Raw genomic sequence first — 51,007 nt, forward strand, 5'->3', positions numbered from 1 at the left:
CCAATCAGCATTAAACCCGTAAAATAACCGATAGGTGTTTTACGGATAGTTCCTGAAGACAGGGATTGAAGTGTCTGTGGCTTAATTTCAGATTGGTAGCTCAACTTTTTGCAATGATTGCAAATCGTAATAATCTGCGCAGAATAGGGAAATATGGGTATCCAAAAAATATGAAAATACTTAATCTGTCTATAGGCAAAGAGAGACTGAGCCGTGCCACAATAATCACAGTCGCCTACTGCCGATTGCGATTTGTTAGTTAATACCTTGGTTCGTGTGCCAAAAATAATCATAGTATGAAGCATTTTAATTCTGTATAATCGGAATACAAGAATCCTGCCCAATTCCGAACAGAATATACAAGGATTTACAATTCGCAATCCGCCGTTTACGATTCGCAACTACCCATCAATATGCTAATAGGCGCCATATTGCAAAGTCCAGATGAAAGCTTTAAGCAAAAAAGCAGCTTCCGTTTTTTATCTATACTAGATCAGCTCGTCTATATTTAATCATTCTGACTCAAAAATTACAAAAAAGCTGAAAATAAAGTATAGTTATCAGGTGGATTTTATATATTTGCATTAACATTTTTTAACACATGAAACAGCATATACAGTATACCCTTGAAAAACGAATGTCCTAAGGGGATGTTTTACAAGTAAATTCAAATATCTCCGATAACCCATCTCAAACAATACACTCACTATTATAATTAGTATGACAAAAAACAACATAAATTTTGTCGTAATGGCCGCGCTTTGTCTAAGTTCTGGCGCACTATACGCACAAAACACTATAAAAGGAAAAGTAGTTGACAATAACAACAATCCTATTCAAGGGGCTACTGTCACCGAAACGACCAGTAAAAAACAAGTACAGACAGATACAAATGGTCTATTTGAGTTACCTTCTTCTGGCAGCTCGCTAAATATCAATATACAATATATAGGCTTTGAAAGTAAAACGGTTCAAACTAATCCGACAGGCTTTACCACAGTTCAACTTGTGCCTTCAACTGCCCTGTTAGACGAAGTGGTCGTAACGGCTTTAAATATATCCAAGGAAAAAAAGACGTTAGGATATTCTATTCAGGAACTAAAGGGAAAAGATCTTTCCGAAGCTAAAGAAAGTAATCTCGTAAACTCCTTAGCCGGAAAAGTTGCTGGGGTTCAGGTAACAAATAGTCAAGGAAATATGGGTTCTTCGAGAATTATTATCCGTGGAGAAACTTCCATTGCCGGAAACAATCAACCTTTATTTGTGATTGATGGAACACCTGTTGATAATTCCCAGCTGGGAACGAGTGGTAACCGTGACTATGCAAATGCAATTTCAGATATCAACAGCGAAGACATCGAATCCATAAGCGTACTAAAAGGGCCTAATGCAGCTGCGTTGTATGGTTCAAGAGCCGCCGCTGGGGTGATTTTGATTACGACAAAAACTGGAAAAAAACGCAAAGGATTGGGGATAAATATTAATTCAAATAATACCATTGAACGTCTTGCCGTTCTACCCGATTATCAAAATGTATTTGGACAAGGTGCCAATGGAAAGTTCAGCTATGTTGATGGAAAGGGTGGCGGTATCAATGATGGTGTTGATGAAAGCTGGGGGCCAAAAATGGATGGCAGACTCATCCCACAATTTTATTCAAAGGGTGAAGCAGTACCTTTCTTGCCACATCCAGATAACGTACGCAGCTTTTTTGGAACAGGACGAACATTAAACAATGGAATATCTATTGCCGATGCCACAGATAAAGTTGATTATCGTTTTTCTTATAACAATAGTAATCAAACAGGAATTATCCCAAATTCTTCGATTGAAAAAAATAACTTCAATATTAACACACGTTATAAAATCACGGAAGATCTGACACTTACAGCAAATGCAAATTATGTACGTACAAACTCAGGTAATTTACCAGGTGTAGGGGGCTTTCGCTCGAACGGCTATATGCTCCAATTTACCTGGTTTGGCAGACAGGTCGATGTTTCCCGTTTAAAAAATTATCGGGATGAAAACGGTAACCTTGTCAATTGGAACAATAGTTATTATAGCAATCCATACTTCATCGCAGAGGAAAATACGGTACAGCAACAACGCGACCGAATTTTTGGAAATGTTGGTTTAAATTACAAGATCAACGAGTTTTTGACAGCCAACTTCCGTACTGGTAACGATTATTATACTGATCGTAGAAAAATACGGATTGCTTATGGTACCAATGGTACACCCTACGGTTCCTATGAAGAAGATGCTTATACAGTAAATGAAAATAATACGGAGTTTACTTTAAACTACAATAGACCGCTTTCAACAGACTTTACGCTGGATATATTAGCTGGAGGTAATATACGTAGCCAATCGCGGCAACGCAATAACCAAAAAGCCCCGCGTTTAGCTGTACCTGATGTCTATACGCTAGCAAACTCCAGAGATGCCTTGATTTCAACAGGTGAATATAGCCCATTGAAGGCCTACAGTATTTTTTCATCGGCGCAATTAGGGTACAAAAATTATGCATTTTTGAATCTAACAGCTCGAAACGACTGGTCTTCTACTTTGCCTGTTGACAATCTTTCGTATTTCTATCCGTCTGCAAACGCTAGCATAGTCCTGACAGATGCATTCGCTATTCAAAGCGATATATTGTCTTTCTGGAAATTACGGGGGGGATGGTCCAAAGTAGGTAAAGATACAGACCCTTTTAGTTTAATTGATTCTTATCTATTTAGTGCACCATACGGAGACAACCCACAATTATCGGTCAATGACATTAAGAAAAACCCAGACCTAAAACCCGAAACAACCACCTCAACTGAGCTAGGTACCGAACTGGCTTTCCTAAAAAATAGAGTGCGATTAGACTTAAGTTTATACGACATCAATAGTATCAACCAGATTTTAGCCGTTGATGTGAGTCCATCGACAGGTTATAAGAAGAAACTCATGAACGCCGGAAAGATCAACAATAAGGGGCTTGAAATTCAATTAGGGGTTACACCGGTGAAAAAACAGGATTTCCAATGGGATATCAATGTCAACTTCGCAACAAATAAAAGTAAAGTTGTAGAATTAGACAATGACGGATTATTACAAAGTTATACGATCGGATCATCAGGAACCGTGCAAGTTTTGGCCGCAGTCGGAAGACCCTATGGAACTCTTTATGGAACTGGCTTCTTACGGAATGAATCGGGTCTACTTATCGTGAACGCCGACGGAACACCTGCCACTGATCCAGTGAATCACTATTTTGGCAAATTTACACCAGATTGGTTGGGCGGTATTACAAATCAATTCCGTTACAAAAACTTTGATTTAAGCTTTTTGATAGACATCAAGCATGGGGGCAAACTCTACTCAGGTACGAATGCGACCGGTAGAGGAACTGGGGTATTGGCCTCGACTCTCCCTGGAAGAGATGCTGAACATGGCGGACTGAGCTATACAGTTAACGGGACAACCTATGATGATGGTATTATCGTAGATGGCGTAAATGCAGACGGTTCAGAAAATACGAAAGTTGTATCGGCACAACAATATTATAAAACGCTATATAGAACCAATGAAGCAAATGTATTCGATGCTTCTTATGTTAAATTGCGCGAGGTAAAACTAGGTTACCAATTGCCAAATCATTGGATTTCCAAAATCGGCTTTCAGGGAGCTTCGTTCTCTTTAGTAGCTCGAAACCTGTGGATTATCCATAAGAACGCACCCAATATTGATCCAGAGACAGCCTTTAATACAGGCAATGCACAAGGTTTGGAAAGTTTACAGTTACCGACCACAAGAAGCTTTGGCTTCAATTTAAATCTTAAGTTTTAAGCAACTGAAATCATCGCTGCCTAAGGCAGTTCGATTTCTTACTAGCGAACAATTGAAGAACAAATAATTATTTTGAGCATGAAAATAAACAGCAAATATATAACAGGACTTATTCTCTTACTGGGCCTAACCACGTCCTGCAAAGATGAATTAGCAAAAGTCAATCAAAATCAGAATGAGGCAGAAAATCCTCAACCTGGCTACCTTCTCACAAGCGCGATTAAAACAACAGCCGACAGCTACTGGGGCGTAAGCAATAATCTTGCTTCTAGTCTGTTGTTTGTACAACATTGGGCTAGAATCCAATACACGGACCCCGACCGCTATATTTTCACAAACAATGATTTCACAGAAGGATGGTCAACCTGGTACTCAAAGAGCATCAGCCAATTAAAGATCACGCAAAAATTAGCAGCAAATAGCGGCAACGACAACTACAAGGGCGTAGCACTTATCTTGCAGTCATGGGTATTTTCATTACTGACAGATGCCTATGGAGATATTCCTTATACTGAAACAGGAGACATTGATGCTTATTTGACTCCTCGTTACGACGCACAGGAGAATGTATATAAAGGCCTATTGAACGATCTCAAAAACGCACAAAGTTTATTAAAAGTTGATGGTGAGGCTATCCAGGGTGATATTATTTATGAGAATAAAATCATTAAATGGAAACGTTTTGCGAATTCACTCAGATTGCGCTTTGCATTACGTATTGCTGACCGCCTACCGGATCTAGCCAAAACTACATTGCAGGAAATCGCAGCAGAAGGAAGTGGTTACATTAGCTCCAATGAGGATATCGCTCAGCTGATCTACCGCGATGCTCCTTATCGCAATCCCGTCAGTGCATCTTTTGAAGCAAGAGAGGATTATCGCGTGAGTAAAACAATGGTAGATAAGCTTGTCGAGTTAAACGATCCACGCTTACCTATTTATGCGGATGCAACGGACAAACCGACTAAGGAGCAATATGTTGGTCTCCCAAATGGCCTCACTTCAAGTGAGGCTAGCAGTATTGGTTTTGATCTTACATCCCGACCAGGAAAATATTTCCGTGAGCCAAAAGCTCCTGCAGTCTTCTTAAGTTATTCGGAGGTTCTTTTTGATCTTTCCGAGGCCGTAAGCAGAGGATTTATTACGGGTGATGCAGCAGATCTCTACCAAAAGGCCATTCGCGCATCTTTTGAACAATACAAAGTCAGTAATAATTTAATCGATGCCTACCTTCGTCAATCATCAGTAATTTTCGACCCCAATAACTATAAAAAGTCAATTGGCGAACAAAAATGGATTGCGTTATATGGGCAAGGTTTGGAAGCATTTGCCGAATGGCGTAGATTGGATTATCCTAAGTTAACACCTGCAAAACAAGGTGCTTTGGGCGGAAAAATCCCTTTGCGCTTTCTATATCCCGGAACAGAACAATCTCTCAATGGAGCTAATTACCGAGAAGCCATAGCACGCCAGGGTAGCAATACGTTGTTAACTAAACTGTGGTTTGATGTAGAATAAATAGATATCAACAGAACTAAAAGCGGAGAAAGCACAAATTTTTTCCGCTTTTTTTTTGAATAGATTTCTTACCTTAGTATAGGACTTTAACGATTTAAATGCCATGGATGATCAAACATTAGACAGAATAGACGAACTCAGTGAAGAAGGAAACATTCAATGTGACGAAGGCAACTATCAAGAAGCGATCCGCTTGTGGACCGAAGCACTTGATTTGGTCCCAAGTCCGCAAAATGTTCACGCAGAAAGCCTCTGGCTCGAAGCCTCTATAGGAGATGCTTTTTTCTTACTCGACGACTTTACCAATGCGCTCTCCCATTTTGAAAAAGCAAAACAAAATATCATCGAAAATGCTTACGAAAATCCGTTTATTATGTTGCGGTTAGGACAATGCTACCTACACGACAATAATAGTGAGCTGGCTCAGGAATATCTTCTCCGGGCTTATATGATGGAAGGAAAAGATATTTTCGAGGATGAATCCCCCAAGTACCTTACATTTTTAAGTAATAATATCGATTTAGATTGATAATTATCAATCTAAATCGATGGCTTCTTCACCTTTCATCGGCACACCAGATGCCATAACTGCGGCGTCGACAGCAAATACTGCTTAGTATTTTTGGCCTTTCTGCTTTGTTTCACTTTATCGTTAATAATCGCGTTCTCGAGAAGTCCTGCTTCAATGGCTCCCGATGCCAATTTCGTTGCCTTTAGAATAAGTAAAATTCTCACACATCGCCTGATCAAAGTAAATCTAGCGAACAGATTATTTTTCCAAAAAATAATGATCTAATTTGATAGCAGACAGCAGTGCATTGGCTACTAAATTAGCCTTAAAATCCAACAATAACCACTAAAAAAATCAAAAAAAGAGCACATTGATGTTGTCACAATTATAAAATAAACTATATTTGCACATTAATTTATATTTGATCTAAATAAATTACCATGAAGAATAGAACACGCTATTTGATGTTCAATTGTGGAATCTTTTTGCTTTTAAGTGCTAAGCTAAATGCACAAGAAATATCCCTTGTTGTAAAAGACCGAGAAAATAAACCATTAAGGCAAGCGAATATCAAAGTTGATGGAAAGAGCGTAGGATATTCCAATCAATTCGGGCAATTCAATTTTGCAAAAAAAAGTTTAAGCAATACTATTCAATTACGAGTATCCTATACAGGCTTCTCTCCGGTTGAAAAAATGGTGAATTTAGATACCGTTCAACAACCCTTAATCATTCAGCTTAATTCTACCCAAATTTTAGATGAGATCATTGTAACAGCAGGACGTAAAGCGGAAAGCATCTCCACTGTACCTTCTTCAGTTTCTATCTTAACGACAAAGGAGATTGAAGCCCAAAGCCAAATCAGCACTAATCTTTCCACTATTTTGGGTAACACCATTCCTGGGCTTGGAACTGCGACAAACAAAGCAACCAATTCCGGCCAGACCCTCCGTGGACGATCTGTATTGGTTTTGATTGATGGAATTCCACAATCCACCCCCTTGATGAATGGACAACGTGATCTCCGCACCATTGACGCAAGCGTCATTGAGCGAGTTGAAGTCATCAAAGGTGCTACTTCCATCTATGGAAATGGATCCGCAGGAGGCATTATCAATTACATTACGCGCACCCCGTCAAAAGATGCTGCACCGATTCAGGGAATGACTAGTCTGCGAACAACATTTAATCCCGTAAACAGCGCGGGTACCATGGGATATCGCATAGGCCAAACATTATATGGTCAAAAAAACAAATGGAATTATACTGTAAGCGGTTCGGCCGATTACGTTGGACTGCAACGCGACGGCGACGGTGTCCCCCTTGGTCAGACTGACGGTCTTTCGAACACCTATCAATACAACGCATTCTTAAAGGCTGGTTACCGCATCGATAGTAGTTCTAATATAACGGCAGTGTACAACTTCTACAGAAGCAATCAACACAACAGATACATCAGCCAGGCAGGTATATATGGACAGACTCCTACGATAGGAGTAAAAGGCGAAGATCCAGGTAAACCGGCTGGAACTCCCTACAACCACAATGCCATGCTGACCTACAACAAAAACAATCTCTTTGCCTCCACATCTTTAACGGCGTCAGCGTACTACAATACGTTTCGCTCAATGAATCGTTATGTCGAGAAAGCTTCTGCATGGTATGGTCCGGGACAAACACAAATCAATTCGGAGAAAAAAGGATTACGCGTTAATCTCAACACGCCATTTCAGCTATTGGGATCCAATGCGGACATTACCTATGGTATAGACTTATTAAATGATGTGACAGATCAGAATCTGACTGATGGAAGGGTTTATATCCCCTATATGAATATGTTAAACATTGCTCCATACGCCCAAATTAAGATTGATTTCCTAGAAAATTTAATCTTTAAAGGCGGTGTACGCTATGAAAATGCAACCGTAAAAATCAAGGACTTCAATACCATTGCTACAGGACCCAATAACGAGGGAAGTATTGCTGTAAAGGGTGGAAAGATCCCTTACAAAGGAGCAACCTTCAATGCAGGCTTACGTTATAACAAATATGCAATTTTTAACCCCTTCATTAGTTTCTCACAGGGTTTCGCGATTAACGAACTGGGTCGTATCGTCCGCAGAGCAACAGATAATGACCTAGACAGCCTAAAAACTGATCCAATCATTACCAACAATTATGAAATAGGATTTTCAAGTAATTATAGTATTTTCCAACTATCCGCTGCCTACTACTACAGTACATCCAAAATGGGAGTCGAACTCGTTGATATCGGTGGTTACCTGATGCCCCAACGTCTGCCAGAGGATGTATATGGATATGAAGTTGCATTAAGCGCTAACATTTCACAGCAATTGACCATTGGTGGAACTTATGCCTATGTAGAAGGGAAATCCAAAAAGGACGACGGAACAAAGTCCTACCTCAATGGCTCACGTATTTCTCCCAAAAAAGCAACGGGATATATTTACTACACGCCAATCCAACCCCTTACCTTTCAGCTTTTTTGGGTACATACAGGGTCACGGGACAGATTCCTTCCCAACGAAAAAGGAATATACAAAAACAGCGAGGGACCGGTCAAATCTGTTGATGTATTTAATTTAAATAGTAACTACCATATCAATAAACAATGGTCTATTGGTATGGGAATAGAGAACTTATTTAATAAAAATTATTATCCTGTCGTTAGTCAATACCGTGCCCTAAATGAAGAGTATGTAAAAGGACAAGGGATGTTGGCCTCGTTTAACATCAACTATAAATTTTGATATGTTTAAAACTGTCACCCTTTGGTTGCATAAATGGCTCGGAATCATTACCGGTGTTGTCGTCACCATCCTAAGCCTGACAGGCTGTATATACACCTTTCAGGATGAGCTCAAACTAGTGGCTTATCCCGAAAAATATTTTATCTCCGACACCACTGGCCATCCAACCATTCCACTTCCTTTAAGCACGCTTATTCACTATGCACAGAAAAGCCTTCCAAAGGATGAGAAAATTACGCGAATTGACCTTTATCCAACCAAGAACCGCACTTGGGTGTTTCGTGCTGTAAAAACTGACGAAAACGCATTTGGTCACTGGAATTATTACAAATACTATAAACGCGTATTCGTCAACCCATACAGCGGGCAAGTACAACACGTTGAAAATTCAAAAACAGAATTCTTTCAGCTGACACTTCAGCTTCACCTTAACCTACTTTTGGGCAAGCGATTTGGCCATCCTATCGTCTCTTGGTCAACCGCCATCTTTATTATTATCCTACTTAGTGGCATCGTTCTTTGGTGGCCAAAAAAATGGAAAAGCAAGAATCTCAAGCGAAGTTTTTGGCTTGATACCAAAGTTAAATGGAAACGACTCAACCACGATCTGCACAATGTCATCGGTTTTTATAGCCTATTCATAGGATTGATTTTTGCCATAACTGGACTCGCCTTTGCTTTCCCCGGCTTTAAAAAGTCATACATCGCAACATTCAATGTATTGCACTCGACAACAGCATCTTCTGGGCGCATTTCACCTGTGCCATTACCTAAGGCAGAAAATCAGTTTCAGGACAATGCGTTGCGGTATGCACTGACAAATTATCCCACCGCTGAAATGATGTCTATACGATTGAAAAAAGATACGCAAACAGGAATGGATATTCAGGTACGCCATGATGAAAAACGAAGCGGGGTGTTTGATTGGCTCTATTTTGACAGAAGAGGCAATAATCTATACGAAATCAAGTCTAGCGAACAACTACACTACGGTGATAAGTTGGGCGCCCTTAATTATGATATCCACACAGGTAGCATAGGTAACATCTCAACAAAAATCATTGCATGCCTAGCTAGTCTCTGCTGTGCGTCCTTGCCCATTACCGGATATATCATCTGGATGAACAAAAGCAAAAAGAAGAAAAAGAAACGTTATCAACACAATGTTAATAAGTACTGTTAATAAATGTATTTTTCTTATAAACAGGTTTTCAACAACGTTATTAACATTATGTGGAAAAGTTAACCCAACATAGTTATCGGAATCAACAGCTCGTTTCGAATGAATATATCGGGTAGTAAGCTAAATTGATCCAAATCTCTATTATTGGTCAAGCCATCTTTGAAAATTTGGAGAGCGTTCTTCACTGACAATGACAACAATACTTTCAGGGGTTGGTGGTATTAATGCTAACTTGATCCGATTCCTGCTAATTTTTAACATGGACTGAATCGCATCGATCCGAACGAGAAATTTTCGATTGATCTGGAAAAAAACCATTGGGTCCACCTGGGTGACCAAATGGGTGATGGTATCTTCAATAATATATGCGATTCCCGATCCCTTTTCCACGGCATATAGCTCTTTGTCCTCCGCCATAAAATAAGCAATATCAGCAATAGCCAAGGACTTTAAAAAATTTCCGTACTTCACTAGAAACCGCTGTTTGAGTTGAGGTTCGATTTTGGGTAGTAATGGCTCAATACGATTCATTACCTGTTTCAGCTCATCAACGTCAAAAGGTTTTAACAAATAGGCATAACCTTTATTTTGATAAGCCTCCAAGGCATATTGTTCGTAAGCGGTCGTAAAAATAAGAGGAACATCAACAGCCACCTGCTTGAAAATCTCAAAGCTCAGTCCATCCATAAGGTGAATATCCATAAAAATCAGATCAAAATGCTGCTTATTGATCGCTACCACAGCCTCCTGAATCTCTTTTGCATTGGAAAAGGTAAATATAGTTTCGCCGTATAGCGAGTTCAGCATTTCCTTTAAACCAACGCAAGCCCAATCTTCATCTTCGACAATCAGTATTTTCCATCCCATGGGTTGAATGTAATAAAAAATCCATTTCCTTAAAAAGAAAATGGATTAATATATATAGGATTTAAAAAAAATCAATTATTTCAACAGATCGGGATTATTGTTGATGGCTTCCTGTGGATAACGAATGACATAACGAGGATCATTCTGCTGTAAGGTTACCGTTCTGCCGAAGCTACTATGGGTGATCGTCGGTCTGGTCGTCCGTTTTAGATCATACCAGCGTAATCCTTCAAGTGCCAGTTCGCGCTTGCGCTCCAACATGACCGCATCTAGCAATTGCTCCTTTGATAAACTAGCGTCAGCTTTAGATTCTGTGGCATATGCATCTGTGCTGAATCTGTTTTTCTTTAATGCCGAAAGATACTTCAATGCTTCTGCGGTATTTCCCAGACGAACGTAACATTCGGCCATAGTCAAATAAAGATCAGCATTTCTAAAACTCACATTGAAACGATTTTCACCGCCTTTGAGAGATACATAATTACTGCCACTTTTTTGGAAATAACGGCCTTTTCTCAAATCACCATCTGAGTATGCCGATAACAAAGAAGGCGAGATAAACGAGCTTGAGCGAACTTCAGGAACGGACACCTTTTCCAGAGCCATAATCATCTCTGCTGATTCAAAATCGTTCGGAAGTTGACTTCCAGCAACATTCAGATCAACCAGTTTGTCATTTATAGCCGAAGCTTTTTTAGCAGCATCAATCGCTTCCTGCCACTCTCCGCGATACAAATGAACACGTGAGGCCATCGCATACGCAGCGCGTTTACTAAAGCGATAATTAGCGCCTTTTGCCTGATCATCGACAGTCAGTAAAGCTGTTCCTTTTTCCATATCCGTCAGGATCTGCGCATAAGACTCACCAATGGTCGCGGGAACAAAACGTTGTTCCAGGTCAATCTTTGTCGATAAAGGAACACCCCGAAGCCCTGCATTACCCGCTGAATAGACCTCACTGTAAAGATTTAACAACTCAAAATGAGCATATGCACGCATCAGGTAGGCCTCACCTTTAATCTGATCTACCGTGGCATTACTTCCTAATTTTTCATCGATGGTGCTGATAATTTGATTGGTATAAAAAATACTGTTGTAAAATGCCAAATAGGGATAAGCGATTGTTGTTGCGTCAGGATTTTGGTCGTTCCAAAGATAGATATCTTTGGTTCTAGCGGCATCGGTTGAACTTTCATCCAACAATAGTTCATCCGTACGCAAGGACAAATAAGACTTATGTGTTGGAAACCCCACATAGCTACTTGTCATTAATCCCCTAAAATCACTTTCCGAAGCAGGGATGACTGTTCCAACCGGTTGTATATCTAAATATTTATTGCAGGATGTCAATGCACTTGCTGTCATGATCATTCCAAAATAAATTATCTTTTTCATGTTAAAAATCAATTAAGAGAATTAAAAACTTGCAGAAAGACCAAAAGCAAAAGATTTACTTATTGGTTGTGCATAATAGTTGCCGTAGGTCTCTGGATCAAAATACCCATCGTAATTTGCGCCGAAAACAAAGAGATTACGCCCTTCTACATTCACACGCAAATTGCTCGCACCAATTTTTTTACTTACTGCAGCCGGTAAAGTATACCCTAATCGAATACTATTGATGCGGACATAGCTCATCTTTTTTGCCCAGATATCATACTGCTTGAAAGAGTTGATCGGATCGTTGCTTTCCATCCAAGCATAGGCCATCCAACGATCATTGAATTCGGAACTTATGCTTCCCAAAGCAGGCATATTACCACCTTCTTGCAATGCCTTAAAAAGATCTGTTGTATAATTCTGCCCACGGTCTACCAAAGCCGGATTATAAGTCGGGGTACGGCTTACCCAACGCTCCAAATTAAACACTGCAGAAATCGCAAGGTCAAAGTTACCATAACGGAAACGGTTAGTCATTCCACCGATAAACTTCGGATCTTTACTACCCTTGTATTTAAATTTAGAACGGTATTCTGCAGCAGTCATATCGGTTTGCGAAGTATAGCCCGGTAAGAATTCTGCCCATGGATCGTATAAACCATAAAACTCTTCAAAACTTGAAACGGACCCATCCTGATTTCTAAATTGCATTACGCCATCTTTATCCAAACCTGCAGTTTCCAATACATATAAACCATTTATGGGACGTCCCTCCTGTGCCTCCGGCGCATACGCTTTAGGATCATTCATGACCTTTAATAATTTATTGTCATTATGTGCGATATTGAAATCCGTTGACCAAGAAAACTTATCTGTCTGAATCTGACGGCTTGAAATCGTCAACTCAATACCTTGATTTCGTGCTGACGCCCAGTTAACCTGAACATTCTGAAAACCATTTTCCAAAGGTAATGCGCTGAAACCAATCAGGTCAGTACTTTTTCTGTTATAATAGTCAACAGTAATGTTTAATCGATTTTTCCATAAGCCCAAATCAATTCCGGCATTATAAGACTGTGTCCGTTCCCAACGAAGTTTGTCATTGGCAGGCATATCAACAACCACAGTTCCCTCGGTGTTACCCGGAAGAAGCGTGGTATTACCATAGTTACCGACGATAAAAGGATAGGTATTGCGGTCTACATTTCCCTGGATACCATATGAAGCCCGTACCCGCAAATCGGACAAGGCCGTTTTTCCTTTAATAAACTCTTCTTCTAGCACATTCCACGATCCCGAAAGCGACCAAATTGGTAAAAACCGATATTTTGGATCCACACCAAACATGTTTGAACCATCGTAACGAATGCTACCATTGACGTTGTACTTACGGTCAAAGGTATAAGTTGCATTCCCATAAAATGACGCATATGAGTTCTCAATAAATCCCTTTTTGTACTGAAGAAATCTTGAATCTGTTTGATAGTTACTATTTGGAAAAACAATGCTCTGGGTAGTCAAAGTCGCCGGATTGTAGCCAAATCCTTTGGTTGACACCACTTTATTTGTAGTACGTCGCAGCTCTGTTCCTCCCATCAATTCCAGCTCATGGCGATCGTTCCAGCTTTTGTTGTACTTTAAGTAAGTTTTCCAGTTATATTGAAAAATACTATTATAGTCATTTTCGATCTTACCTCCAGTAGGCAAGAAATACTTATAAGTTTTACTAGCAGCATCGTAATACCGTGTAGCAGCACGTAACTTGCGCGTATTATAACTCTCTTGATCGGCAAATTTTTCTGTGCTGTTTTCATCAAACTGCAAGCCAAATTCGGAGCGTAATGACAATTGTGGAATAATCGTATATTCCAAGTAACCAATCGCTTTCAGTGCCTTATTCGTTAAAGTATATTTGGTATTTTCCCTTTCTTCTATAGCATTGAAAGGAATATAGGTATCTTTTTCATAGCCCTCAATATCCGGATCATAGTTGAATCTACCAGATTGATCATAAACAGAAAGATATGGGTTAACCGAACGCACATAATAAACTGGGTTCGTAAAAGCATCTTGATCCTGAATCGGATTTTGTCTATTCGAAATCGATCCTAATACATTAATACCCGCCTTAAATCGATCGTTGATTGTAAAGTCGTTGTTTAAGGTAAGGGAATAACGACGAAGATCAGCTCCTTTAGTTGCTCCCTTTTCATCATAAAAACCACTGGACAAATAATAGCGATGTCCGTCATTACCACCCGAAATAGATGCAGAATACTGCTGATTCAGCGCCTGACGGTACAATTCTTTTCCCCAGTCCGTTTGTTGTGCACGCAATTGATTGATCGACTGCTGCACTTCTGGTAACAAAGCGGCCAGACCACCCGAACGATAAGCATCCAATGCATCTGCTTTTTTTAGTATCCGCATAACAGCGCCCTTATCCGTACGATAATTTAAATCGGTGCGGTCGGCCATCAATAACTCAAAATCTACCTTCTCGTTAGCATCCATCAGATTGAGCTTACCGAAATCCGGACGTTGCGTCACAAAGGTATTGGCCGACACTTGCAGTTTTGCGGGCCCAGATTTACCTCTTTTTGTGGTAATCACAATGACTCCATTTGCCGCCCTCGCGCCATAGATGGAAGTCGCCGCTGCATCCTTTAATACCGTAATATCGGCGATATCGTCAGGATTGATACCCGCAATCGGAAGATTACTCAAGCTATTCAAATTGTCTTTGTCAATTCGTTTGGGCAATTCAGCTCCTTCAATCGGCATGCCATCGATGACCCATAATGGGTCTTGTGTGCCATTGAGTGATACCGTACCCCGGATACGGATCTGTGGGGCACTGTTTGGTCCACCATTAAAATTACTCAGCTGCAAACCTGCGACCTGACCAGCCAACATTTCGTCGATCGATGCAACTCCCGTCTGTTTGATATCAGCAACGTTGATTTTATTGTAGGCAGTCGTATTTTTACGTTTTTTGATATCGGTATAACCCGTTACAATCACCTCATCCAAAGATTCGCCGCTAGGCTGTAACAAAATGGTTTTATGATCCTGAAATACCGGTACCTGAATTCGCTGGTATCCGACATAGCTAATCGTTACATATTTTAAATTATTAGGCACTTTCAGTCGAAATTCACCTGCCGCATCGGTCAACGACCCCAATGCCGACTGCTGTACCTGATTGGGTACACCGATGTCCTCTGCTACTGCCGAACTTTCAACGACAACCGTCGCCCCCACGACCGGTTTTAACGTGACCGCATCCAGTACCTTTCCTTTCAGTTCCCTGGATTCCTGCGCATGCGCAACGTGCACACACATGAAGGTCAACGGTATTAAAAACTTATTCATTTTGGTAGATGTTAATATATTAGTTTAATTCTAAGGTATTTGCAATACGTAGTAAAAGATCCATGTAATGCGATTTTGTAATGGCATCACCAGTCCGCTGCTTTTGTTTCAGCAACTGGTAGATCTCATATAATTCAGCGCGCTTGTAGGTCAGCATATCGGACGTGCGCATCATACCGGTGACATGGACATTCCGAAGTTCAACTTGCGAAGAGGATGCATGTTGTGGATGCAAACATAGAGCAGGTCGTGTCGCTTCAACCAACTGCTCAATGCCTGCCAGTTTCTTCGCGTTTAACTTCTCCATGGATTTGTTTGTAGAGACCATCAGCACATCCACATAGTTTTGTTGAAGCATCCGTGTTTTAAGATCCAACGCTTGTCCACTGATGGTTTTTGCAAAAATTGTCTGACGTACAGAAGTCAGAAACTCAGGTGCACTCCATGCTTTTTGACTTCCAAAAAGATTTTCCATCTCAACCATACGCAGTAGACGCTCATCGTTCACAAGTTTATACAACATAGCGTATTGAAATTCACGTTGTAAGTTATAAGGAGCGTACTCAAATGGTCCAATCGGCGAATCTCTCAACGGAAAAGTTTTTGCCATCAGCGCCGGCACGAACAACCACTCGGGCATGTAAAAGACATTTTTCTTGAGGTATTCCAAAGCACGCACCTGTTTTTCTTTCGGCACTGGACTATATGCATCTTTTTGATCGCCCAAAACGGCATTTTCTAGATAGATACCCCCGATGTTATTTAAGACATGGTCCGCATACGCGTACCATTGACCGACAACCCCCATATATAATTTACCAGCACGGTAGTAATCATCGCCTATCTTAGTGGTCCAATTGATTATATTTGGCATCATACGACGCAGATTCAGCATACCATATTCACCAGCTTTCATGGCGTCATCACCAAGATCTTCCGATTGAGCCCGCGGATCAACGATATTTTTGGAATCCTGTTGCTCACCATAATGATAGATCGGATCGTGTACATGGCTATCAATTTCCTTTCTCAACAAAGGTATTTCATCCCAAGGCTGTGTTTTACCGTACCAGCGGTAGGCCCAGCCAATCGCATACTTGTCGTATGCGCCGATCACCGGGGTAATCTGTTCTACACCATCCTCAGGTTGCGCTACATAATTGAAACGCGCATAATCCATGATAGAAGGTGCTGTTCCCCCCATTTTTGCGGTAAAGCTTTTACTACGTAATGAGTCTACGGGGAAACTTGCCGATGCCCCCATATTATGCATAAGCCCCAAAGTATGGCCAATTTCATGGGATGATACAAAACGAATGGCATGTGCCATTTTCTGATCGGAAAAAACATTAGCACGTACTGATGTATCGACGATGCCTGTCTGTATACGCATCCAGCTGTTCAGAATAGTCATAACGTTATGCCACCAGATCACATCAGCTTCCAATATCTCCCCCGAGCGTGGGTCAACGACGGACGGCCCCATCGCATTTGCCTGTGCAGATGCTGCATAAACGATAGAAGAAACGTTAGCGTCGTCCGGATCAAATTTGACACTGTCGGGCTGTTGTTTGGCCAGAATTGCATTTTTGAAACCAGCAGCTTCAAATGCGACCTGCCAATCGTGTACGCCATCAATGATTGCCTGACGCCATTGTTTTGGTGTCGCCGAATCCAAATAAAAAACAATCGGCTTCTTTGGTTCTACAAGCTCCCCCTTCAAATAGCGCTCTTTGTCTTCATCGTTCGGTTCCAATCGCCAGCGATTGACCAGATTTTTCTTATCCAGTTCTTGTTGTTTATCGTTAAAATACCAACGTGGTGAAGTGAAGAATCCAACTCTTGGATCGGCAAATCGCGCAACCATAGGTGTTTCTGGAAGCTCATACAGATTGCTCGTTATCTCTAGAGAAACTGGCACCGATTCATTCCCTTCGGTCACCTTGGTGGACAATACCGATTTCACAACGATATTATTTGAATATGATTTGATATCTTCGATCGTAGAAATACTGGTCTTAGGCGAAGTACCCAAGCCCAAAGAGGTAAACACATCCGTAAAGCTCTTTTCTGAACCATCAAAAACCTTGTTTACTTTTATTACTACAGCACTGGAGTCTTTGGAGTAGCTCTCGACTTTAAAGGATTCGATATAAGAAGGACGGTAATTATCATAAACTGAAGCCGCAATCGCATCACCCTTGGGTACTTCGACCTGTGGTTTAATCTCCGAAACCCACACTTCTTTTTTCTCCTTACGATGGGTAAAACGAATGACCTTATTTTCATAATTCATCCCTTTATTTACGCCGGCCTCATTCAGCGCCAATGGAACAGAAGATAACTTCTGAATCAATAGAATATCTTGGCCCATCTTTTTCAATGGAATCTCAAAGTAGTAGTTATTTTCCTTACGGATTACCGTAAACATCCCACTGTCCACATGTGCATCTTTCAACAATTTGTCGTATGCCGCTGTAGAGTCTTTTCTGTCAGTCGAATCCTTGGCAGCAATAACCGTCTCTTTTTTTCTTAAACCAACTGTTTGCAATATGGCACAAGATTGCATTAGACCTGTTGAAAATAAAAGACCTATGGCTAGCTTTGTATAAGTGTTTTTCATCAAATAATTATTTTTAAGCTCGCTTTCAAAGGCATAAATGAGCTCGTGGCACGCTATTTGTTTTTCACTGGTGAATGTAATATCAACCGAATATCCATTGTTTAACCAAAGCTTGTATCAGCTGAGGATAAGTTATAGCAGAAAGTAATTGCATCTATTCCATGAAGTCAATCCTAAATTGCACGCTATAAAGGCCTTGACATTTTATCGGATAAGATTAGGCTGATCACAAACTAAAACCACTGGATTAAGATCCAAATTTGTTAAAAATATTGTAGAGAATAATACATAAAGGGACGAACACGTAGTTTAGCGGTATGAACACGCACGATAAAAACATGAACACGTTAGACACCTTCAATTTCATTACGCATATAAGGTATTATGCGAGTGGTAATCGTACAATAAATTGACCCCCCTCTATTCCGAACTGAAAACCAGACATTGTATAATAAGTATAGATCGATGATAAATAATTGAGACCGTACCCCTCTCCTTCCGGCTCTGCCCCCTGCCGAGGCTGCCAGTTGTTGCTAATCTCCAGCAAGTTGCTTTCCGGAATGTAGATTAACCGAATAGTAAGCGGATTCTCTTTAGAAATACGAGTATGCTTTATCGCATTCTCAATAAGCATTTGCAAACCCAAACGGGGAATCTTTTTTTCCAATAATTCATTTGAAATTTGAATGTCCATATCATTTAATGCCGCCCCAAAACGCACCTGCTGCAAGAAGAAATAAGCTTTACCCAATTCCAGTTCCTCTCGTAGCGTAGACCATTCCGCCTCGTCTGTACGCAGCATCTTCCGATATACTTTAGTCATCTTGCCAATAAAAGACTTGGCCAGTTCATCGTCTTTTCCGATTAAGTACTGAAGTGAACCAAATGTATTGAATAAAAAATGTGGATTGATCTGTTGTCTCAATTGCACAAGACGCATCTGCGTATATTCATTTTCCTGTTCCAAGGCCAGCAATTTCAATTGTTGAATTTTACGCCGCTCCACAACATTGAAGTAGATTAATGCCATAGCGACCAGCATCAGCCCCACACCGAGCAAGATACTATAAGTCAACAATTCCTGGATTTCCTCTTCGATGCTCAACAACAGAACATACACCTTAATTTCACCACCAACAAAAAGAATGTTAGAAGGATAAGAATTGACCATTACGTCCAGCTGAAGAAAATCAGACTGGACAATTTGACCTTGTTTTGAAAATGCTGCAGTATTTCTTCGTCCCCACCTCCTATTATCTGGAGAATACACACAGATACCGCGGTCGTCATAGATCTCAAAGTAAGCGCGCCTTCCAAAGTTGAGTTTTGAAAAATAAGCATTCAGCCGTTCAATATCCATGTAAATATGATACAGCCGATGATGTATTGTCCGGGTACGTAACAATGTTAGCATCCTGTTGCCCACATCTTCAACCTGACCTACAGGGATAATGACCAATAAGGAATCCCCACTTTCTTTTGGATCGAAAACGGGTTGTTCCAATATCTTTTTCTCAGAAAGGTACAGATCTTGCTGCAACAATTCTAGTTGTTTCTTGACAAGCAACATATTCTCATCAGCAAAATCAATCAATATTCTTTTCTTAAGACGATCAACTTTATGATGGATAATACCGAGCAGTCCTCCCCCTACCAGCAGCAGCAACAACAAACAGACAATCAGGATAATACTATTTTTCTGCTCGCCATTTTTTAATCGAAATTTCACGGCACAAAAATACATGAAAAATTTTAAAGCGTATGCAAACTACCTCACAAGAAAGACTTTAACAAAGCCATGTATCCATTAATGCCGATCGATTCCCACTGCTCTTTCAAAATACAGGCCGCAAAGAATTAAAAAAAAACGCTAATTACTTTTTGTAAATTTAGTCGACCAAAATAGGGTTTTAATTAAAACATGCATTAAAATAACAAAGAGAATTATTATCTTAATAGCGTAATTAATGATTTGACACCATGAGACATACACTAATCATTTCATTGGCAGTGCTATCGATCTGCTGTTGGTACAGTTTCAACAGTCCGAATGATCAGCGAAATCCTTTATATGGCAGGGTATTCAGAGAGATCAATGAGATTGCCGAATTAAAATCCTACAAGTATTCAACTGGTGCAATCGTCGAAACTGGCGAGCATCCGCAGGGAGACCACCGCTTTGCTGCCGGCTATTTTACAAATGCAAAAAATGGCATCTGTATTCTAGAGGAAGTGCTACCCGATGAAAAAGCAGGTAAAGGTAAAGTAAAATACATGATTTTGGACACCATCAATATTCAAAAACTTAAACCCGACCAACAACTTAGCTTATGTAACTGCAAACAAGGTGATAAACCAAATACAGAAATTATAGCCATTAGTCATGTTGATGAAGACAAAGAATATTTCAACACCATCATCACAGCATGGCGGATAGATACCCAAAACCAGAAAATTGTCCGTTTAAAAGATACAAAAGGGATCAGCTGTCTCAATGAAGGTTATGGGATATAAACACGAATGGCTATTTTAAATCAATCCATCAGCCTTTAGCTTGTCAAACACATGCAAAACACCAATAACCTGGACAGATTCCTCCAGGTATTCCTGGTGTGAAAAATAACGAACGGCCCCAATCTCATTACTGGGTTCTATCGGCTCTGTTAATGGATATAGAAAACAGTCCTGTTCCATGATAACCTCCGGTGCAAGCCCGTATGCCGAAGCTGTTATATGGCAATAATAGGAGATTTTATCCGGATCCAGATTAATATTTAGCTCCTCCAAAATCTCCCGACGGAGAGACTGCAAAGCTTCCTCTCCAGCATCAATTTTGCCGCCTGGCAGATACCACGCCTTTCTATTGTTGCTATATGCCAATAGTAATTTACCCTCTTTAATGCTCACTAAACCCGCTGTAGGCAAAGTTTTTTTTGTTTTCATGAATTTAAATATAAGCTAGTACTGATCGAAAAGATAAATTGAAATTAATTCTTTTACGACATTTATCAAAACACGACAGTCAATTTTAAGGATTCCCCCCTAAAATTCTTGAAAAATCAATCAATGCACCGTTAGTAGGATGATCTATCTTTGTGCACGAGCTTCCGCAGACTCTTCAGAAAAGTCTCTGCGTCATTCCGGGTGAAACACAACGGTGGTAACAAACGGAGCGTATAGCGTCCGGCATACCCCGTAAAAACCTTTTCAGAAAACAGCAGTTCTTCCCGTAGTCGTTTAATGTCGTTTTCAAATTCTACGCCAATCATCAGGCCTCGGCCTCTCACCTCACTCACGCCATCTATTGTCCTCAATTCTGTTAACAAAAATTCACCTACAGCAGCCGCATTGTCGATCAATTGTTCGTTATGGATAACATCCAATACTGCTAAAGCCGCCGCGCACACCACCTGACTGCCACCAAAAGTAGTCCCTAATTGTCCCATCACAGGCTTTATCTTTGGAGAAATAATCGTGGCTCCCATGGGAAGTCCATTTGCAATTCCTTTGGCAACAGTAATCAGATCGGCTTCTATCCCAGCATGCTGATGTGCAAAGAAAAGCCCTGTACGTCCATATCCACATTGAATTTCATCCAAAATAAGCAACGTACCCGTTGCTGTACAAATTGATCTCACTGCTTGCAAGAAATCAGGACTTGCCTGATGGATTCCTCCAACACCTTGAATAGGTTCAATAATTACAGCGCAGTATTCTTCTGTTTCCAATTGTTTTTTCAAACGGGAGATATCATTGAAGGGCGTGAAAACAAACTGTTCACTTTCATTTAATGGCGCACGGATAGATCGAATATCCGTTGCCGAAACTGCCGCTGAGGTCCTCCCATGGAACGCATTGGACATTGCTAAGACTTTCCTCCTCCCCGTATGGAATGAAGCCAACTTCAGTGCATTTTCGTTTGCCTCAGCACCAGAATTACTAAAAAAGACAGCATAGGTCGGATAACCACAAGCTAAGCCTAGGCGTTGAGCAAAACGGTCCTGCAAGTCATTCTTAACCGCATTTGAATAAAATCCAATCTTATTGATCTGTTGTAAAACCTGTGCGATAACATGGGGATGACTATGCCCAACAGAAATAACTGCATGCCCGCCATATAGATCCAAATAGGACTGCTGCTGGTCATCATACACAAAGCAACCTAAAGCGCGTTCGATTGCAATATCAACTTTCTCAAAAACTGGAAATGGTTTCATGAATCAATTCGTATTAATAAAACTCAAAAATCAGCTTAAATATACTTTAAGTACTAGTCCAAAAAGGTTATTTACTACTAGTCCAGCCGACGCGGACAACAAAGCAAATAACTCATCTTAAAAACAATAGCTTAGCGCTGATCTCGCGCGCGACATCCAGCATATTTTAATCCTGCTGAACAATCGTATCTTTGGATAATTACCCGATATGAAAGCCCCATGCTTAGACCTTGGAATTTAACAATAGACATTGACAGATCTTCTGCAAAAGCAATTTACATCCAAATAGCAGATAATGTTGCCGCAGCCATACAATCAGGCAGGCTGCCGAGAGGAACGGCCTTACCGAGCAGTCGATCACTTGCAGCGCAGCTAAAAGTGAACCGGAATACAGTAATTGAGGCCATACAGTTGCTAGTCAGCGAAGGTTGGTTACTTAGTCAACCGCGTAGAGGTATATTTGTTGCAGCACAATTACCTTATGGCTCCAACCTATATACGGAACAAAAGATAGCATGGTCAGATCATCAGGCTCCCCAGCGCATCATCTTCGATGACGGTAATCCAGACAGTAAAATTGCGCTGGTAGAGCAGCTTGGAAGAGCTTATCGTCAACTATTTAAACGCAGTGCACGCTGGAAAATGATGGGTTATGCCGATCCGAGGGGCCATATTGATTTTCGGCAGGAAATCGCAAACATGCTTAACATCGAGCGTAACATGCGCATCAATGAAGATCATATCTGTATCAGTCGGGGTAGCCAAATGGCCATGTATCTTGTTGCCCAATGCTTGTTACAGCACAATGACTATATTTTTGTGGAATCTCCAGGATATCATTCGGCCTGGAAGATCTTTGAAAAAGCTGGTGCAAAATTAATTCCTATCCCAGTAGATGAAAATGGGCTTAAGGTTGAGGAGCTGCTACCACATCTATTGAAAAAGAATCCCATCAAGGCTTTATACCTTACCCCACATAGACAATATCCAACCACCGTCACATTAAGCAAAGAACGCCGTGCTCAATTAGTTGAGCTATCCAACAAATATAACTTTGTAATCATCGAAGATGATTACGATTACGAATTTCATTTTGAACAAGCCCCCTATTACCCGCTCGCCTCACAGCCTGAACTGATCAATAATGTTTACATCGGCACGTTGAGCAAAGTGGTTGCGCCAGCACTCCGTATCGGTTATCTTGCAACGAGAAACGAATATCTGCTCCAGCAAATTACCGAACTCCGATCCATCATCGATATTCAGGGAGACAACATCATGGAGCAAGCAGTGCTCGAGCTCATTCAGGATGGAACCATCCGTAGACATATCCGAAAGGCAACACAGCTGTACAAAAAGAAACGTGATTTTATGGTCGCCCAATTGGATAAATTTCTACCGGATCATGTGGAGTATACATCCCCTAAAGGAGGATTGGCCATATGGCTATCCCTTAAACACCAAATCAACTGGGCGTTGTTATTCCAAAAACTAAAGGAAAAATCAGTACATATACCGCATCCCGAAAATTACACTAAAGAACGTACATTTGGTGGAATACGACTCGGCTATGGCTCTTTATCGGAGGAACTGATTAAAGAAGGAATTACGATTCTGGCCGAAGTGTTGGAACAGTCAAAGCTTCAATCCTAATCAATTTCAATTAGTCGTTTGGCTAGACCATTTTCCAATTTGGACGAACGTCATTAGATTAAAATTCTGAAAACACAAACACATTCAATATTTAATTTCGCCTCATTAAAACCGTTTAGAAGATTAGTATAGGCAATACGTAAAAAACAGTTAAAAGTGTTGCTAAAAGGTAATTATTTTGTCAAAAATCATTTTTTTCACTTATCAATCGCACAAATTAACCGTAGTTTTACAGTGCAAAAACGCACAGAGCTATTCCAATTGGATAGCGATACAATAAGAGAGAATGGAGTACATTAATTTATGACGGAGAGAATACCCAGCAGGCCATATGCCGCAATAACCGGTATTGGCGGATATATTCCACCGAATAAGAGATCAAATACAGATTTAGAACAGTTTTGCGATACATCCGATGAATGGATTATCAAACGTACAGGTATTAAGGAACGAAGAATTTTAGAAGAGAATCTTGCCACATCAGATATGGCTGTAAAAGCGATACAGAATCTGGCGGAACAATATCATAAAAACCTGAAAGATGTAGATGCGCTCATTGTAGCGACTTCTACACCCGATATGCCGATGCCGGCAACAGCCAATATTATTTTAGAAAAATTAGGGCTTTCTCATGTCTGGGCTTTTGATGTCAACGCAGCTTGCTCTGGATTTCTATATGCCCTGGATATGGCTGCTGCTTTGGTGGAGACAGGACGTTACAAAAACGTACTTGTTGTAGGAGCCGATAATATCAGTACATATGTAGATTTAAAAGACCGATCAACCAATATTCTTTTTGGGGATGGTGCTGGCGTTATCTGGCTGGAGCCTTCATTAGAAGGGGGTATTATGGACGCTTATCTTTGCAGTAACGGCGCGGGAAAAGAATTTTTAAAAATAGAGGCTGGTGGTTCTTTGTATCCCATCGACAGTAATCTTCCTGTAAATGACAACAGATTTCTGAAACAAGATGGTAAAACTGTATTCAGACATGCTGTACAGTCTATGAGCGATGCGTGTACTACGGTGTTGCAACGCAACAACCTACAGATTGAAGATATCAGCTGGTTAATTCCACATCAGGCCAATCAGCGGATCATCGATGCTGTTGGACGTAGCCTTAATATACCAGAAGGCAGAGCTCTAAGTAATATAGAATACCTAGGAAATACGATTGCTGCCACAATTCCATTATGTATTTGGCAAAATATTAAAAAATTAAATACAGGTGACTTAGTCATGTTAACCGCCTTTGGCGCCGGTTTCTCTTGGGGAGCCAGCCTATTTAAATGGATGATTTAAGCATTAAAACTTTTGTCGTCATAAAATTCACACTATGATTAAATGCCAGAGATTTCTGATTTCTGGCATTTTTTATTTTCTCTTTTAAAAATCAGCTGTTCTTTTTCCATACTAGCGATTTCGCCTATGCTGATCTACCCCCTTAATAATTTAATGACAAGCCTACACCAAACCCCATATCACTATCATAATGCGTTCTAAAGGCCATATTTTTGGTGATGACATAGTTTAGCCCCATCATATATTCACGATCTGAATTGACCATAAAATCACCACGGATCCTTCTGGAGATCGGAATATCTTCACGCATCAGTTGCAGTCGTATAATGCCATCGTGATAAACCTCTGCCTGAACGTTAACCAGCATGGGCAAAGTATACATAAAACCTAAACTTAGCGCTTTGCGGCTATCTTTTTTATTTGCCTGTCCGAAAATATTTGTTTCATGTTCATCCTCCCCCATACGGCGGTAACGATAATCAAAGCCTACAAAAGGCATAAACCATTGCATCTTCCCGAAGAATCGGCCTAAATGGGTTTCCACCTCATAACCGTGCATATCATTATAGCCCAATCGCCATTCCGAACCAAGCTGCCAACGTGCATTCTGAAACATTGCCTGCCCATCATTTCCATTTGTCGCAAAATCATTTTGCGCCATGAAATGCGTCATATTACTTTCCATTTGCAGTTCTTTATAGGCTTTGGTTTTGTTCGGAAGGTAGGGGTTTTGGTAATCCCCAACAGCGAAAACTCGATTCATACCAGCCATCATATGGTACAAAATGTGGCAATGAAAAAACCAGTCCCCCTCTTCATTCGCTAAAAATTCGATCGTATCGGTTTCCATAGGCATAACATCAACCACATTTTTCAGCGGCGCATTAGCTCCTTTTCCATTCAGCAGGCGAAAGTCAAAGCCATGCAGATGTATGGGATGACGCATCATTGAATTGTTATAGAGGGTAATGCGCAATACCTCACCCTTTTTTACAGGTATCTTATCCGTCTCAGAGAGAATTTTGTTGTCCATGCTCCATACATAACGGCTCATATTTCCGGTAAGCGTAAATTTGAGATCTCGTATGGGGGCTTCTTTCTGGAATTCAGTCGCCTGAGGAGACTCTAGCATCGCATAGTTCAGCGTGACAATATTACCTAATGCATTGGCATTATAACGATTGGGATCTTCGTCCATGTTCATTTGTCCATGATCCATACCGCTATGTTTATTGTGATCTTCTTTTTTCTTTCCATCGCCTGTAATTTCGGGATACATCACCACATTCATATCCATCTGATTCAGACTCATCTTCATGCCCATATCATTGAGATCGCCATTCATCTTCATCATGTCGTTCATCATCTTCATTCCTTCAAAATATTTAAGGCGGGGAAGTGGGGAGATCAACTGTTTGATACCATTACCGATAAAATAGCTTGTAGATTGTGAGCGATCTTCCGTGGTTGCCATAAATTCATAAGCTGTAGCTTCATTTGGGATTGTTACAACGACATCATAAGTCTCCGATACTGCGATCATTAATCGATCGACCTCCACTGGTACCACATCATTCCCATCATTTGCAACAACGGTAATTTTACCACCTGCGTAGCGCAGCCAAAAATAAGACGAAGCACCACCATTGGAAATTCGTAAACGCACTTTATCTCCTGCTTTCAATGCTTTACCATTCACCGAATTCAAATCCGTGGAATGAGCCCCGTTCATCAAGACCTTATCATAATAAACGTCACTGACATCCATCGCAAGCTGACGTTTCCATTCATTCGTGACTTTCGTCTTAAACTTTCCTGCTTTAATAGCTTCAACGTACGATTGTGTTGAACCTTTTTTTATCGCAGCCCAATCGTTTGCTGTATGTAGCATCCGCTGTATATTATCTGGATTGTAATTTGTCCATTCACTCAATATGACGGGAATCGTGGGTAAATCATCAATTCCTTTTCGGAAAGTCTTATCATCAGCACGCTTGTTGAGAATCAGGCTACCATACATACCGATCTGTTCCTGCAGGCCTGAATGCGAGTGATACCAATGTGTACCATGCTGGATTATCGGAAAACGATAGGTGTAAGTTGAATTTGGTTTTATCGGTTCCTGCGTCAAATGCGGTACACCGTCTTCTTTGTTCGGCAAAAAAATACCATGCCAGTGTAGCGAAGTACTCTCTTTTAACTCATTGTGAACAACAATCTCTGCCGTATCTCCTTCTGTAAAAGTCAAGGTAGGCATCGGAATCTGTCCATTTACAGCGATTGCCCGTTTTGATTTGCCGGCATAATTGACGGTTGTATCCCGTACATAAAGGTCGTGACGAACCACTTTCTGGGCCAGCACAGTCAGTTGCGCCATCAATAGTAAAACAACGGTTAATATATTACTCTTTTTACTCATCTTAATTCATTTACTTAATTAGTATTCTGTTACCCATAGGTCCTACCCCATACTGATAGACCAACCTCACACCCGGATGCCCCGTGATCAGTGGTGTAACTGACAAACTTATCAACAAAATCAATATTAAATAGTTTATCCAGACTTTTGTATCACTGCGAAGTCCTACACCACGTACAGTTGCCATTCTAAAAGCCAACCAATATGAAAATAATCCATAGGGAGGCGATTAGTTTAACGTTTCTACGGTGCTTCCACAACCGATCATTTGCGCCCCATAGAAAGGATTTTTTATCGCGTTCTCTTTACTGAGCCAATGCGCCCCCTTGCCATTATCATACATGGGACAATGCTGATAATAAATAGGTCCATCCAATTTACTCACCTTGAGAAGTTCATAAAAAGCGTTTGAAAGAGAAGCAAAAGTCACGCGTTGCTTAGCCACATCTTTATTTTGGGCGATGCCCGATGCATCAGCTGCTAAGCTATTCATCACCTTCATCCAAACCGTATGTTCGGCAGCCGTAAGCTTATTCATATCGACTGCTTTGATCGCTTCCTTCAACGCGGTGGCTTTGACTGCAGCTCCCTGTGCGTCGGTCTTCACCAAAGCATCTTTTAGCCCCAAATAATGGTTTACCAACTGGCCAAACGCTGTCTTCTCTTTTTCAGGTTCTGTTATCTTCGAAGGGTGAACATGGGAAGCATTATTTGCTGTTAGGCCGCCCTGATTGTGCTTATTATGATCGACCTGCTGTTCAGCTCGATTTTTTAATGCTGGTTTTAGCACGCGTTCATATTGCTCAGCTTTAGCCAATTGCGCATAGACATCATCTGGAGCCAGGAACTTTTCATTGTCGAAGCCTGCCAATGCTATACGCTTAAGAACTTCATCAGCACTTGTTTTTGAAGGATCATAAGTAATAGATGCTAGTTTGGATGTCGGATCCCAGTCAACGATCGCAGTGTGTCCATCGCTGCCAACTTTTTCAATTATCTTTTTAACAGCCGTAGTGTTTCCGAAGATCTTTACTGTGGCTGTCTTTGCATTTTTTATTTGTCCATATGTATATTGAGTGGATAGTAATACCGAGATTACCAAACCAAGTAATGAAATTAATCTCATGATTATGATATGTTGTATATAAATGAATACTGATGAAAATTACGGTACAGCAATCAATAGATGTATGCATTGAATCCGATAGATCCAAAGGGATTTTCATAAGCTAAATAAATCGGGCTCGGACAGAAAACCTATCCAAAAAGACATAACATGGGATATCAGTCTATTGTTGAGCGAGCTGAGGAGGCTGCCAAATGGATATATATATATCTGTACAAAAAGGTTGCTTATAGCGTGCATAGGAGCTTGAAGCATCGGCATACGCCGGTAAAATCTGCGGAGCTTCGATTACTGACACAATAAAACTATATTGAAAGGAGAAACGGCAAGACTTTTCTCCACAGCGCTTACTGCAGTCATCTACCCGATCGTCTGAAGCCGCCGACTCAGCTCCATTATCTTTACAACAATCGACGGTTGCTGTGTCTCTTGTCTTTTGCGTTTCATCAAGACAACATGATTTTTCTTCCTGACTGTTTTTTTCGGACGGCGCATGGCAGGCAAATAACCTATTTGGAGCAAAAAAAAGCCCCATAATACAGATTATAAATACGATACCGCGTTTTATCCACATAACGGATTGAAATTTGCGAAGTAACTACATACGTTACTTCTGAAGTAAATGTCGGTAGAATTTTTGAATGAACAATTGTACTATTTTATTTTTTGTTTATGATATTTCAATAAGGCCTATTTTGACACGCTATTTAAATACATAAAACTACTTTTCAATTTGCCTAATCCAGTTAAGCATCAGCAGACAGGCAGGCGCATATACACCACCATGGTCAAAGCCCTGCAGCTGATAGAGTGAGGTTTTTGTATGTCCAACCTGCTTTAATATTGCTGCCAAATGTGCATTTTCCTCGAATCGTGCAGCCATTTCCAATTGCTGATCGCCGGTGATCAGGAGGATGGGCGGCGCATCTTTGCGTACAAATGAAAGTGGTGCAAACTGATCAATCTGAGGAATCACCATCGATTGTCCACGTTCCTTTTTTATTGTATAATGTGTATTGGTCTGTCCACTGATTGGTGCCAGGCCTTTTATACGATCTGCATCAACACCAAATTTTTGAAGATAATGCTTATCTAAGCCTACCATTAAAGCCAAATACCCACCCGCCGAATGGCCCGAAACATAAATTTTTGAAGGATCTCCACCATAATTGGCAATGTTTGAGAATGCCCAGGCAACAGCTTCTGCAGCATCTTCAATATATTCAGGGGCTTTTGCTTTAGGACTTAATCGATAATTGACCGCTATAACCGCCACACCTTTCTCTTTAAGTTCAAGTGGAATAAATTTATTCCCCTCTTCTAATCCACCCCCATGAAACCAAACAATGGTAGCAAAATTTTTACGATCTGTCGGGATATAAATATCCAATTTACAACGTTCTTTCTTATAAGAATCCGGCTCGTTAGGTTTGCAATACGCAACATCGGTAGTCGTTTTATAGTGCTGCGCAAAAATCAAACTTGGCGAAAACAGGAAAAAAGAGATAATAAGGAATTTGAAGGACATATGAATCGTATTTAAGTCTTACATCCCTTAAAGGTAACAAACTTTAAGAGAAACCATTTAATTGCACTAAAATAAGTTTCAATTTTAGCCTTTTTATTATATCTTGATAATTAGCTGGAAACAGATATAACAAAACACAAATTTTCCTGTTATTAACGTAAAAAACATGTATTAAAATAGAAAACAGAGTCACATTATATGGAACGGATAAAAATTGAAACCGCTATCAACGTGCGCGTAGAAACGGTCTGGAACGCGTATAACTCGGCAGAAGATATCATGCAATGGAACCATGCCTCAGATGATTGGCACTGCACAAGTTCAATCAATGACTTACGCATTGGAGGAAAGTTCAAAAATCGAATGGAAGCAAAAAATGGATCGATGGGGTTTGATTTTGAAGGCAGCTATACCGCACTAGAGCCTTTTAAAAAAATAGCCTATGTCATGCCTGATGGACGTCATGTTGAAGTCAACTTCAATGCTAAAAAATCTGTAATTGAAGTCACCATAATTTTCGATGCTGAATCTGAAAATTCGATTGATATGCAGCGTAATGGATGGAAGGCCATACTCGAAAACTTCAGATCTTACGTTGAAAATACTTATGCAACTACACAAAACGGATAATGAATTGGTGACGGACCAGCTTAGCTTGTTATTTCACTCCATCACCTTTTAAATAAAGGATATCTTTAGGATTCTTAAAAGTATAGTTATATTTAGCCACAAATTCGTCTTCCCTTCACCATACATAAGGGGGACCGACAAAAACAAAACGCGATAAAAAGATTACATATGACAATAATTAACAATTATGAAGAGTACAAAGCCTTTGAAGGAAAATCATTAGGCGAATCCCAATGGCATGTTATTGATCAAAAACAAATTAATCAATTTGCGGATGCAACACTCGACCATCAATGGATTCATTTAGATAGTGAAAAAGCAAAAACTGATAGCCCTTTTAAATCGACTATCGCCCATGGCTATCTGACTTTGTCCCTCATTCCCTATTTATGGAAACAAATAGCTGAAGTAAGAAATGTCAAAATGGAAATCAATTATGGGATCGAAAACCTACGTTTTGCACAGCCCGTTTTGGTTGACAATGCGGTGCAGCTACATACACTGGTAAAGTCTGTCGTCAATTTAAGAGGTGTTATCAAAGTAACCATAGAAGCTACATTGAAAATCAAAGATAGTGCAAAACCGGCTTACGTAGGTGACGTCATCTTTTTATATCATTTCAATTAGTCGCAGCTTTAGGTTCACAGAAATTAGCGAATTCCTATCAATGCACAATCGCTATCAAATAAAGCATATTACAAATCATAAGGAATACCCTTATGATTTGTTGCTTTTAGCAGACGAAACGGTACATGCAATCGATAAATACCTTTACGACTCCCTAGTGTATGTTGTATATGACGTGAAAATGCCGATTGCTGTTTTTTGTTTATATCCGGTCGATTCAGAAACATTGGAAATTAAAAACATTGCCGTATCTCCAGCATTTCAAGGCATGGGACTCGGAAGCCAATTGCTTGATTTTATTAAGGCCAATTACCAGCAATATGCTAACCTTATCGTAGGTACCGCCGATTGTGGACTAGCACAAATTCGTTTCTATGAACGAAATGGATTTGTTAAATACGGAATTCGTAAAGACTTTTTTATCAAAAATTATGAGCGGTCTATATATGAAAATGGCCAGTTATTGAAAGATATGATTATGTTGAGGTACAATAAATAACTACCTTTGAAAGAGGCAACTAACAGAATTGATTCAACGGAACTTTATTTATATAAACAGATGAAATTGACTGCCATTCACCCCAAACTACCGATGCGCAATAAATCCATTACAAAGGATTTTTATGTACATAAACTTGGTTTTTCATTGATCGGGAACGTCGATTACGAGGGCTATCTCATGCTAAAAAAAGATCATATTGAAATCCATTTTTTTGAATTTAGAGAACTTTTACCCAAAGAAAATTATGGTATGGTGTACGTCCGTACAGACGATATTGACCGCTTGTATCAATCTTTTCAGGAAAACAACGTAGCTATACACCCCAATGGAAAACTTGATACCAAGCCTTGGGGTCAGCGTGAGTTTTCAATTTTGGACCCCGACAGCAACCTCATAACCTTTGGGCATGACGCTGAATTCCAAAAAGCCCACTAAGATTGTGTTAATTAGCATAATCTCCTAGTGGGCCGGGCATTTTTTATATTATTTTTTAGCCAAAAAGATCCGAACTCAAGTAACGGTCACCGCGGTCGCAGGCAATAAATACAATAACGCCCGCTTCAATTTCATTCGCAATTTTGAGTGCTCCGGCTAAAGCTCCCCCCGTACTCATCCCCGCAAAAACACCTTCGCGCTTAACAAGCTCCCGGGCAAGTTCAGTGGCCTCCTGTTGGGATATATCGAGAACGCGATCTACTCTGCGCGGATCAAAAATCTTAGGTAAATAGGCCTCGGGCCAACGCCGTATACCTGGTATGGATGATTCAGGAGTGGGCTGGCAACCTACAATCTGAATGGCTGCATTTTTTTCTTTCAGGTAGATGGAGTTACCCATGATTGTTCCTGTGGTGCCCATGGCGCTTACAAAATGTGTAATCTTGCCATCTGTGTCACGCCAGATTTCAGGACCTGTGGTCTTGATATGTGCTTGGTAATTATCTGGATTCGCAAATTGATTCAATATATAATAGCCCTCTTTTTCAGCCTTTTCTTCCGCATAATCACGGCATATTTCCATCGATTCCAACAGGGTAACTTTCGCTCCATACGCCTCCATCGTAAGCGTTCGCTCGCGGGTGGAAGAAGCGGGCATCACAAGTTCTAGGCTCAGCCCATATATACCTGCAATCATAGCCAATGCGATTCCTGTGTTACCACTCGTTGCCTCAATCAATTTGCTATCTTTTGTAATATCGCCACGTTCCATCGCTGAACGGATCATATTGAGCGCTGCACGATCTTTAACTGAACCAGCTGGATTATTACCCTCCATTTTCGCAAAAATCTTCACCTTCGGGTTGGTATGGAATTGCGTAATCTCGACTAATGGCGTATTTCCAATCGTATCTATGATATTTCCCATGGTATTTAATTTATTGGTTTCGAATCTATAAACTTTGATGTAGCTTGATGATATACCGTGGTATACGGCTCTACAGAACTTGTCAACCACACATTACCGCCAATCACCGAATGATGCCCGATCTGTGTTTCGCCGCCAAGAATGGTAGCACCGGAATAGATAATCACATGATCACCTATAGTCGGATGCCGCTTTACATTGGAAAAAACCTTATCCACACTCAGTGCGCCTAAAGTTACCCCCTGATAAAGCTTTACATAATTACCAATAGTACAAGTTTCACCAACAACCAGTCCGGTTCCGTGATCAATATGCAAATGATGCCCTATCGTTGCTCCAGGATGTATATCTATTCCAGTTTTGGAATGAGCATGCTCCGTCAATATACGTGGTATCAAAGGAACACCCAAACGATGTAGTTCATTGGCCATCCGGAAAATACAGATCGCAAAAAAACCAGGATAAGTACGTACGACCTCTCTCTTGTTCTGCGCCGCAGGATCCCCGTCCATCAATGCATCAGCATCCCAGCACATCAATTCATAAAGTTGTGGAATCCGTTCAAAGAATTTACGCGCTACGTCCGAATGATTGCAGCTTTGACAAGCTTTGGATTTGCTCAAAAGCTGCTCCAGTTCCAATTCAAATTGCTCAAAAGCGAGCTTCACATCATCGACAGATTTCATATCGCCTGAATTTCGTTCCGGAAAGAGCACATCCAAAATTCGGATAGCCCATCCACAGATCTTCTTATTAGAAGGCATTTCTAAAACAGCCAATTGCTGCTCATAGATATGTTGATAAAAATCATGCATCTTCACTAATTTATTGAAACAAATATACTATACAATATTGATAGATTAAGCCTTATACTAAAAAACTTAACGGCTTTGACCATCACTTTAAATCCGCTCGCTGATGGAATAAATCGTTTGGCCTAAAGAACCAAACGCTCAAACAACGCTCTCAATGTTACTTCTGGATCTTCACACAAACCGGGATGTGAGGCCGAACATTGGATCAAGGTACTCCGCTTCGCTGTCAACCAACGAAAACGTTCGGTGATATCCAGCTCAGCAAGTTTGCCAGCATCTCTTTCTCCATGACAGATTCGCTGGAAAGAAGACAGGTGATTTTCAATCATTTCCAATTCAATATCCGGACAAAGCGACCGCGCTTTCTGTTCATTGACAAAATAAATCATTTTCGCATAACGGTACTTGCGACAATACAGAGCTACACCCACGTTAATAAATTCCTCGCGTTCCACCCGTGGTATCAAACGTACCACAGCGTACTCATATAAGGTCTTTTCTGGCATCTTCAATTTGCTTTACAAAAATGGATGAATTGGCTACACGGCGTTTCAAGAAAGAAACATATACTTCTCGCGCATCCGCCGCCGAAAGTTCACGTTCGGAATCTTCCAACCACTCATCCGGTACCACGGCTAATATGTCACGAAATACCGTCTCCGTAAAAAGTGAACGATATTCCGCATCTATCTCCCCCACCCTACTGGCATTTTTTAACAGTACGTGATCTTTAATCTGAACAAATGGCTTTAACGACTGTTCCTCCCAGTTATCCCAGCTGTGATGGAAATATAAAGCAGCTCCATGATCTATTAACCAAAGTTCTTTGTGCCATATCAGCATATTTGTGTTCCGAACAGTTCGGTCCACATTCATTAAGAGTGAATCTAGCCAAACAATCTTGGATGCTTCTTCCGCCGCAATAACGTCAACATTTGCATCGAATGTGATGGCTCCGCTCAGAAAATGTAGACCTAGGTTTTTGCCCACACTGAATTTAAGTAGATCCTGAATTTCTTCATCAGGCTCTGTCCGACCAAAGGACTCGTCCAAATCGGCAAACACAATTTCGGGCACGCGCAATTTTAACAGTCTTGCCAGCTCTCCGCCAATCAATTCGGCGATGAGGGCCTTCCGCCCTTGCCCTGCTCCCCTAAATTTTATGACATAACTGAAGCCATCATCAGCATCGACCAGTGCCGGTAAAGACCCTCCCTCCCGAAATGGCTGTACATATCGAATGATCTTTACTTTCCTAATAACAGGTTGTTGAAAATCCATGAATTTATTTTTTTTATTAGCTAAAGTTGGTAAACTAATCCACTCTTTTAAAACTATCCCAATTAAACATTTTAGCAAACAGAAAGCAAGAAATCTACACCATGTATTTGAGCATTGCCTAGTGCTTTACCCTGCGAACTTTATATTGTGGTAATATCCAAAATTATTATCTATATTTTATTAATAAAGCATAAATTGTACATTCATTTGACCGTCGGAAGTATTATTTTCTAATTATATTTGTAATGTAATCACAACTTGTCTCATCAAGTTTCTTCAATCAACGATATGGATACCATTCAGGAATATAACAATGTGATCAAGCATTGTCAGGATTTATTTATAAAAAAAACAAAAGATTATGGAACAGCTTGGCGAATTATGCGCCTATCTTCCATTACAGATCAGATTTATATCAAAGCACAGCGTATACGCACACTAGAAATCAAAAAAGTTTCCAAAGTAGGCGAGGGAATCGCTGACGAATATATTGGTATCATAAATTATTGTGTCATGGCCATGATTCAGATTGATTTGGGAGAAGATGGCGAAGAAAATTTGGATACAGACTTTGTGAATCAAAAATATACCGAAAAGGTGACTGAAACCAGAGATCTTATGCTCGCTAAAAATCATGATTACGGTGAAGCTTGGCGCGATATGCGTGTATCTTCCATGACAGATCTGATCTTAATGAAAATACACCGAGTTAAACAAATCGAAGATAATGACGGGCAAACACTTGTTTCTGAGGGTATTCCTGCTAATTATCAGGATATGCTCAATTACGCAGTTTTTGCATTGATTAAATTAGGAATAGCACAACAATAACCGGATTATGACATTGACACAGCAGCGTACCAAAACGAATTATTTATTAGGGTTTTGCCGAATTTTTACCGGACTTCTTTTCATATTCTCAGGCTTTATAAAAGCCAATGACCCGACCGGGTTTGGCTATAAGCTCCAAGAATACTTTGAGGTGTTTCATCTCACAGCCTTTAATGAGTATGCTACCGCAATCGCTGTTGTGATCTGTGGTTTTGAAATTCTATTAGGAGCACTATTATTATTGGGGCTATATGGCAATACAGTTGCTTGGGGCCTACTCCTGCTGATCCTATTTTTCACCTTTTTGACCTTCTATTCGGCTTTTTTCGAGGTTGTAACCTCCTGTGGATGCTTTGGCGATGCAATCCCCCTCACACCTTGGCAATCATTTTCCAAAGACATCGTGCTGCTGGCGTTGATTCTAGTAATATTTTTTAACCGAAAACAGTTGCGATCGATTATCAAAGGATCAGGCAATCAATTTGTTGTTACAATGATTACAGCGGTTATCTCCTTAGGTATCGGTATTTATACTGTAAACTACCTCCCATTTATTGACTTTTTACCCTATAAGGTTGGCAACAATTTACCTTCGTTAATGGTATTGCCAGAAGGCAAACAAGGGGATCTGTTTGAGCAAATCTATACCATGAAAAATAAAAAGACAGGCGAAACTAAAAAGGTCAACGACAAAACTTATATGGCTGATAAACTATGGGAAGATGAATCATGGGAAATTATAGGTGAACCTGAGAGTAAATTAGTCAAAAAGGGTTATGATATTCCTATTCCAGATCTTTTGATCACTGATGCAGACGGAGCTGATCACACACAAGAAATCATTGCAAACCCTTATTACAATCTTATTATCGTTGCAAAAGATCTTTCGACGGCCAATATTGATGCCATCCAAAAGATCAATCAATCCGCTATCCAGTTAACAAAGGATTATAACGGACTCCGTGTCGTCCTATTAACCGCGTCAGCATCGAAAGACGCTCAATATCTGAGTGATAAAATGCAATTAATCGCGGAGATATTCTACGCCGATCTAGTTCCTTTGAAAAGTATGGTCAGAGCAAATCCAGGCGTACTACTCTTAAAAGGAGGAAACGTGATCGGAAAATGGCATTATAATAATTTTCCGGATGCCAAATCCATTGAAGATGAATTTCTAAGTAAAGACAAATAATACCTATGCCTAAACCTATATTTTTGATTGGTTATATGGGAAGTGGAAAAACTACCCTTGGTAAAAAACTTGCCAGTAAACTAGAGCTGCCATTTATAGACACTGATGAGGAGATCGTCAAGCAAATCGGCATGAGTATTACTGAGTATTTCGCGCAATATGGCGAAGATGCATTTCGCGCATTGGAACGCGAGCAATTGCGTAAATTTGCGGAGAAAGCAGCTGTAATCTCAACAGGGGGCGGTGCACCTTGTTTCTTCGACAATATGGATTGGATTAAGGCAAACGGCTATGCAGTGTATTTACACATGTCTCCAAAAGCACTATTTGACAGACTTTCGCAATCAAAACTTCACAAAAGACCGATTCTGATCGGAAAATCACCTGAAGAACTCCGCTTATTTATTGAAGAAAAACTGATCGAAAGAGAGCCTCATTATACGCAAGCCCATCTAACAATCGATCAATTAAATACCAGTGTCGAAGAACTGGCCGATCTGATTATTGAGCACAATAAATAAACAATGAAATCTCGTATCGCCCACTATTTCCTCTTATTGATCTGCCTGGTATTAAGCAGTTGCTTGCGGCATGGAGACAATACGGACGGCTTGCCGGTAGGTAAACGCTTAAAACTCCAGCATGTTGAGGAATTATATCAGTTTTTGACCTATGACGATAATCGCTATCCTTTGGTCAGTTTGCATCGCGGTGGCCCGACATCCGGATACCCCGAGAATGCTATCGAAACATTTTCTTATAATGCGAACTTGCAGCCAGTCATTATTGAGTGTGATGTACGCCTCAGCAAAGATTCAGCATTGGTATTAATGCATGACAATACGTTAAACCGTACAACAACGGGCAGAGGGCCTGTGAACGCCAGCACCTTGTCGGAACTCAAACAGCTACGTCTATTGGATAATTACAAAAAAATAACACCATATCAGATCCCAACGCTGGAAGAAGCGCTATCTTGGGGAAAAGGTAAGGTAATTTTCACCTTAGATATAAAGAATGATGTTCCTTATGAAGCTGTTATCAATGCTATCCGTAAGCAACGTGCAGAATCTAGTGTGGTCATCATTACCTACAGCGCCAACCAAGCAGCCAAGGTCCATAATCTCGCTGGCGACTTAATGATTTCGGCTTCTATCAATACCGTGAACGATCTTGCCAGGCTTAATGAAAAAGATATTCCAGACAACCGCCTATTAGCCTTTGTAGGAACGCGAGAAGCGGATCCTCAGTTGACAAAAATACTCCACGATCATGGTATCATGTGTATATTGGGTACACTTGGTAATTTGGACAAACAAGCAGATAAAAAAGGCATTCAAGTTTATGCAGGATTTATTGATCGAGGTGCAGATATACTGAGTACGGATCGTCCTACCGAAGCAGGACGAGCGCTGAATTTCTATATCAAGAAAAGAGGAATCACTTCAAAATTTATTCAGTAATATCCCTGATTTGACTGCGTCTTCTTTTGGCTGTCAAAACTATATTTACATTCTTTTTTCCGCGATTTTTGATGGGCAATTCTTCTGAACAGTTTATAAACCTCGAACCATAGTACAGATACAGCGGCAACGGCGAATGTTATGCCTAATTCATGTCCGCTCAGCGCGGTTACGTTAAAAAAATCGGCCACCGGCCCCACATAGAGTATCACAGCCAAAAATAGGAGCACAGCGATTGAAATACCCAACAGCAACAGATTTCTATTTTTAAAACTTTCAAAGATGCTATAGTGGAAAGATCTGTTTGCATAACTCAACAAAATATTAGCAAAAATTAAAGTGGAGAAAACCATTGCCCTTGTTTTCTCTTCCGTATCACCCTGCTGAACGGCAAGTTGATACACAAATAGAATCCCTATCGTGATGATAACCCCTTGAACGATGCTTATGCCAAGCTCATTGATACTCAAAAAGGTATCGCTCATTGCTCTGGGAGGACGTTTCATGGTATCTTTTTCAATTGGTTCGTTTTCATAGACAATCGAACAAGTAGGCCCCATCACTAACTCAAGAAAAATTACATGTACGGGGCTAAAAATCTGTGGAAATACCCAACCCAAAAACAATGGAAGCGATACGGTTAAAATAATGGGGATATGAATAGAAATAATATATTGAACCGCCTTCTTGATGTTTGCATAAATTCTTCTCCCAGCTGCTATACCGATGGTCAATTTTTCTAAATCATCGTTCGTGATGATGAGTGCTGCAGCTGATTTTGCAATTTCAGTACCTTTATCGCCCATAGCCACTCCTATATGAGCAGCTTTCAATGCCGGCCCGTCATTTACTCCATCGCCAAGCATAGCAACGACTTCACCGCTCTTTTTCAGCGCATTTACAACGGCCAATTTAGCATCTGGGAACATTCTTGTAAATAAGGTTGTTCTCTCCGCTAACGCTATTATTTCAGCTTCCGATTGGCTCACTATTTCGCTGCCATTGACTGGCGGGGTTAAGCTAATAATTCCAGCCTGGGCCGCTATTGCCTTAGTGGTGTCAGCATTATCACCGGTTATTACTTTAACTTTAATCCCCGCGGCATAGATATGCTCGAAAACTTTTTCAATATCCTTTTTAGGTGGATCATAAAACACGGTCAGTCCTAAAAATTCAAACGCAAAATCCTGTTGCTTTGTAGGAAAATTATCGCCTTCGAATTTCGCCTTGCCCACGCCCAACAGACGAAATCCCTGCTCTCCATAGGATGTAATAATACCTCTAATTTTATTTTTCTCATTATCGGAAAGCCTAGAGACACTAAGAATAGCCTCAGGAGCGCCCTTAGCTGCAATAATCCTTTCTTTATCGCGATTTTCGAAAAGATGAGTCATCATCGGTGGCTTGCCTTCCAGGGGATATTCATGAAATAGCTTGAATCCATTTCTAAGGTCCTGCTGCTGCGTTTTTTCGTATATTTTATGCAACGTAATTTCCATCGGATCAAAGGGCACAGGCTCACTACTCCACATGGCGTAATCGATAAGTTCACTCAGCGCTGGATCACCAAACTCTTCCTGTTTATACGAGGCATCACTAGCGTAATTATACAGGTATTTTAACTGCATTGAATTTTGGGTAATCGTTCCCGTCTTATCCGTGCAGATCACAGTGGTACTACCCAACGTCTCAACAATACTGCTTCTTTTGATTATAATTCCTTGACGCATAAGTTTCCAAGCACCCAGTGCCATAAATGTTGTGAATGCAACAGGAATCTCTTCAGGTAGTACTGACATGGCCAAAGTAAGCCCATTGAGCAGACTTGCCACTAAATTACCACTGTCAATAAAACTATATAGACAGACAAACAAAAAAATTAGGATACCAATAATGGCCATTGCTTTTACAAACTTTTGAATTTGCAGTTGCAACGGTGATATCTCTTCTTTAATGTTACTTATAGAATCGCCGATCTTACCAACACGCGTCTCTTTGCCGGTTTTTGTAACTTCAAAGACTGCAAGGCCAGAAACTGTAACCGTTCCGCCATACACCATGTTATCTTCGGATTTATTATCCTTAAATACGGAAAAGCTCTCTCCCGTCAAAGAAGATTCATTAACAGAAAAATCGTTACTATGTAAAATATGACCATCGGCGTTTATAATACGCCCTTCTTCAGTAATACAGAGGTCTCCCACAACAATCTCATGAGTCGGGATGTCAGTAACTTTACCATCTCGAATCACAGTGCTTAATGGTTCATTTAGCTTTTCTAGTTCTTCTAAAGCTCTCTTGCTGCGGTTATCCTGATAAAAAGAAATTGCCGTGACGGCAACAATAGCAACAAACATAAACACAGCCTCTCCATAATTCCCTACAAGGACATAAATAATGGAGATTACAATCAACAGGATCAACATCGGCTCCTTCAAAATACCGACAAGTAGTTCAAACCAGGTACTCTTATGGTTTTCGCTCAACTGATTCCAACCATATTTATATCTAGCAGCAGCAACCTCGCTTGCAGAAAGACCTTTCAAATTTTCGGGGATATTATATGACATATCGAATTAACTAGGTTAACTAAATATAATGAATAATTCCGATTTTAAACCGGTCAAATCTTCTGCTGTTCAAATTATTACATCACTCATCCAATGTTTTTAGCAATAAAACACCTACTCAATTCGTCTTCTAAGGAGCTCAAAAATAGCGCATAACATTTAACCCCATTTATATTTTTTTGAGTTCTTCTTCCGGCCAGGTAAGTAGCTCCTTCAATAAATAAGTTTTGGGTGCTGTATCCGCTGTATCCTCCGCGAATTGCTTTAGAAATTCGGGGATATCACCTTCAACTTTAATTAACTCTCCATCCTGAAGAATGTCATAGCCAGCCGCAATCCATTCTTCAATTTTTTCCGTAGTGATTTGTAGTTTCTCCATATACTATATCGTACACTTATGCAACAATAAAAAATACTCCAATAACGGAATATCAATTTATAAAAAGCAGTTCCTTTAAAATTAGAACAACACTAAGCGATAAATCGTTGGCATGACTATAGTCCCTCACATCCGCGCAAACAGTAAGTCATTGAATGAATCGACAGTGACAAAAAATCAAAAAGTTTTTTATTACCTTAGATACATAAATCGAAATAAGAAAACAGCTTGTTTTTCATTAACTATATGATCACACATATGAAAATATATGCCTTTGTTTTAAGTGTAGGTTTACTTCCCGCTGTTGGCCTCTGTCAGAAAACCGTCACGCCGGGTAGTCGCGATATCAACACCAACTATATTAAACCAGAAAAATCGCTATACACTGTTTATTATGTCAAAGATAACACCTGGGATAAGCAAGGGTCATTGACCTACAACATTATCGCCGCTAATAATCAACTGACTTTAACCAATACCTATGTTCCAAAGGATAATGCATGGACTTCGATGCGAACCACTGTTGCCGATGCAAAAACGCTTCAACCGATTAGCTATTCCAGCGATGGAAAGGAAACGAAGTTAAACCTCAGCTTTGGCGAAACAATTACAGGTAATTATTATTCGAAGAAAACTAAAAAAGATAAAAAGATTACGTTGAATCCGACTCAGCCATTTATAGATTTTAACTGGATGGATCACGTGATTTTAACCCTCCCTTTAGATCTCGGTTATAAAGCGCGCATTCCACAATTCTACTACAATAGCAATTCGGACATTTTCGTTGAAGACTACACGATCAAGGAAGTAAAAAGCTACAGTTATGGTTCCCCAAAAACGGGTAAGCACGACAGTTGGCTAGTTACACTTTTAGAAGAGAGTACCGGTGCCATTTATAATTACGTAGTCGATAAGAAAGATCGACGGTTATGGCAACGTGAGATGTCCATGGGTAACGGAAAATGGGAAATTACAGTAAACGAAGAGCTGGACTATCAACCTATTAAAAATAGATTCAACAAAGAACAAGCTGCCCAGCAGATAGCCCAAGGGAATAGTGTCATCATCGGGACGGCTTACGCAAGGTCTAGCTCAGGAAAAAAACTTGGTGGTCTTGTCAATACCGCAAAAAAGCAGTATGCTCCCAAAGGTACAGAAATCACACTCTTCGCCAACTCTCCTTATTACGAAGAATGGCTGGAAGTCAATAAAAAGATACGAAAACAAAAGAAGGTTCAGGAAGTGCCATTAGACCCTGATTTCGGATATGCCGTTAAAAAAGCAAAAGTATACGACGATGAGGGCCATTTCGAATTTACAGATCTGATGCCTGGTAGTTACGTGATCATGGCAAGCTTCGATTTCACCAATTCTTACAACTATTCATACGTATCAGGTTATACCAATTATTATAATTATTGGGGCTATACAGGTTCCACCACAAATTATGGTACGGCAAGATCATCCTATGTCGATAAGGCTAATATCGAAAAACGTGTCACCATCGAAAAAGATGGCGAAAAGAAAGAAGTGAGTTTAAAGGAAATGTAACGTAAAAATGCCGTTAAAACAGCTGTTTTAACGGCATTTTCCAAGCACTCGTCCTATCCAAACTGTTTGATCTAACGTCCATGTAATCCTCAACGATAACGTGACCACTGTTGCGACCTCATGATTTTAATCGCTGCAATTAAGTGATCAAAATCCGATTATAATCGGTGGCAAAATACGTGATACTTCCATTGGAAGAGCGCTATTTATGTTTTTTCATAGTGCCTTTTTCACGGAGATGAATATGCCAGCTAAAAGCTTCTTCTAATAAATGCGGAGTATGTCCCCCCCTTTCACAAGCTCGGTTGTAGTAATCTAAAAGCTGTTCCTTATAATCAGGGTGTACGCAGTTATCAATAATAACTTTTGCACGTTCGCGAGGTGCTAAACCACGTAAATCGGCCAAACCAAAATCTGTTACTAAAATATCAACATCATGCTCGGTGTGATCTACATGGGAAACCATCGGAACAATATGAGATATCGCATCCCCCTTAGAGGCTGCCTGAGTGACAAAGATGCTCAAATAAGCATTTCGTGCAAAATCACCTGATCCTCCAATACCATTCATAATATTAGTACCCGAAGTATGGGTAGAATTTACATTTCCATAAATATCAAACTCAATGGCAGTATTGATCGCTATAATCCCCAAACGTTTGATCAATCCAGGAGTATTGGAGATATTTTGCGGACGCAACACAATTTTATCACGGTATCGATCCAAATGATCGAACACTCTTGAATAACATTCTTCCGAGACTGTTATTGAAGAAGCCGAAGCAAAATCAAGTTTCCCGGCATCGATGAGATCGAACGTACTATCCTGCAACACTTCGGAAAACATAGTTAAATTTCGAAACTTACTATGTATAAATCCCGTCAAAACAGCATTGGCAACTTTTCCAATACCCGCTTGAAGCGGCATTAAATTCTCTGACAAATGGCCAAGTTCCACTTCACTTTCAAAAAAGTTTAAAATATGCTTTGCTATGGCTGTTGTTTTGACATCTGGTTCAGCAATATCAGCAGGGCTATCCAATTCATTCGTAAAGACAATCCCCACCACCTTGCTTGTATCCAAAGGAATAGTTTTACGACCAATTTTATTTTCAGGAGCTACGATTGGAATAACATTACGTCGTGGATAATCTTCTGCCTGGTAAATATCGTGTATTCCCTTGATGCTCATCGGGATCGCTGTATTTACCTCTAAAATAACCTGCTTAGCCAAAGCAGCAAAAGTCGCTGAATTACCCACAGAAGTCGTTGGAACAATACTTCCGTCAGATTCAATTGCTGCAACTTCGAGTACAGCAATGTCTACTTGAGGTAAATTCTTATTGTGCAGCAATTCTGCTGTTTCGCTTAGATGTTGATCAATAAACAATACATCTCCAGCATTTATTTTATTACGTAGAATACGGTCTACCTGGAAAGGCATGCGCTTGGATAATGCTCCTGCCTCGGCCAATTTACCGTCAGTTCCATGCCCTAAAGAAGCCCCAGTGATCAAGGTTATTTTCAATGGATCCACCTTGGCGCGTTCAGCTAAAGCCGGTAATACAACCTTGCTATCTCCAGCCTTCGTAAAGCCACTCGATCCAACCACCATTCCATTTTGAAATAGTTTAGCGGCTTCTTCACCTGTAATTACTTTATCATGTAAGCTTTGAACTTTTATTCTTTCGTAAGCCATAGTGTTATAATTTTATTTTATTCAGTTATTGTAAACTTAAGAAATTGAAAGCTATTTATTATATTTTACCAATCTCTAAACCAAACAATTTTAGCATTTTTTCCAACGCTATATTTATTGTCATGTGACACAAAATTATCCAAATGCGACTAAGAAAACGCAATTGGCTACAGATCAAAAATATACAACAAATCATAGCAAAAAAATAGTTTACATCATCTAGATTCATAATTTATATCATACTGTAAATAAACAACTTACTTTAAATGCATCAAAATTAAAGTAAGTAAATACTAACTTTCCAACTAAAGAAAAGCCGCTTTATTGTAAGTATACACTCACCTTTACCAAGTAAAAAGTGTGGTCTAGTAAAAAAGTCTTACCTTTGTCACTTAGGATGATAGTTTAAGATGAATACACAAGATATAACGACAGATGCAAAATATGTCAACCGTTATTACATGACGGAAGTAGACTCATTTGAAGATAGCATTTATTGTCACCATGCTATTATAGCAGAGCATTATATTTCCGAGCATCGCCATGATAAGGATCAATTTCTATACACCGAAGGCGGTGTTGTTTTTATTAAAACAGAGAAAAAGTCTTATTTCTTACCAGCGCGTCATTATTTATGGATTCCAGCCGGTATAAAGCATAGTATTCATCCAAGTACTCCCGAGGTCGTTATGCGTAATTTGTACTTTCCAAAAGCCAATAATGATGCTCCATTTTACAGCAAGATGGGAATTTATCCCGTAAATGATCTTTTGATAGAGCTTATCATGTTCACTAACCGCTGGAACGGCAATATATTTCCAGTTGAAGAACCTAAATACAGCATTGCTACAGCATTTAAACTTATCCTTCCGGAGTTATCCCTACATGAACTTCCATTAGCGCTGCCCTATCCCAGTCACCAAAAATTAAAGGATATAGTCACTTACCTCGAAGAAAATATAACGGAAAATGTCAACTTCAAAAAGCTTGCTGGATTATTTAATATCAGCGAACGCACATTAGCCAGATTGTTTCAAAAAGAATTAAATATGTCTTTTATTCAGTATTACACAATTCTCAGAATGCTGACGGCACTTAAGCTGCTTTTGGACGAAAAATTGAGCGTAAATGAAGTTGCACTCAAAGTGGGGTACAATAGCTTACCCACATTTAGTAACACATTCAATAAGGTTGTCGGTATCCGTCCCAGTGAATATGTCAAACAAAAAGAATTGCTTATTTAAAAATGTTTACCTAATTTAGGTCAATAAACCTAATTCAGGATGAAATTCAAACATATCATTTATAGTACTGGAATTCTATTGCTTAGCACGAATCTATTTGCCAACTCTCAAGACAAGAAACCCAAACCCATTCAATTATTTAATGGGAAAGACTTAAAGAACTGGACCCCTAAAATTAGAAATCACAAAGTTGGGGATAATTATAAAAATACATTTCGCGTAGAAGACGGTTTACTTAAGGTGAGATATGATGGCTATGATAATTTCAATTTTCAGTATGGCCACCTGTTCTATAATAAAGAATTCTCTGCTTATCTATTACGTGTCACTTACAGATTTGTTGGTGAACAGGCTAATGGTGGCGAAGGCTGGGCCTGGCGTAATAGTGGGGCCATGTTACATGGACAAGATCCGAAAACCATGGGTGTAGATCAGGACTTCCCAATATCAATTGAAGGACAGCTGCTGGGCGGAAATGGCAAAGATGAACGGACCACAAGCAATCTATGCACTCCAGGTACAAACGTTGTTATGGACAACAAATTATTCACTCCACATTGCATCAGCTCAACATCCAAAACTTATGCCGGGGACCAATGGGTAACTGCGGATTTTTTGGTGCTGGGCGACTCTTTAGTACAGCATATTCTTGAAGATAAAGTAGTCTTACAGTATACTAAACCCCAAATTGGTGGCGGAAACGTAAGCGATTTTGACCCAAGTGTAAAAAAAGATGGTCAGCTATTGACTAAAGGTACCATTTCACTTCAAAGTGAAAGTCATCCGATTGACTTCAAAAAGGTAGAACTTTACGATTTAGAACCTTATATGAAAGATCCAAACAAATTGAAAAAGGTTATTGCCGAATTGCTGCCCAATTTGCACCAATAAGGTTTGCAAGAAAGGCTTAAACATAAAAAAGCATCGAATATCGATGCTTTTTTATTTACAATTCGCTTGGAAAGAGAAATCCAAAGTATATAACATAAAGAAAAGGGATACAGCGAGCTGTACCCCTCGATATCTATACAAAAAGCTTACGCTAAACTGTTAACAAATTTAGTTAACTTAGATTTGTTGTTTGAAGCTTTTTTCTTGTGGATCACATTTTTCTTTGCCAAACGATCAAGCATAGAAATTACGCGAGGTAACAATGTTTTTGCTTCTTCCGCAGAAGTAGTATGACGTAATTTTTTGATTGCGTTACGTGTAGTTTTTGCTTGGTAACGGTTTCTTAAACGTTTAGTAGCGTTTGCTCTAATTCTTTTGATCGCTGATTTATGATTTGCCATTTTTTTTAGCTAATTTTTATTCAATTTTTTCTTGTAATTCGGACTGCAAAAATAACACCTTATTTTCAATATTCAAAATCTATTTTATTTTTTAGGTTTAGTATATTTGCAGCATGCAAAAATTATCGATGGATGAACTTCAACGTACAGATGTTGAATCGTTTAAAAAACAAGAAAAAACTCCAATCGCAATCATTATGGACAATGTACGGAGCATGCATAATGTAGGCTCGGCCTTTCGTACAGCAGACGGATTTGCTATTGAAAAAATATACTTGTGTGGCATCACCGGAACACCTCCCCATCGCGAAATCGAAAAGACAGCCTTAGGAGCAACTCAATCGGTCGCTTGGGAATATCACCAGGATACGACAGCTGTCGTCGATCAGCTTCGGTCAGAAGGCTATGTCATTGTTGCCATTGAGCAAGCAGATAACAGTGTCATGCTACAGGAGTTTGAACCCGAAAATCATCAGAAATATGCATTGATTTTTGGAAATGAAGTCAATGGGGTTGATGAAGAGGTCATGAGAAAAATTGATACCTGTATCGAAATACCGCAATACGGAACTAAACACTCCTTCAATGTATCTGTCGCAATTGGCATTATTCTTTGGGATTTTATCCAAAAACGCAATTCCAATTAAAAATTTATCAATAAAGGTCACATTCCTATTCACATTGCTTCCATTTTAGAAAGCAAAATAGTAGATTTGTGTGCAAAATTTAAAGAAGAAATGAGTGTATTAGTTAATAAAGATTCAAAAGTAATCGTTCAAGGTTTCACTGGAAACGAAGGTACTTACCATGCTACTCAAATGATTGAGTACGGAACAAATGTAGTTGGTGGTGTTACTCCTGGTAAAGGTGGTCAACAACACTTAGACCGTCCTGTATTCAATACTGTTCAAGATGCAGTAGACGCTACAGGAGCTAATGTTTCTATTATCTTTGTACCTCCAGCATTTGCTGCAGATGCGATCATGGAAGCTGCGGCTGCAGGTATTGAAGTGATTGTTTGTATCACAGAAGGTATCCCGACAAAGGATATGATCCAAGTTAAATCTTATTTAAGCGACAAAAACTCTCGTTTAATCGGTCCTAACTGTCCAGGTATTATCACTGCAGACGAAGCTAAAATCGGTATCATGCCAGGATTTATCTTCAAAAAAGGTAATGTAGGTGTAGTTTCTAAGTCAGGAACTTTGACTTACGAAGCTGTAGATCAAACGGTGAAAGCGGGATTAGGAATTACAACTGCAATCGGAATTGGTGGCGACCCTATTATCGGTACTACAACAAAAGAAGCTGTTGAATTATTAATGAATGATCCTGAAACTGAAGCTATCATCATGATTGGTGAAATTGGTGGTGGAATGGAAGCTGAAGCTGCGCGTTGGATCAAAGAGCATGGTACTAAACCTGTTGTTGGATTTATCGCAGGGCAAACAGCGCCTCCAGGACGTCGTATGGGACACGCTGGTGCAATTGTAGGTGGCGCAGATGACACAGCTGCTGCAAAAATGAAAATTATGCGTGAGTGTGGCATTCGTGTTGTTGAGTCTCCAGCTGAAATCGGAAAAGCAATCGCTGAAGAATTGGCTAAATAATTAGCTGATAAAGTATATAAAGAAAGGGAATCAAAAATTTGATTCCCTTTTTTTATTCTTATTGGCGACGATACGCACTAAATCGGCATTGCATCATCTGCCGATGGTCCATATAAGCCCGGTACAGCAATATCCAACAATCGTAAATATACTGTTAACTGACCACGATGATGTACTATATGGTTATTAACAATAAAACGTATCGCTCCGGCTCGGGGTAAACGTGCAATGACATAATCTCCAGATTGTAAAACCCACTCTTTAAACCAGTCTTCCTCTTGAATACCTTCAATTGCGGCCTTATTATTTTCCAATCCTATTGTTAAGATCTCCTTTAATTCTTCTACAGAAGACACTTTAACAGGTTGATAATCCACCTTAAAATCAAATACATCTTTTGGTATTGCCTGATGTACCCAGTTGTGTAGTCCAACCACATGAGAAGCCAGTTCGCCCAAGCTCATTGATTTATCGTGCGGACGCCAATCCAATTTATCATCCGGTATACGCTCTAAAATACGTCTTGTGTTTTTGGTTTCTTGATGCAATTCGATCAAATAACTCTTTTTGATACTCATATAAATATTAATTGACTAATTGAAAATCCTTTAATACCGTTACTGCATAAGGAGCTTCCACTGCTTTATGTGCAGCAGCCCGCGCAATAGTTCCCTCCACATAGGTTACTTTGAGGGGTAAAAATGTATTACCCAACACACTTTCATGGAACAAAGACTCATACCAGGTACATGCCGCAATAAAACGTCCGTAATCTAAATTTAGATGATAACCATCGCGTGTAAAATGATCCCCCATAAAACTTGAGCGTGCATTTTGGATCGCTGTGCCACATGGGACTAATAGATCAAAATTCCCCCAGTTAAAGACCTCTCGCGAAGTATGGGCAATAGCCTTATACATATTATCCTGACTACGGTTATAACGGATAAAACCTTCGTGAGATGCCCCATTTTGATATGCCCAAGTCTGATGCAGTATATACTTCGTCTCAGGAAATGCAACATGCTTCGTTACGTACTCATATAAGGGGGGAAGATCTTTCGCATAGGACTCATAATCACCTGATAGCGGACTCGCTTGCTGAAAGCTGATATAATCCCAGGCTTCATCTATTAACGCGTCAGATAAGCGTTCATTTGCTTTCTCAGACATTTGGCCATCAATATTGATTTTGCGATAGCGGTAAGCAGGCTTATCATCTTTTGCATTCTTTACATGTAAACTTAAAGGAGCCCCACCAATATAGAGATTTCCGATCACTATCTTTTTCTTTCCTGCTTTCGCTAATTCATATAAATTTTGTTCAATAGCATCTTCGGAAAAGCTATTACCGATGGCCAAAATGCGTAATACGCCGTCGTCTAGAGATTTACTCTGCGCAATTAGTCGATCATGCTTTAGAAAGAACAAGACCAAAAAAACGAATATCGATATCTGTTTAATTTTCATCATAATAAAATGCAATAAGCACTAAATTAGCTAATATCTGGTAGAAATACGAATGATTGCACATAGAAAGTAGACTGTCACTGGGCCCGGAGCGCGTAAGAATGGGAACGGAGCATCGCCGATGGACCACAGCCCCATCTATGGCCACGAGGTGGTTAAACGAAAGAAGCCCTTG

The 51,007-nt window shown here is 40.0% G+C and carries 44 protein-coding genes (1 of these 44 running past the window's edge); 21 read left to right on the forward strand and 23 right to left on the reverse strand.

Annotation, left to right across the window (positions count from 1 at the left end):
* A protein-coding gene (locus B3139_RS14880; protein ID WP_293884394.1) for a zinc-ribbon domain-containing protein crosses the window boundary here: on the reverse strand, window positions 1–293 show its beginning. 319 nt of this gene lie to the left of the window's left edge; the window shows 293 of its 612 coding nt (coding positions 1–293); the start codon lies at window positions 291–293; its stop codon lies beyond the left edge, outside the window.
* A 427-nt stretch (window positions 294–720) separates the two neighbouring features.
* On the opposite strand from B3139_RS14880, the gene B3139_RS14885 reads away from it, so the two are divergent.
* The 5 genes from B3139_RS14885 to B3139_RS14905 all read left to right on the forward strand — a co-directional run bounded on the left by B3139_RS14885 (window position 721) and on the right by B3139_RS14905 (window position 9,823).
* Window positions 721–3,840 (forward strand): SusC/RagA family TonB-linked outer membrane protein, encoded by a 3,120-nt coding sequence (locus tag B3139_RS14885; protein WP_293884395.1) that lies wholly within the window; start codon window positions 721–723, stop codon window positions 3,838–3,840.
* A gap of 78 nt (window positions 3,841–3,918) precedes the next feature.
* Window positions 3,919–5,358 (forward strand): SusD/RagB family nutrient-binding outer membrane lipoprotein, encoded by a 1,440-nt coding sequence (locus tag B3139_RS14890; protein WP_293884396.1) that lies wholly within the window; start codon window positions 3,919–3,921, stop codon window positions 5,356–5,358.
* Window positions 5,359–5,461: 103 nt separating this feature from the next.
* The gene (locus B3139_RS14895; RefSeq protein WP_293884397.1) at window positions 5,462–5,887 is read left to right on the forward strand and encodes a hypothetical protein; all 426 of its coding nucleotides are present in this window, start codon (window positions 5,462–5,464) and stop codon (window positions 5,885–5,887) included.
* A 422-nt stretch (window positions 5,888–6,309) separates the two neighbouring features.
* On the forward strand, window positions 6,310–8,640 hold the full coding sequence (locus tag B3139_RS14900) for a TonB-dependent receptor (RefSeq protein WP_293884398.1): 2,331 nt from the start codon (window positions 6,310–6,312) through the stop codon (window positions 8,638–8,640).
* A 1-nt stretch (window position 8,641) separates the two neighbouring features.
* Window positions 8,642–9,823: a PepSY-associated TM helix domain-containing protein gene (locus tag B3139_RS14905; protein ID WP_293884399.1), complete on the forward strand. Its 1,182-nt coding sequence runs from the start codon at window positions 8,642–8,644 to the stop codon at window positions 9,821–9,823.
* Window positions 9,824–9,964: 141 nt separating this feature from the next.
* On the opposite strand, the gene B3139_RS14910 is transcribed toward B3139_RS14905, so the two are convergent.
* The 5 genes from B3139_RS14910 to B3139_RS14930 all read right to left on the reverse strand — a co-directional run bounded on the left by B3139_RS14910 (window position 9,965) and on the right by B3139_RS14930 (window position 19,797).
* The gene (locus B3139_RS14910; protein WP_293884400.1) at window positions 9,965–10,690 is read right to left on the reverse strand and encodes a LytR/AlgR family response regulator transcription factor; all 726 of its coding nucleotides are present in this window, start codon (window positions 10,688–10,690) and stop codon (window positions 9,965–9,967) included.
* Between the two features lie 75 nt (window positions 10,691–10,765).
* Entirely contained in the window at window positions 10,766–12,085 is a 1,320-nt protein-coding gene (locus B3139_RS14915) for a RagB/SusD family nutrient uptake outer membrane protein (protein WP_293884401.1), read from the reverse strand.
* Window positions 12,086–12,106: 21 nt separating this feature from the next.
* On the reverse strand, window positions 12,107–15,445 hold the full coding sequence (locus tag B3139_RS14920; RefSeq protein WP_293884402.1) for a SusC/RagA family TonB-linked outer membrane protein: 3,339 nt from the start codon (window positions 15,443–15,445) through the stop codon (window positions 12,107–12,109).
* 19 nt (window positions 15,446–15,464) lie between these two features.
* Window positions 15,465–18,068 (reverse strand): zinc-dependent metalloprotease, encoded by a 2,604-nt coding sequence (locus tag B3139_RS14925; RefSeq protein ID WP_293884403.1) that lies wholly within the window; start codon window positions 18,066–18,068, stop codon window positions 15,465–15,467.
* A gap of 382 nt (window positions 18,069–18,450) precedes the next feature.
* Window positions 18,451–19,797, reverse strand: a complete 1,347-nt coding sequence (locus B3139_RS14930; RefSeq protein ID WP_293884404.1) for a sensor histidine kinase — start codon at window positions 19,795–19,797, stop codon at window positions 18,451–18,453.
* A 251-nt stretch (window positions 19,798–20,048) separates the two neighbouring features.
* Here B3139_RS14930 and B3139_RS14935 point away from each other — a divergent pair, with 251 nt between their 5' ends.
* Window positions 20,049–20,582: a hypothetical protein gene (locus B3139_RS14935; RefSeq protein WP_293884405.1), complete on the forward strand. Its 534-nt coding sequence runs from the start codon at window positions 20,049–20,051 to the stop codon at window positions 20,580–20,582.
* 15 nt (window positions 20,583–20,597) lie between these two features.
* Here the strand turns inward: B3139_RS14935 and B3139_RS14940 are convergent, their stop codons facing one another.
* Complete coding sequence (locus B3139_RS14940; RefSeq protein WP_293884406.1) at window positions 20,598–21,011, reverse strand: NUDIX hydrolase; 414 nt, start codon at window positions 21,009–21,011, stop codon at window positions 20,598–20,600.
* 131 nt (window positions 21,012–21,142) lie between these two features.
* The gene (locus B3139_RS14945; RefSeq protein ID WP_293884407.1) at window positions 21,143–22,285 is read right to left on the reverse strand and encodes an aspartate aminotransferase family protein; all 1,143 of its coding nucleotides are present in this window, start codon (window positions 22,283–22,285) and stop codon (window positions 21,143–21,145) included.
* Window positions 22,286–22,504: 219 nt separating this feature from the next.
* Between B3139_RS14945 and B3139_RS14950 the strand changes: the two genes are divergently transcribed.
* Both B3139_RS14950 and B3139_RS14955 read left to right on the forward strand, forming a co-directional pair.
* Complete coding sequence (locus tag B3139_RS14950; protein WP_293884408.1) at window positions 22,505–23,938, forward strand: PLP-dependent aminotransferase family protein; 1,434 nt, start codon at window positions 22,505–22,507, stop codon at window positions 23,936–23,938.
* Window positions 23,939–24,241: 303 nt separating this feature from the next.
* A complete protein-coding gene (locus B3139_RS14955; RefSeq protein ID WP_293884409.1) occupies window positions 24,242–25,240 on the forward strand; it encodes a beta-ketoacyl-ACP synthase III in 999 nt (332 codons plus the stop codon).
* Window positions 25,241–25,382: 142 nt separating this feature from the next.
* Here B3139_RS14955 and B3139_RS14960 read toward each other — a convergent pair whose 3' ends face one another.
* The 4 genes from B3139_RS14960 to B3139_RS14975 all read right to left on the reverse strand — a co-directional run bounded on the left by B3139_RS14960 (window position 25,383) and on the right by B3139_RS14975 (window position 30,313).
* Window positions 25,383–27,659, reverse strand: a complete 2,277-nt coding sequence (locus B3139_RS14960) for a multicopper oxidase family protein (RefSeq protein ID WP_293884410.1) — start codon at window positions 27,657–27,659, stop codon at window positions 25,383–25,385.
* Window positions 27,660–27,888: 229 nt separating this feature from the next.
* Window positions 27,889–28,785, reverse strand: a complete 897-nt coding sequence (locus tag B3139_RS14965; RefSeq protein ID WP_293884411.1) for a DUF3347 domain-containing protein — start codon at window positions 28,783–28,785, stop codon at window positions 27,889–27,891.
* 163 nt (window positions 28,786–28,948) lie between these two features.
* Window positions 28,949–29,359, reverse strand: coding sequence for a hypothetical protein (locus tag B3139_RS14970; protein ID WP_293884412.1), 411 nt, complete (start codon window positions 29,357–29,359; stop codon window positions 28,949–28,951).
* Window positions 29,360–29,506: 147 nt separating this feature from the next.
* Window positions 29,507–30,313 carry an alpha/beta hydrolase gene (locus B3139_RS14975; protein WP_293884413.1) on the reverse strand — a complete coding sequence of 269 codons (807 nt, stop codon included), beginning with the start codon at window positions 30,311–30,313 and terminating at the stop codon, window positions 29,507–29,509.
* Between the two features lie 198 nt (window positions 30,314–30,511).
* Between B3139_RS14975 and B3139_RS14980 the strand changes: the two genes are divergently transcribed.
* The 4 genes from B3139_RS14980 to B3139_RS14995 all read left to right on the forward strand — a co-directional run bounded on the left by B3139_RS14980 (window position 30,512) and on the right by B3139_RS14995 (window position 32,507).
* A complete protein-coding gene (locus B3139_RS14980; protein ID WP_293884414.1) occupies window positions 30,512–30,943 on the forward strand; it encodes an SRPBCC domain-containing protein in 432 nt (143 codons plus the stop codon).
* A gap of 168 nt (window positions 30,944–31,111) precedes the next feature.
* Window positions 31,112–31,570 carry a MaoC family dehydratase gene (locus B3139_RS14985; protein ID WP_293884415.1) on the forward strand — a complete coding sequence of 153 codons (459 nt, stop codon included), beginning with the start codon at window positions 31,112–31,114 and terminating at the stop codon, window positions 31,568–31,570.
* Between the two features lie 40 nt (window positions 31,571–31,610).
* The gene (locus tag B3139_RS14990; protein ID WP_293884416.1) at window positions 31,611–32,069 is read left to right on the forward strand and encodes a GNAT family N-acetyltransferase; all 459 of its coding nucleotides are present in this window, start codon (window positions 31,611–31,613) and stop codon (window positions 32,067–32,069) included.
* Window positions 32,070–32,129: 60 nt separating this feature from the next.
* Window positions 32,130–32,507, forward strand: coding sequence for a bleomycin resistance protein (locus B3139_RS14995; protein WP_293884417.1), 378 nt, complete (start codon window positions 32,130–32,132; stop codon window positions 32,505–32,507).
* A gap of 55 nt (window positions 32,508–32,562) precedes the next feature.
* Here B3139_RS14995 and cysM read toward each other — a convergent pair whose 3' ends face one another.
* The 4 genes from cysM to B3139_RS15015 form a co-directional block, all read right to left on the reverse strand.
* A complete protein-coding gene (gene cysM, locus B3139_RS15000) occupies window positions 32,563–33,435 on the reverse strand; it encodes a cysteine synthase CysM (protein ID WP_209576762.1) in 873 nt (290 codons plus the stop codon).
* 5 nt (window positions 33,436–33,440) lie between these two features.
* Window positions 33,441–34,250, reverse strand: coding sequence for a serine O-acetyltransferase (locus tag B3139_RS15005; protein WP_293884418.1), 810 nt, complete (start codon window positions 34,248–34,250; stop codon window positions 33,441–33,443).
* Window positions 34,251–34,372: 122 nt separating this feature from the next.
* On the reverse strand, window positions 34,373–34,756 hold the full coding sequence (locus B3139_RS15010) for a DUF3037 domain-containing protein (protein WP_293884419.1): 384 nt from the start codon (window positions 34,754–34,756) through the stop codon (window positions 34,373–34,375).
* Window positions 34,734–35,531 (reverse strand): HipA family kinase, encoded by a 798-nt coding sequence (locus B3139_RS15015; protein ID WP_209576767.1) that lies wholly within the window; start codon window positions 35,529–35,531, stop codon window positions 34,734–34,736. Before B3139_RS15015 ends, B3139_RS15010 begins: the two co-directional genes overlap by 23 nt.
* Before the next feature lie 288 nt (window positions 35,532–35,819).
* Between B3139_RS15015 and B3139_RS15020 the strand changes: the two genes are divergently transcribed.
* The 4 genes from B3139_RS15020 to B3139_RS15035 are packed head-to-tail and all read left to right on the forward strand — an operon-like array spanning window position 35,820 to window position 39,017.
* Window positions 35,820–36,362, forward strand: a complete 543-nt coding sequence (locus B3139_RS15020) for a DUF1599 domain-containing protein (RefSeq protein WP_293884420.1) — start codon at window positions 35,820–35,822, stop codon at window positions 36,360–36,362.
* Between the two features lie 7 nt (window positions 36,363–36,369).
* The gene (locus tag B3139_RS15025; RefSeq protein WP_293884421.1) at window positions 36,370–37,554 is read left to right on the forward strand and encodes a BT_3928 family protein; all 1,185 of its coding nucleotides are present in this window, start codon (window positions 36,370–36,372) and stop codon (window positions 37,552–37,554) included.
* Between the two features lie 5 nt (window positions 37,555–37,559).
* Window positions 37,560–38,075 carry a shikimate kinase gene (locus tag B3139_RS15030; RefSeq protein WP_293884422.1) on the forward strand — a complete coding sequence of 172 codons (516 nt, stop codon included), beginning with the start codon at window positions 37,560–37,562 and terminating at the stop codon, window positions 38,073–38,075.
* A gap of 3 nt (window positions 38,076–38,078) precedes the next feature.
* Entirely contained in the window at window positions 38,079–39,017 is a 939-nt protein-coding gene (locus B3139_RS15035) for a glycerophosphodiester phosphodiesterase family protein (RefSeq protein ID WP_293884423.1), read from the forward strand.
* On the opposite strand, the gene B3139_RS15040 is transcribed toward B3139_RS15035, so the two are convergent.
* On the reverse strand, window positions 39,011–41,587 hold the full coding sequence (locus B3139_RS15040) for a cation-translocating P-type ATPase (RefSeq protein ID WP_293884424.1): 2,577 nt from the start codon (window positions 41,585–41,587) through the stop codon (window positions 39,011–39,013). The two genes, B3139_RS15035 and B3139_RS15040, sit on opposite strands and share 7 nt — an antisense overlap.
* A 169-nt stretch (window positions 41,588–41,756) precedes the next feature.
* Entirely contained in the window at window positions 41,757–41,966 is a 210-nt protein-coding gene (locus tag B3139_RS15045; RefSeq protein WP_209576779.1) for a hypothetical protein, read from the reverse strand.
* Between the two features lie 258 nt (window positions 41,967–42,224).
* On the opposite strand from B3139_RS15045, the gene B3139_RS15050 reads away from it, so the two are divergent.
* The gene (locus B3139_RS15050) at window positions 42,225–43,517 is read left to right on the forward strand and encodes a hypothetical protein (protein WP_293884425.1); all 1,293 of its coding nucleotides are present in this window, start codon (window positions 42,225–42,227) and stop codon (window positions 43,515–43,517) included.
* Window positions 43,518–43,719: 202 nt separating this feature from the next.
* Here B3139_RS15050 and B3139_RS15055 read toward each other — a convergent pair whose 3' ends face one another.
* A complete protein-coding gene (locus tag B3139_RS15055) occupies window positions 43,720–45,216 on the reverse strand; it encodes a succinate CoA transferase (protein ID WP_209576783.1) in 1,497 nt (498 codons plus the stop codon).
* Window positions 45,217–45,626: 410 nt separating this feature from the next.
* On the opposite strand from B3139_RS15055, the gene B3139_RS15060 reads away from it, so the two are divergent.
* Together B3139_RS15060 and B3139_RS15065 are read left to right on the forward strand one after the other, a co-directional pair.
* Window positions 45,627–46,460 carry a helix-turn-helix transcriptional regulator gene (locus tag B3139_RS15060; protein ID WP_293884426.1) on the forward strand — a complete coding sequence of 278 codons (834 nt, stop codon included), beginning with the start codon at window positions 45,627–45,629 and terminating at the stop codon, window positions 46,458–46,460.
* 39 nt (window positions 46,461–46,499) lie between these two features.
* Window positions 46,500–47,351 (forward strand): 3-keto-disaccharide hydrolase, encoded by an 852-nt coding sequence (locus B3139_RS15065; RefSeq protein WP_293884427.1) that lies wholly within the window; start codon window positions 46,500–46,502, stop codon window positions 47,349–47,351.
* Between the two features lie 146 nt (window positions 47,352–47,497).
* Here B3139_RS15065 and rpsT read toward each other — a convergent pair whose 3' ends face one another.
* Window positions 47,498–47,752 carry a 30S ribosomal protein S20 gene (gene rpsT / locus B3139_RS15070; RefSeq protein ID WP_209576789.1) on the reverse strand — a complete coding sequence of 85 codons (255 nt, stop codon included), beginning with the start codon at window positions 47,750–47,752 and terminating at the stop codon, window positions 47,498–47,500.
* A 113-nt stretch (window positions 47,753–47,865) separates the two neighbouring features.
* On the opposite strand from rpsT, the gene B3139_RS15075 reads away from it, so the two are divergent.
* Both B3139_RS15075 and sucD read left to right on the forward strand, forming a co-directional pair.
* Window positions 47,866–48,399, forward strand: coding sequence for an RNA methyltransferase (locus B3139_RS15075; RefSeq protein WP_293884428.1), 534 nt, complete (start codon window positions 47,866–47,868; stop codon window positions 48,397–48,399).
* A gap of 90 nt (window positions 48,400–48,489) precedes the next feature.
* Window positions 48,490–49,362 carry a succinate--CoA ligase subunit alpha gene (gene sucD, locus B3139_RS15080; RefSeq protein ID WP_209576846.1) on the forward strand — a complete coding sequence of 291 codons (873 nt, stop codon included), beginning with the start codon at window positions 48,490–48,492 and terminating at the stop codon, window positions 49,360–49,362.
* 77 nt (window positions 49,363–49,439) lie between these two features.
* Here the strand turns inward: sucD and B3139_RS15085 are convergent, their stop codons facing one another.
* The 3 genes from B3139_RS15085 to B3139_RS15095 form a co-directional block, all read right to left on the reverse strand.
* The gene (locus B3139_RS15085) at window positions 49,440–49,940 is read right to left on the reverse strand and encodes a DinB family protein (protein WP_293884429.1); all 501 of its coding nucleotides are present in this window, start codon (window positions 49,938–49,940) and stop codon (window positions 49,440–49,442) included.
* Between the two features lie 7 nt (window positions 49,941–49,947).
* Window positions 49,948–50,835 (reverse strand): DUF4886 domain-containing protein, encoded by an 888-nt coding sequence (locus B3139_RS15090; protein WP_293884430.1) that lies wholly within the window; start codon window positions 50,833–50,835, stop codon window positions 49,948–49,950.
* A partial coding sequence (locus B3139_RS15095) for a hypothetical protein (protein ID WP_293884431.1) occupies window positions 50,822–51,007 on the reverse strand: 186 nt, incomplete at its 5' end. The genes B3139_RS15090 and B3139_RS15095, both read right to left, overlap by 14 nt.

Origin of the sequence: Sphingobacterium sp. UBA1498 (genome assembly GCF_002325125.1) — a bacterium.
Taxonomy (GTDB): Bacteria; Bacteroidota; Bacteroidia; order Sphingobacteriales; family Sphingobacteriaceae; genus Sphingobacterium.

Bases quoted from the DNA above. Each gene is read 5' to 3' on its own strand.
- B3139_RS14885 (WP_293884395.1), top strand. From the start codon at position 721: ATGACAAAAAACAACATAAATTTTGTCGTAATGGCCGCGCTTTGTCTA.
- B3139_RS14890 (WP_293884396.1), top strand. From the start codon at position 3,919: ATGAAAATAAACAGCAAATATATAACAGGACTTATTCTCTTACTGGGC.
- B3139_RS14895 (WP_293884397.1), top strand. From the start codon at position 5,462: ATGGATGATCAAACATTAGACAGAATAGACGAACTCAGTGAAGAAGGA.
- B3139_RS14900 (WP_293884398.1), top strand. From the start codon at position 6,310: ATGAAGAATAGAACACGCTATTTGATGTTCAATTGTGGAATCTTTTTG.
- B3139_RS14905 (WP_293884399.1), top strand. From the start codon at position 8,642: ATGTTTAAAACTGTCACCCTTTGGTTGCATAAATGGCTCGGAATCATT.
- B3139_RS14910 (WP_293884400.1), bottom strand. From the start codon at position 10,690: ATGGGATGGAAAATACTGATTGTCGAAGATGAAGATTGGGCTTGCGTT.
- B3139_RS14915 (WP_293884401.1), bottom strand. From the start codon at position 12,085: ATGAAAAAGATAATTTATTTTGGAATGATCATGACAGCAAGTGCATTG.
- B3139_RS14920 (WP_293884402.1), bottom strand. From the start codon at position 15,445: ATGAATAAGTTTTTAATACCGTTGACCTTCATGTGTGTGCACGTTGCG.
- B3139_RS14925 (WP_293884403.1), bottom strand. From the start codon at position 18,068: ATGAAAAACACTTATACAAAGCTAGCCATAGGTCTTTTATTTTCAACA.
- B3139_RS14935 (WP_293884405.1), top strand. From the start codon at position 20,049: ATGAGACATACACTAATCATTTCATTGGCAGTGCTATCGATCTGCTGT.
- B3139_RS14940 (WP_293884406.1), bottom strand. From the start codon at position 21,011: ATGAAAACAAAAAAAACTTTGCCTACAGCGGGTTTAGTGAGCATTAAA.
- B3139_RS14945 (WP_293884407.1), bottom strand. From the start codon at position 22,285: ATGAAACCATTTCCAGTTTTTGAGAAAGTTGATATTGCAATCGAACGC.
- B3139_RS14950 (WP_293884408.1), top strand. From the start codon at position 22,505: ATGCTTAGACCTTGGAATTTAACAATAGACATTGACAGATCTTCTGCA.
- B3139_RS14955 (WP_293884409.1), top strand. From the start codon at position 24,242: ATGACGGAGAGAATACCCAGCAGGCCATATGCCGCAATAACCGGTATT.
- B3139_RS14960 (WP_293884410.1), bottom strand. From the start codon at position 27,659: ATGAGTAAAAAGAGTAATATATTAACCGTTGTTTTACTATTGATGGCG.
- B3139_RS14965 (WP_293884411.1), bottom strand. From the start codon at position 28,785: ATGAGATTAATTTCATTACTTGGTTTGGTAATCTCGGTATTACTATCC.
- B3139_RS14970 (WP_293884412.1), bottom strand. From the start codon at position 29,359: ATGTGGATAAAACGCGGTATCGTATTTATAATCTGTATTATGGGGCTT.
- B3139_RS14975 (WP_293884413.1), bottom strand. From the start codon at position 30,313: ATGTCCTTCAAATTCCTTATTATCTCTTTTTTCCTGTTTTCGCCAAGT.
- B3139_RS14980 (WP_293884414.1), top strand. From the start codon at position 30,512: ATGGAACGGATAAAAATTGAAACCGCTATCAACGTGCGCGTAGAAACG.
- B3139_RS14985 (WP_293884415.1), top strand. From the start codon at position 31,112: ATGACAATAATTAACAATTATGAAGAGTACAAAGCCTTTGAAGGAAAA.
- B3139_RS14990 (WP_293884416.1), top strand. From the start codon at position 31,611: ATGCACAATCGCTATCAAATAAAGCATATTACAAATCATAAGGAATAC.
- B3139_RS14995 (WP_293884417.1), top strand. From the start codon at position 32,130: ATGAAATTGACTGCCATTCACCCCAAACTACCGATGCGCAATAAATCC.
- cysM (WP_209576762.1), bottom strand. From the start codon at position 33,435: ATGGGAAATATCATAGATACGATTGGAAATACGCCATTAGTCGAGATT.
- B3139_RS15005 (WP_293884418.1), bottom strand. From the start codon at position 34,250: ATGCATGATTTTTATCAACATATCTATGAGCAGCAATTGGCTGTTTTA.
- B3139_RS15010 (WP_293884419.1), bottom strand. From the start codon at position 34,756: ATGCCAGAAAAGACCTTATATGAGTACGCTGTGGTACGTTTGATACCA.
- B3139_RS15015 (WP_209576767.1), bottom strand. From the start codon at position 35,531: ATGGATTTTCAACAACCTGTTATTAGGAAAGTAAAGATCATTCGATAT.
- B3139_RS15020 (WP_293884420.1), top strand. From the start codon at position 35,820: ATGGATACCATTCAGGAATATAACAATGTGATCAAGCATTGTCAGGAT.
- B3139_RS15025 (WP_293884421.1), top strand. From the start codon at position 36,370: ATGACATTGACACAGCAGCGTACCAAAACGAATTATTTATTAGGGTTT.
- B3139_RS15030 (WP_293884422.1), top strand. From the start codon at position 37,560: ATGCCTAAACCTATATTTTTGATTGGTTATATGGGAAGTGGAAAAACT.
- B3139_RS15035 (WP_293884423.1), top strand. From the start codon at position 38,079: ATGAAATCTCGTATCGCCCACTATTTCCTCTTATTGATCTGCCTGGTA.
- B3139_RS15040 (WP_293884424.1), bottom strand. From the start codon at position 41,587: ATGTCATATAATATCCCCGAAAATTTGAAAGGTCTTTCTGCAAGCGAG.
- B3139_RS15045 (WP_209576779.1), bottom strand. From the start codon at position 41,966: ATGGAGAAACTACAAATCACTACGGAAAAAATTGAAGAATGGATTGCG.
- B3139_RS15050 (WP_293884425.1), top strand. From the start codon at position 42,225: ATGAAAATATATGCCTTTGTTTTAAGTGTAGGTTTACTTCCCGCTGTT.
- B3139_RS15055 (WP_209576783.1), bottom strand. From the start codon at position 45,216: ATGGCTTACGAAAGAATAAAAGTTCAAAGCTTACATGATAAAGTAATT.
- B3139_RS15060 (WP_293884426.1), top strand. From the start codon at position 45,627: ATGAATACACAAGATATAACGACAGATGCAAAATATGTCAACCGTTAT.
- B3139_RS15065 (WP_293884427.1), top strand. From the start codon at position 46,500: ATGAAATTCAAACATATCATTTATAGTACTGGAATTCTATTGCTTAGC.
- rpsT (WP_209576789.1), bottom strand. From the start codon at position 47,752: ATGGCAAATCATAAATCAGCGATCAAAAGAATTAGAGCAAACGCTACT.
- B3139_RS15075 (WP_293884428.1), top strand. From the start codon at position 47,866: ATGCAAAAATTATCGATGGATGAACTTCAACGTACAGATGTTGAATCG.
- sucD (WP_209576846.1), top strand. From the start codon at position 48,490: ATGAGTGTATTAGTTAATAAAGATTCAAAAGTAATCGTTCAAGGTTTC.
- B3139_RS15085 (WP_293884429.1), bottom strand. From the start codon at position 49,940: ATGAGTATCAAAAAGAGTTATTTGATCGAATTGCATCAAGAAACCAAA.
- B3139_RS15090 (WP_293884430.1), bottom strand. From the start codon at position 50,835: ATGATGAAAATTAAACAGATATCGATATTCGTTTTTTTGGTCTTGTTC.